The sequence below is a fragment of the Neobacillus mesonae genome (assembly GCF_023715155.1).
Taxonomy (GTDB): domain Bacteria; phylum Bacillota; class Bacilli; order Bacillales; family Cytobacillaceae; genus Neobacillus; species Neobacillus mesonae_A.
The window spans coordinates 57,672-115,342 of record NZ_JAMBNQ010000009.1; the positions used below are offsets into that span (position 1 = coordinate 57,672).

The window sequence follows — 57,671 nt, forward strand, 5'->3', positions numbered from 1 at the left end:
CAAATGATTGCAGAGTACAACAAAGTGAATTTTTAGACGCCATTATTAATGAATGGGCGGGAAGTTTGCCGCTTGAAGAGGCCTTATCAATTTTAGAAAAGCATGATGTACCGGCAGGATCTATATATAGTATCGAGGATATCATGAATGATCCACACTACCAAGCCAGAGAGATGATTTTGGATACTAAACTTAAAAATGGCGAACATTTAAAAATGCCTGGGATTATGCCGAAGTTTAGTGAGACACCTGGTGAGGTAAAATGGACTGGGCCATCTTTAGGAGAACACAATGATGAGGTATTAAAGAATATTCTACATTTGACAGAGGAGGAAGTAATAGCGTTAAAATTAGATAAAATTATCTGATGCAGGGAGAAATTCTATGAGTTTGTCTATTGAAAAACCAAAACCGCTTTATGATCAAGTATATGAAACCATTCGAGCAAATATTTTATCCGGCAAGTTTCCTTATGATGAGCGAATCAATGAAATCCATCTTTCACAGGAATTAAATATTAGCAGAGGTCCTATACGTGAATCTATAAGACGGCTGGAACAAGAAGGTTTGTTGGTTCGGGATGAAAAAAATCAAATATATCCGTATCGTTCGTCTGTTGAAGATTTAGTCCATATCTATCAATGCCGGACAGTGTTGGAAGGATTAGCAGCAGAACTTGCGGCAAAGAATGGAACGGATGAAGAAAAGGAGGAGTTAAAAAAAATTATTCGCGGTACAAAAGAATTAATCGGAAATGATGAAGCGAAGGACCACCTTGTGCAATTAAATGGCAGGTTTCATGATCAAATTATTATGATGAGCCGGAATCCAAGGCTAGAGCAGCAAACACATCAGCTGCGTTCTTTAACCTTTATATATCGAGTACAGAATGTGAAAGGACTCGAAAGACAAAAACAAATATATAAAGAACATCTTTTGATTTTTGAAGCTATTCATTCAGGAAAATCAGATTTAGCACGAAAAAGTATGAGTTCTCATATTGAACATGATGCAGAACATTTAATTACAATTTTTAAGGAGGAAAATAAATGAAAAAACTATCAATTTCAGTCGTTCCAGGTGATGGTATTGGGAAAGAGGTTATGCCAGAAACGCTTCGGGTCCTTGATACCCTTGCCAATATTCACGGAGGAATTTCCTTTGACTATAGACAGTATCCATGGAGCTGTCAATATTATCTAAAGCACGGAGTGATGATGCCCGAAGATGGATTATCCAGATTAGCTGAAAGTGACGCTGTTTTCTTGGGTGCGGTTGGAGATCCTTCCATAGTTCCTGATCATGTATCCTTATGGGGGCTTTTAATCAAAATTCGCAGGGAATTTGAACAGGTGATTAATATTCGCCCGGCAAAGCAAATGAAAGGAATTGTTTCCCCGCTAGCTAACCCAAAGGATTTTGATTTGGTTGTAGTCCGAGAAAATAGTGAGGGAGAATATAGCGAAGTGGGAGGAAGAATCCACAGCGGCGATGATGAGGTAGCGATTCAAAATGCTGTTTTTACAAAGAAAGGTACCCGCCGTGCAATGGAATATGCCTTCGAGCTAGCTAACCGCCGGGGGCGTCATGTCACAAGTGCAACCAAATCCAACGGAATTGTCCATTCTATGCCATTTTGGGATGAAGTATTTAAAGAGGTTTCAGCGAAGTATCCAGAGATTTCAACGAACTCAGTACATATTGATGCCCTGTCTGCTTTCATGGTGACGAAGCCGCAGACCCTTGATGTTATTGTGGCAAGCAACCTGTTTGGTGATATATTAACAGATATAGGTGCCGCTATTATGGGAAGCATCGGGATTGCCCCAGCTGCCAATATCAACTTAAATGGCAAGTATCCATCCATGTTTGAACCTGTTCATGGATCGGCGCCTGATATTTATGGCAGAGGAATCGCCAATCCTATCGGCCAGATTTGGACAGGAAAAATGATGATTGACCATTTTGGGGAAACCGAGCTGGGAAATCTGCTTTTAACTACTATTGAAGAAGTATTAAACGACGGGATTAAAACACCTGATATTGGCGGAACAGCATCAACAACGGAAGTAACCAATGCCATTATTGAAAAGTTAGTATCGAAATCCTAGAAAGGGGCGGCATGATGATTACTATTAATGAAGTAGTAACACGTGATGGGTTTCAGCTGGAGGGTCAATGGATTCCTACTGATGAAAAAATTAACTTGATTAATAGATTAAGTGAAGCAGGGTTCCATAAAATAGAGGTCACTTCTTTTGTTTCGTCAGTTCATGTTCCTCAGTTAAAGGATGCTGCCGAAGTCATGAAGGGAATAACGAGGAATCCCAATGTTACCTATGTGGCCTTGGTTCCCAATCTTAAAGGGGCTCAAAGGGCATTGGAGGCGGACGTTGATGAAGTGAATGTGGTTATCAGCGCAAGCGCCACTCACAATCTAGCGAATATCCGCCAGACACATGAACAATCTTTGGCCGGTCTTAAAGAAATTGTTTCACTATTCAAAGGAACACGAGTGAAAGTTAACACATCGATTGCCACCACTTTCGGCTGCCCGTTCGAGGGAACCATACAGCCGGAAGCTGTGTGTAACTTTATTGAAAACTATTTAGCTGCGGGTGCAGATAGTATTTCACTTGCGGATACAACGGGGATGGCCCATCCGGTCCAGGTTGAGGAACTTTCTAGAAAAGTGTTAGAGATGTTTCCGAATGTTCCATTTACCCTTCATTTTCACAATACAAGAGGAATGGGGATGGCTAATATCCTAGCTGGTATCCAGGGAGGCATCACTCAGTTCGATGCTGCAATCAGCGGTATTGGCGGCTGTCCATTTGCACCAGGTGCTACGGGTAATGTCTGCACAGAAGATGTGGTCCATATGCTGCATGCGATGGGAATCAAGACAGGTGTTGATCTTGACCAAATTCTTTCTATTTCAAAAACATTACCAAAGTTAATTGGCCATGAAACACCCGGTCAAATTATCAAAGCGGGAAAAATAACAGATTTGCATCCAAGTCCATTGAAAAAGGCCGAATCCTATTAAAATGAAGGGTTCGGCCCTTTTTGGGGCAGCTAGTCACTTTGAGCAACACTATTCTCTCCCAAAAATGCTTCCAAAGCTTTTTTATTTTGATCAAAATCTACTTCTAATACTTCGCCAACATCCTGATAGCGTTTATTTTCATAGCTTCCATTCTCCGGGAGCCGCAATGTTTCAATCCCATCTCGGTTTGCCAGCATATCTTTTCCGATTTTCAAAATAGTAGACGTATCCATATTGGTTTCGATATAGGTTTTTGAGATATCTAATAGCTCTGGAAGTTTGGCTACTGTATTTAGACCAATGGCTTCTTCTTTTAATTTTGAGATGACTTCCTGCTGTCTTTGCACCCGCCCAAAGTCACTCAGCCGGTCTTTACGAAAACGGACATATCCCAATAGTTCCTTGCCATGCAGGGTTTGTTTCCCTTTTTCTAACGTCATTCCGATACCTTCAGACATCTCATGAGGGACATCCACCTCAATCCCATCTGGAACAAGGACATCAACGGCTTTTTCAAACCCTTTAAAATCAACCAGCGCATAATAATGAATATCCAGCCCAAAGTTTTCTTTAATCGTCTCCCTGAGTAATTCAGGACCTCCAAAGGAATAGGCTGCGTTTAACTTTTGCTGGCCATGCTGGGGGATGGTGACATACATATCCCGCATGAGAGAGATAAGTTTGGCCTCATGTGTTTTAAGATTGTAATGGCCGACCATTATCGTATCCGTTCGAGCTTGCGTTTCACCGCGCGAGTCACTGCCCAAAATAAGCACATTGATGGAGTCTGTTTGATTTTGTGCCTTTTGAATGGATGAACTTTCGTCTGCTTTTGCCCAATGATGATCCGCTGCTTTTTTAAACGGATGGTTGAGTGCCTGGACCGTTTCTTCTATGTACTGATAGATTGTAAAAAGACCAACCATAAAGATTCCTATGAAAAAAAGGGCGCCAAATACTCTGGCCCATCTTATTCGTTTCCTGTTCTCCCGTGCCAATTTTGCACCACCTTGTTTTATGGGTCTATCTATGTAAGCAGGTAGAGATTTCTATGTTTTGGACATACTCTTGAAGTAGTAATTATTCCATAAAGTGTTTTCATTTCCATGAATATGAGGTTACATTTTTTTAAAAAATTTATTACGTCCTACAACAAATTAGAAGCATGAGGGCGGTTCTAATAGGAAACGCCTCCATGCTTCATTACATTAAGATGAACTGGATGATTCTTCGTGATCGTGGTCGTCATCATGTCCCGGCTCGTCATCACACGTGCAGTCTTCGGTTTCAGTTTGCGGGCATTGTGTAAATGAATCATCGTCACACTCTCCAGGAAACGGTACAGCAGGATTGAAGCTTGGGTTATCCAATACCTCGTATGGCCGCATCATGTCGTGATCTTCGTGTTCGAGAATATGACAGTGCCAAGGATAAATGCCGCTATATGGACCGAAGCGTGCGATAATTCTTGTCACTTCCCTAGGATTTGCCCGGACAGTATCCTTCCACCCGCGCTCATTATCGTCTGGAGGCATTGGCGGATCGACAACAACTGGATTATTGGGATCATCAGGGTCACCCGTGAATGTTGCTCGGTTTAGAATTTGAAATTGGACAAGATGCAGGTGAATTGGATGTGTATCCTCTGTGAAATTGTATAATTCCCATATTTCTGTTGTTCCATTATAAGGGGTTTCCGTTATAGGCAGGTCATTCCAAAGCATTTGATTTAGTAAAAGCAGAAGCCGCTTATATTCATCTCTGCCCTCATTTAAAGTGTTGACACGAATTTGAGAAGCATCAGCGGGATCTAATGTTTCTAAGCAGCTAAGAGCGGCTGGAATTTTACTTTTATCAGGATGAGATAGTTTTTCTTTCACACGGAATTCCATGATTTGTGTTAAATCGGCTGTCGGTTCATCACCGAAAGGGAAAGGTGCATTTGCACTATTGGTCAGGATGATCTTTTGCCCATTGTGATTTGAAAAATCAATGATAACATCGGCACGCTCTGCTGGTGCGAGAATAATCATGTTTGTTTCGACATGAGCTGCCAGCAATCCGCCATCTGTCCCAATTTGCATAAAGTTTTGGCCGTTGCTCAAACCCATTTGGTAAAAACGTGCATTGGATCCATTTACAATCCGGAAGCGGTATTTACGTGGTTCTACTTTAAGATATGGCCAGACCTTTCCGTTCACTAGAATGGTGTCACCGAAAAACTCCGGTACGACCGAAGGATTTGGAAAGTGCGGTACATCGGGTGGAATATCATCAGGCTGCGAAGGATAGAAAAGTTCTCCATTTTCACGAAAAGAACGGTCTTGAATTAATAATGGGATTTCGTATTTTCCACTTGGCAGGTTTAATGCTTTTTCCTGTTGGTCCCGAATAAGATAGAGGCCGGCAAGTCCTGCATAGACATTGAGCCGTGTAGCGGACAGTGCATGGTCATGATACCAAAGTGTGGCAGGACGCTGACAGTTTGGATAATAATAAGTCTCATGAAGGAATTTCGGTCCTTTATTTTCAAAATTACGTGTAAACCATGCTTCCGGATACCCATCATTTTCAGGACGAACACGGCCGCCATGAAGATGGACAACGGTGCGTACGGAAGGCTGATCAGGCGTTGCTCCCATAAGGGTACGGTCCACTGGTAAAAGGTGTTTATAGGGAAGTTCATTTTTCCACTTTACATAGATGGGTTGATTCCGCTCTGCTTCAAAGGTCGGACCTGGATACAAGCCATTGTACCCCCAGACAGTTGTGGGTGGTAAATCACGGTGCAGCCGCTGCTTCACCTGCCGCATCGAAACCTCATAGTAAGGATTGCCATTACACGTACCAACAGGTTTTAAAACCGGCGGTATCGGAAGCGCATCCACAAACTTTTCTAAAAACACAATACCCTCTCCTTTTTGAAAGATTATTATAGTAAATGAAAAATCATACAGAAATGTGTGGACGAGAGTGGAAAGCGGGGGGAACCTTTCAAGAGATGGTATTTCGTTAGGGACAGTTATAGTAAAATGGGAGTGAGTTTTGTCATCTAAAGGTCTTATTAAATCATTTTTCCGAAATTTATTTTGGCTGAAATAGGGGCTTTATTAGGACAGCTGCCAAGGAACCCCAGCCAGTTTTGGCTTTAAGAGACTTTATTAAAGACAGTATTCCAAGGTTCACATCAGGTTTTGTCTTTAATAGGCGTCATTAAAGACAATTTTCGAAGAATCATAGCTAGTTTTGTCTATAAGAAACTTTATTAAAGACAATTATACCAATGATTCCAAGCCCGCTTTGTCTTTTAGAAGCCAACTTCATGACAGTTTCCAAGTTTTCATGCCAGCTTTGTTACTAAGAACTCTATTAAAAAGGTCACCCTAGATTCCCAGCCAGTTTTATCCTAAAAAAATACAAAAAAGGAGACATCTCCTGTTTTCAGCAACCAGAAGATATCTCCTTAATATTATTCAGATTTTTTCCCAAGGTAAGCTTCCATAATCCTTGGGTCTTCTAATAGTTCATGTGACGGGCCGTGGACAATTACTTTGCCGGTTTCCAGAACATAGCCGTAGTCAGCAATTTTTAAGGCTTGTCTTGCGTTTTGTTCCACGACGAGTACAGTGGTGCCGGAGTCTTTGATTTCTTTAATGATTTTAAAGATATCGGCAACAATCAGGGGAGCGAGTCCCATGGATGGTTCGTCAAGCAGCAGCAGTTTTGGCCGTGAAAGCAAGGCCCTTGCGATTGCAAGCATTTGCTGCTGTCCGCCTGAAAGCGTGCCGCCCAGCTGATTCTTTCTTTCTTTTAAAATCGGAAAGCGCTGCATAACGTCTTCAAGATCTTTGGCGATTTCTTTATCGTTCCGTTGATAGGCGCCCATTTCCAGGTTCTCCATCACCGTCATGCCTGATAAAATGGCCCGGCCCTCTGGTACAAGGGAGATGCCTCTTTTGACAAGCTGATCTGGTCTTAGTCCAGTGATATTTTCACCTAAAAATTCAACAGTGCCGCTCTTAGGTTTTAAAAGCCCGGCAATGGTCTTCATCGTGGTCGTTTTTCCGGCACCATTAGCCCCTAAAATTGTCACAATTTTTCCTTGTTCTACATCCAGGCTGACCCCCTTAAGGGCCTGAATCTTTCCGTAGTATGTTTCGATTCCTGATACTTTAAGCAATGTCATCATCCCCCTCTGAACCGAGGTATGCCTCAATAACTTCCTGATTGTTTTGAATTTCCTCCGGTGTACCTTCAGCAAGTTTTTTACCAAAGTTTAAAACGGTAATTCTATCACACAGCCTCATCACAAGAGGCATGTCATGTTCAATTAATAGTGTTGTGACACCGCGTTCCTGGACTTTTTTAATCAAATAATATAAGTCCGCTGTTTCGGTATCATTCATTCCGGCAGCAGGCTCATCCAGCAAGAGCAGCTTAGGGTCGCTTGCCAGGGCCCTTGCAATTTCTAGTCTTCTTTGCTGGCCGTACGCTAGGTTTTCCGCCACCGCGTCTTCAAATTCAGATAAGCCGACGAGTTCAAGAAGTTCCCTTGCCGTAGAACGAAGTTTCTCTTCTTCATTCCGCTGGGATTTTGTCCGAAATACGCCGCTGAAGACACCGGAGTGACTTTGGGAATGTCCGCCGACTAATACATTTTCCAACACAGACATTTGTGAGAAAAGACGGATGTTTTGAAAGGTCCGGCAAATTCCTTTATTTGTAATTTTATGCGGTTTAATGCCTGTAATATTTTCATCTAAAAAGAGTATTTCCCCTGAAGAAGGAGGGAATATGCTGGTAATGCAGTTAAACATGGTCGTTTTTCCGGCACCATTTGGACCAATCAAACCAAAGATTTCTCCTTTATTAATGGAAAATGAAATATCGGTTAAAGCGGAAATGCCGCCAAAATTTTTAGAGACATTGTTAATTTTTAGAACCATGTTTACTCCTCCTTTTCGTCAGATGCAGTTTCTGTAAAAGGGGAACATCAATAATTCCCTGCGGTCGGAAGGCCATCATGAGTACTAATACGAGACCATAAATCAAATAACGGTATTCAGAGATAAATCGTAATACTTCTGGCAGAAGGGTCATAAAGGCTGCCCCGAAAATAGAGCCCCAGATTACTTCACTGCCGCCGAATACGGCATAAATCAGGATATCAACTGCACGGTGGTAGGAAAAATCAGCCGGGCTGATATATCCCATAACATGGGCGAAAAGGGCGCCGGCAAAGCCTGATAGGATTGCACCTTGTGCAAAAGATAATACTTTATAATACGTAATGTTAATCCCCATAGCCTCCGCCGCTTTTTCATCCATTTTAATGGCTGCAAACGCACGGCCGACACGGGATTTATTTTGTCTGATTAAAAACCAGATTAATAGAATATTAATAATGACTAAAATAAGCAATACCATTAAATAGACAAATTGATTATTTTTCAAGCCGATGGACATCGGGCTGAATCCTGAATCCCTAGAGAATTTCAGCAATTCTCTTCCGATTTGCGGTATCCCCGACAGACCGACAGACCCTTTCGTAACAGATTCCCAGTTGACGAGGAAAACCCGCATGACTTCACCGAAGCCGAGAGTAGCAATGGCCAAGTATACCCCAGTTAACCGGAGTGATGGAATCCCGATCAATATCCCAATAATTCCTGCGACTAACGCTCCTGCGATAACGCCGACGATAATGGGCAGATCATAGTTAATCGTAAGCAGCGCAGATGTATAGGCTCCAATCCCCATAAATCCGGCGCTTCCTAAAGAGAGCTGGCCGGAAGAAAGGGTAATGTAAATACTTAAGCCTAAAATAATATTAATCATGATAAACGAACCGACTTGAAGGTAGTATGGATTGATTAAATCTCCTAGCATATCATCACGGCCTTCCCTCAGATGTTTTTTTGCCAAATAACCCTTGCGGCCGTATTAAAAGGATCACAATGATGGCGATAAAAGCGATGGCATCCCGATATCCGGAATCGCCGTAAGCAACAATGAATGTTTCTGCCAAACCAAGAATTAATCCCCCGGCCATTGCGCCTTTCACATTTCCCATACCGCCAAGGATGATAATGGCAAGTCCTTTAAGTCCTATGGACAGACCCATTTGCGGGTTCACGGAATTGAATGCCATTCCTACAAGAATACCGGCAATTCCTCCCATAGCGGAGGCGATGATGACGGTTAATGTGATGATCTGCTTTGTATTAACGCCAAGGATGCTGGCTGTTTCTAAATTTTCAGCTGTCGCACGAAGAGCTTTTCCTGCTTTTGTTTTAGAAAGCCAATAGGAAAGAGCGATCATTAATATAACAGATATAACAAAAATCAATATTTGTACCAAATAGATCGTGATTGAACCAATCGTGTAATGTATTTCCGCGAACGAACTTTTAAATGGATGGTTCCCTGCTCCAAATAAATGGTGGGATAGATTTTCTAAGAAAATAGAAACCCCAATGGTGCTGATTAGTGGAGCAAGGTGTGAGACCCCTTTCTTTCCACGAAGCGGTCTTAGAGCGAATTGCTCAAGCAAATACCCTAAAATCGCTGTGGCTGCGATGGCCGCAAGAAAAGCCATCCAAATAGGCAGTCCCAGTGTACTTGTCACCGTGACGCCAATAAAAGCTCCGAACATAAAGATTTCGCCGTGTGCCATGTTAATGATGCCCAGCACTCCAAAAACAAGTGTAAATCCAAGGGCAACGATGGCATAAATGCTTCCAAGTGTGATTCCATTAATGATTTGCTCTAACAGCAAGGCATCTCACCCTTTTCTGTAATTTTTTCAGTCTAAGAAGTAAAATGATGGACTTTGAAAATTGTCCAGCGCAAGCAGCCTAGCCAGTTTTCATCCCGAACTGCCTTCTTCGGAGTATCTTGCAAAAAGCGATAGCCTTCAGCAGTTCGAGGTCAAATAACCAGCGGCCATAAAAGTCAAAAAAACGCTTTGCAGAACATGTGCTTGCCGGAGTTAACCAAGGCGCTTGCGCTTTTCTCTAAGTAAATAAGGAGGGCACCAATTCAGTGCCCTGCCAAAAGTTGTTCTATTAAAAGTTGTAAATTTTCATTTGACATTGACTTTTCAAAAAACTGAGTTTATAAAGAGTTACCTATTCAAATTGTTGAAATTTACCGTCTTTAATAATGAGAACAGTTGGATCCATGACAACATCTCCGTCTTTGTCAAACGAGAAATTACCAAGTATTCCTGGGAAGTCTTTGGTTTTTGCCAAAGCATCACGGAATTCGTCACGGTCAGTAGAACCTGCATTTTTTAAAGCATTTGCATAGATATAAAGCGCATCATAGGCTTGAGCAGCAAATTGGTCTGGCGTTTTACCATATTCAGTTTCATATTTCTTCACAAAATCCTTTACCTTTGTATCATCTTTATCAGCAAACCAAGGAGTGGCTACGATTAATCCATCTGCAGCTTTTCCGGCAATTTTGATGACTTCTGGTGAGTTAAATCCATTACCGCCTACAAATGGTACATCAATTCCAATCTTTCTAGCCTGGTCCATAATGACGGCACCTTCATTGTACAGTGCAGAACATAAAATCAAGTCAGGTTTAAGACCTTTAATTTTCGTTAATTGTGCATTGTAGTCAGATTGACCTTTTTGGAAAGTTTCAATCGTTAAAGTATCAAGTCCCATGTCTTCAGCAGCTTTTTTCATTGTGTCAAAACCTGATTTCGTGAATACATCGTCATTTCCATATAGAATGGCAACTTTTTTCGCACCATATTTATCAACAGCTTTTTTCAATGCTGCAGGAATAGCAAGTGCTTCGGGCAGTGAGTTTCTGAAAACATAATCGCCGATTTGGGGAATTCCTTCTGCCGTTGTAGATGTACCCATAATCGGAATACCGTTCATATCTGCCTCTGGGGCTACAACATTCATTTCAGTACTTAGAGTTGGACCTAAAATAGCAGTAATGCCATCGTCACTCATTAATTTTTGTGCAGCTGACATTGCTTGTTCCTGCTTACCAGCTGAATCTTCAATCGCAAGCTCGATATGAACGTCGCCTTTTTCATTAATTTCTTTTTGAGCAAGCTTAAAACCATTTGTAATGGCTTCACCATAAGCAGCACCAGGACCTGACATATAGGAAACAACGCCAAATTTTGCGCTGACTTTTCCTCCATCTTTTGATGCGGACTTGCCCGCCTTTTCTGAACTATTGCCGCTGCAAGCCGTTAAAGCAAAAAGCAATAGAACAGCCATGAATAGAAATCCTTTGTTTAGGACTTTTTTCATCTTTTTATCCCCCTCTATTTTTTGAAAATTTTAAAATTATGTATCTATTAAATAACAAAATTATCTCAATGTAAAGACTTTTCGACAAAATTATTTTCAGAATTCGAGGGAATTTTTATAAAATTGAATTTAAAACGCTTACCATTCCTGAACTTCCAAAATTATCTATTATATATTATAATATTATAAAAATTTAGAAAAGTACGAGGTGATATTATGCGCAAAAAACAATTAGCAACGGGTGGGTCCCCTGAAATTGCCAATTCCCTCTTTGTTCTTCCTAATTTATCAACGATTTTTACCGAGTTTCCGTTCTTAGAGAGGTTTCAGAAGGCAAAAGAGCATGGATTTTCATTGGTAGAGTGCCAGTTTCCATACGAGTATTCTATAGAAGAGATTCAGAGGGAACTTAAACGTCATGAGTTGTCGATGGTGCTGATCAATCTGCATCCGGGGGATTGGAAGAAGGGGGACAGGGGGCTCGCAGCGGATCCGGAGAGAATTCCTGAATTTAGAACATCTGTACAGCAGGGAATCCGCTATGCAAATGCATTGAAGGTGCCAAGGATTCATTGCATGGCAGGGATTGTTTCCGAATCATTAGATCCTGAAACAGCTAAACAAGTTTACATAGAGAATCTTAAGTATGCCGGAACAGAGGCTGCAGCCCACGGATTGACAATTCTCATTGAGCCGATTAACCAAGGGGATATGCCAGGCTATTTTTTAAGCGATATCCATCAAGCGAAGGCGATCCTAAATGCGGTGAATCTCCCGAATGTGAAGCTGCAGTTTGATTTTTACCATATTGAGAGAATCCATGGAAACGCACTCGGCCTGTTTCAGCAATATGCAGATAGGGTCGATCATGTTCAAATTGCTGACGTTCCCGGACGGCATGAGCCGGGAACAGGAAACATGGATTATCAAAGCATTTTTCATTATTTAAATCGTACGTATAATGGTTTCGCCGGCTTGGAATATATTCCGCTTGGAAAAAGCGAGGATAGTTTTTCATGGCTGCCAATGATGGAGCATGGAGGGAGATAGGATGAAAATTGGGTTTGTTGGAACAGGTGTGATGGGGTCGCGGATGGCACGCCGTCTTTTGGATCATGGGTATCAGGTACAGGTTTATAACCGGACGAAAGCGAAGGTGCAGACGTTAGTGCAACAGGGAGCAGTACATGCGGATACGGCTGCCGGGCTGGCTTCAGAATGTGAGGTGATTTGCACCTGTTTGTCGATGCCTGCTGATGTGGAAGAAGTGTACCTTGGGGAGCAGGGAATTGTAAAGCATGCTCAAAAAGGCACCATCTGTATCGACTTTACAACAGTCGGATCAGATACAAGCAAAATTGTTTTTGAAAAAGCAAGCAGTAAGGGCATTCATTATTTAGATGCACCTGTCAGCGGGGGGCCTGAAGGGGCGGAACAAGGATCATTAACGATTATGGCAGGCGGCTCGCGGGATGTATTTGAAAAAGTATCACCTATACTCAAGGCATTAGGAAAAACGATTGAATACCTTGGGCCGTCAGGGGCAGGGAGTATTGCCAAGCTGATCAATCAATATCTTGTTGCTGTTCATTCCCTCGCAGCTTCGGAAGCGATGGTCACAGGCGCTGCTTTTGGACTGGATGCTGAAAAACTGCTTACTGTTTTGAAAGTCAGCTATGGAGACAGCAAGATGCTTAGAAGGAATATGGAACAATATGTGCTTGAGAGGCAGTTCGAACCGGGCGGGGCCGTTAAATATGTTCATAAGGATGTCCGGTTAGCCAACCAGCTCCTCAAGCAGGCAGGTCTTAGTCCATTTACAGGACAACTGGCTGAAGAGGCATTCCAAACTGCTTCTGCCAAAGGACTGCAGGATTTAGATATGTCAGCTGTTATCCAGCCGCTTGAAGAAAAATGCAGTGTGGTGGTAAAAAGAACGGTGGAAGCCGAAATAAAGTAAAGAGAAATCAAGTCAAGCCGGAAACCCGCCAAAAGAAGGCAAGTGTCAATGATCCCGCTATGGTATGGAGATAGATTGACGCTTCCTTTCTTACCGGGTGGAAAAGAGGTTCCTTTTCTATCTACATTAAATTATTCGACCATCTAAAAGCTTCATTGTAGTATTTTAGGGCGATGTCTTCCTCTATTCCAAGCGTTTTACACCAACAGCTGAAGTTTTCCCATTCCGCTTTTTCAATTGAAATACCCAGGTCCAGTACATCTTTTAATGAGTTGGAATTTCCTTTAAGTGCTTCACAAATGTCCTCCTGAAGCGGCATTAATTGCAGTACGTCTTCCATTTTTATTCCCAGCAGTACATTCATTAAAGAGAACATGCCGGTTAGGAAATAGGAAGATGCTTCCTTTGATTTATTCTGGTGGATGGCCGTCAGCTCGCACATTTTTGCTCTTGTTAAGCTGTTTGTAAGGATTTCTTTTGACCATTCGGATTTACCGGTTACATTGCCTCTGATGGCAAAGATATACAGCCATTTTTTTAATTCATTTATTCCAAGACGAATGACGGCCTGTTTAATGGAGTTAATTTTGCTTATTGGGCGATAGGCCGGTGAATTGATTAGTTTTAATAGTTTATAGGATAAGGATAGATCCTGCTCAATCAACTGAGATATGTAAGTAAGATCTGGCTCGCTGGTGGATAAATGATTGATAATCAAAAAATAGTTTTGAAAATATTCCGGTACGTCCCGGGTGGACAGGACAACAGGCTTCGAAAAATAGTACCCTTGAAAATATTCGTAGCCTTCTTCCACAGCAGTTTTAAACTCCTCATGGGTTTCTACTTTTTCAGCAAGCAGCTTGATATGATATTTATCCGAAACCGCTTTAATCAGACGCCTCATTGACTCAGAGGTTTGCCGAAAGTCAACTTTAATAATATCTGCCTGTTCGATTAATGGAAAAGAATAGGGGTTGCCTGCATCTAAAATAAAATCATCAAGGGCAATTTGATAGCCTTTGCTCTTTAGTTCTTTACAAATATCCAATAGTTCCGGCCCGATTTTTACCGTTTCCAAGATTTCGACGACAATTTCATTTTGCTTAAAATAGGCAGGCAGCTTTATTTGAAGCAGTTTTTCAGTAAAATTAATAAAACAGGGCTTTCCATTAGATAGTTCATTGATTCCTATATTAATAAAACTATTAATGATGACATCTGTTGTTGCCATATCCCCATCGATTTCCGGAAACTTATTTTCCTGATTATTGCGGTACAGCAGCTCATAAGCGAAAATCTCTCTCTTTTTCGTAAATATTGGCTGTCTGGCGACAAAAACCTCCATTTCTATCCCCCCAAGATAGTTAACAAAATACTCTGAAATTAGTTGATATCATTCTTTTCCGTTTTTTGTATATTTCAATCAATATAACTATATAGGAAAATAGATTTATGCTCAACTAAAAATTTAGGTGGAAGGAGGGCGGTTCTTTTCCCCCTGATAAGAAGGTTTGAAAACCGCCCAAGTGTTTCCTATTTTAATTTTTTTACCTGACGGTTGACTTCGTTAATAGCGTTTGTGACATCCTCCGCTTCATTGGTTTGAATCTCGATACCAGCGTCCAGCTCTTCAGCCTGTTTTTGGACATTGCTAATTTCTGCGGTAATCTCCTGTCCATATCGTGCCTGGTCCGTTGCAGCAAGTAACATCTCCTGTACCTTTTGTTTGATGCTGGTGATATTCCGGACGATTTCCTCAGCCGCTTTGGCCTGTTCCTTTGTTGCATTTGTGACAGAGCCGGTTTGGTTAGAGACATTTTTAACGGCTTGTACAATGGTGTGGCTGCCCTGTGCCTGCTCTCTTGTTGCAATCGAAATTTGCTGTACCTGGTCTTTTGTATTTGTAATCCCTCTGACAATTTCCTCTGCGGTGATCGATTGTTCCTTTGTGGAATGCGTCATTTCCATTGTCTGATTGGCGACATTCTCTACAGCTTTTGTAATAAAATCACTATTCTCTCTTTGTTGTTCGGTTGCACTGGCAATTTGATTCATTTCCTCTGAAACCTGTGTAATCCCATTAAAAATTTTCTGGATGGCCTGATTGGTTTTTTCAGCCAATTGATTGCCAAAGCTTACTTTTTCAGCTCCTTCTTTGATAGAAGAAACCGCCACAGAGGTTTCAGCTTGGATTCCTTTGATCAATCCGGCAATTTCTTTGGTTGCCTTAGCAGAACGTTCCGCCAGTTTCCGCACCTCTTCAGCTACAACTGAAAATCCTTTGCCGTGTTCTCCCACCCGGGCTGCTTCAATGGCTGCGTTCAATGCCAATAAATTGGTTTGCTCGGCAATATCATCAATGACTTCAATAATGCTGCCAATCTCCTCAGAACTTTTGCCAAGACCTTGCATGATATCAGCAGCCTGGGTAATGGACTTGGAGATTTCGTTCATGCCGCTTAAGGTTTCCTGTAATGCAGTTGTTCCCTCAAGAGCATCCTGCTTAACAGAACTGCTTAGCTCATTGACAAGTTGGGCACTATCGGCTACTTGTTTAATAGAAGCCATCATCTCTTCCACAGCTTTGGAAGTTTGTTCAGCAGTGGCAGTCAAACTGTTGGCGTGTTCACTCACACCCTTGATGGAGGTGCTCATTTCTTCTATGGCAGCGGAGATTTGTTCCACTTCCAAACTTGCATTTCCTACATTCCCTGCCACCTGTTCAATTGTGGTCATCATTTCTTCAATGGCCGAAGAGGTTTCCTCTGCAGAAGCAGCCAAAGTATCAGTACTGCTTGCAACGAGATTAATAGAGGCACTCATTTCCTCGATGGCAGCAGAAATTTCATCCACTCCTGATGATGTAATCGTGGCATTTCCCGCCGACACCTTAATTGATTCGACCAGTTCATTCACGGAATGATTTGCATTGATCATTGAAGCGTCCAGTTCTCCGGCACTTTTAGCAGTATGTTCGATGGATTGTTTAATACTGGATATCGAATTCGTCGATACCTCCACACTTTTTACCAGTCTTTTCACCATCCTCGAAATAGTCCTGGTCATGATAAAAGCAATAATGGAGCTGAAAATAGATGCAATAACTGACAGAATCAAGACTTCATAATTAAACTTATTTGAGTCTTGATAGGACTGTTCAATCATTCCGTCCGTCTTCTGCTGGGCAGACTTATACAATTTTTGAAGTAATACCGTATTTTGTGTGCTGATGGTATCCAGTTCTTTTACCTGTGCCTGGACGGCGTCAGCTTTATTTTTTTCAGATGCTCCCAGGAAGGCTGGAAGCATGGTTATGTATTTGTTGAAATTTTGATTCACTTCGTCCAGTAACTCCTGATCGCTTGCTGAAAACTTTAGTTTGCTTGCCTTGTCTAAGTTTTTTTTAATAGAATCGATTTCCTTGTTGATTTGTTCTGATTGAATTTCCTGTGTCAAGGCATGTTTCACGGTATATTGACTCATTTCTGCAAATTCTGCTTTCAGGTCACCTATCACCACAATCTTGGGCACGTCCAATTCTCCGATGGCAACGGTCTGGTCCCGAAGATGGTTCACATTATTGTAGGAAACATCTGTTATGACGATAAAGAAAAGGATAATAATAATATAACTGCCCATTTGTTTCAGATTCATCGACATATTTTTTATCATTCGACCTATTTCACCCCTGCTATTGTTATTACTATAAAAATACCATTTTTATCTAGTCGGAAAGTCTTGGGTTTATGGCAATTGTGTTACAATGCAGGAACGGTTTTTAAAACCCGAATGATGGTTTTCTCAACACGATCAACGCTTTTTAAAAGGAATCTGTTTGCGGGTTTATCTAAAAAGTGGTACGTTCATGTAAAAAGAAGCTGTATCTTTTAGGGAGGGCACGGCATGAAAAAAACAGTGATCATTGACACGGACCCGGGAATTGATGATGCCATTGCTATTTTTCTAGCATTAACATCAGAAAAATTAGATGTAAAATTAATTACCACAACAGCTGGTAATCTTCCGGTAGAAAAGGTGACGTCCAATGCATTAAAGCTTGTGCATTTAACAGGAAAGAAAGGAATAGAAATAGCAAAAGGAGCCAGGAAACCGCTGATTAAAACATTATTTACGGCAGAGGAGTTCCATGGGGAAAATGGTTTAGGCGGTGTGGAGCTTCCGGAAGGAAATCAAAAGGAAAGTAGATATCATGCTGTAGAGGCAATGAAGGATTTAATCTCTAACTCCAAGGAAAAGGTCCATATTGTTGCGATTGGCCCGTTAACCAATGTAGCCAGCCTCATCATCGCTTATCCCAATATCCTGAATCGAATTGAGCAGCTTTCGATCATGGGCGGTGCTTATGAAGGGGGAAACGCAACTCCCACTGCGGAATTTAATATGTATGTTGACCCTGAAGCGGCACAAATCGTCTTTAACTCAGGGATTCCAATTGCCTTATTTGGATTAGATGTAACCCATAAAGCCGTACTATTTCAGGAAGATATTGAAAAAATAAGAGGAATTGGAAATCGGGTAAGTGATGCAGCGGCAGGGATGCTGGATTTTTATACGAAGGGCAGAACAAATGGGATGCCTATGCATGATGCCTGTGCGGTCGCCTATTTGATTAACCCTGACCTCTTTACCTTTATTCCATGCAATGTCCAGGTTGAAACAAAAGGGGAATTCACCTATGGTCAAACGATTATTGATAAAAACAGGCTGTCAGACCGGCCGATTAATGCAAAGGCAGCCTTTGAGGTGGATCGGGAGGAACTTGCCAGCATGATTTACCGCTCGCTTTCCTCCTTCTAAAAAGTTTGCAGAGAGTTTATAGCACTCTCTGCTTTTTTACTTTATTTTGCAGACATTTCTCCCTTCAATTTCTCTCGTGCCCCGGCACGCCAATTTTTGACGGCTGAAACTGACACATTTTCTTGTGCGGCGATTTCTCTGATGGATAAATCGAAATGGACCGTGTAGTTGAGCCACTTTCTTTGGTTTGCTGTCAGCGATTGCATGTGTTCAAGAAGATCCCAGTCTAATTCACTCTTGGGTGGTTCCTCAATCAATTCCCAAAACTCTTCTGTGGGGCAGACCGTTGTTTCTTCCTCATGGATGGACCTTTTTAATTCCGTCAGCAGTCTGCCTTTGATATACGAGTAGGCATAACTGGTGAAATTCCCTTTCTCAGGGTCAAACCTTCGGCTGGCGTCCCAAAGTGCAATTAAGGCATGCTGGAAAAATTCCTCCTTGTTTTTATAAATGTGTAAGGTGTTTATGATCTTGTGCATCATTGGCTGGTACTGCTCGGCTAATTGTTCAAAACTTTCCACGACGAAAACCCTTCAGGAAAGCGCGCTTTTCCATGTATTCCCGGGTACCTTTACCATAGCGGGAATCTTCAGCTTGTACGAATTCCTAAATGACTGATTTGAGTGAGAAAAACGCTTTTAAGAGTCAATTTGCCTTTAGAAAATCAATTTTAAAGGGGGTTTTCCTCTTATTTATCTGAATTTATTACCAGTTAATAGACATCTTAAATCATAATGGGCTGCATCAGATACATTCACAACTTCCTTCTGAAAATTGAAGAAAATATATAAAATGGATATGATAAAACAAAATCCACGCACTGAAGGTGATCCTATTGACTTTTTCCAAAAAAATAAAAAAATACAAGACGATGCAGCTTAACCCTGCACATATTTTAATACTTGGTTTTATTGCATTGATCTTTATTGGGACGTGTTTATTTATGATCCCGGCTGCCACAAAAGACAGACATCATCTCAGCTTAATTGATGCATTATTTGAAGCGACTTCAGCTGTTTGTGTAACAGGTTTGGGGGTAGTCGATACGGGTACTACCTTTACTTTGTTTGGCCAAATCGTTTTGCTTCTGCTCGTTCAACTGGGCGGCTGGGGATTTATGACGAGTGGAATTCTCATATTTATTTTATTAGGAAAAAAGATTGGATTTAAACAAAGACTCCTGCTTCAAGAATCTATGAATACATTTTCAATGCAAGGAATTATTAAACTTGTACAAAGAGTTATTATTATTACCTTACTAGTGGAGGCTGTGGGAGCTATTTTCTTAGCGATAAGATGGGGACAGGACATGAGTGCGGGAAAAGCCATCTACTATGGTATCTTTCATTCTATTTCGGCATTTAACAACGCTGGTTTTGGCCTGGAGTCAGACAGCTTGAGCAAATGGGCAGGTGACCCGACTGTAAATATCGTTATCACTTCATTATTTATAATCGGCGGAATTGGTTTTTTCGTGGTCGAAGACATCTTTAAAAAGAGAAATATATTTAAGTTCTCCCTGCACACGAAAATAGTGCTGACTGTTACTATATTTCTTAATATTATAAGTACCTTCATCATTTTTGCATTGGAATATAATAATCCTGCGACTTTAGGGAACTTGGGGACAGAGGACAAATGGTGGGCTGCTTATTTTCAGGGAGTTGTTACCCGTACAGCAGGCTTTAATACGATAGATATCGGACAAATGACATCCAGTTCGCTTGTCTTAATGATAGGATTAATGTTTATTGGGGCATCATCCGGCTCAACAGGAGGAGGAATTAAAGTGACAACATTTGCTTTGCTGCTTCTTGCTTTATGGTCGGTTTTAACAAACAAGGAAGATATAAATGTGTTTAAACGGAGGATTCCGTCCTCCCAAGTATTTAGGGCGTTGTCAATCGCCGTATCAGGTGTTATTTTTATCTTCATCATTTTCTTTTTTCTTACCATTACCGAAAAAGGTGCTGATATAGAAGCGATTATATTTGAAACCGTTTCTGCTTTCGGTACCGTTGGACTGAGCACCGGTTTAACAGGTGATTTAAGCCCTGCAGGCCGTATCTTAATAACCATCATGATGTTTATAGGGAGACTTGGCCCATTAACCATGGCTTTTGCCTTGGCGAGACGTTCAAATAAATTATCAAAAATCCGTTATGCAGAAGAAAAGATACTCATTGGATAATGTACATCATATAACCTTTTTTGCTGCTTATGCGGGAAAAATAAAGCGGTTTTTGCGGCCTTAGACAGTTTGCTCCTTATTCATGGGGGGGAGTGGGTTCTATAAGCTTATTGAATTGGAAATAAATAGACTAATGAGTCCCGGAGGTTTTTCAATGGCAAAGTTAAAGTATTTAGAACCCACAGACCTGCTTGAAAAAATCTATGCCACCTTATGCTCAGAATATGAAGATGCCAAGCATTATGAGAATGAACTGGATCAGGAAGAAATAAAGGTCACTAAGGCCCGGCTGACGAAAAAAATATTCAATGAGTTTGTGGTGGATGAAGAGTATTTTTTAACGATGAACCAAGAAACATTTAATGAACGATACCACTTATACGAGGAAGATTTTTTAAAACTGATCAAGGAATGCAGTGAAAATGGGGTAGATTATGATACTTTCCTGCAAATTATTGATGATTTAATTGCCAGTGCTAAATTCCGGCTGCATGCGTTCGAACAGCTGACCGATGAAATTGAGAAACTTCATGAGACAGAAGAAGAGGAAGATGAAGAAGAAGGGCCGGATGAAGAGGAAGAGGAGGAGTAATCATTACTCCTCCTCTTTTAGGTCCTCAAACAACATTAATTCCGATTGATGAACAAGTTCAATATTGTATTTGAAGTTCTCCTCCTGGATTTCGCAATAATCAGAGGAGTAGTGGAAAAGAACCCGATATTTTTTGCCTTGATACAAAACGATTTTATTTTTCAAAGGAAACAGCCTCTTTCATTATAGGATGAGTGCTTTCGACACTTATTAAAACCTATGTCAAAGATTGAATGATGATGACTGTTTTTGAAAAAAAGATTTTGGTGAAATTTGGAGTCAGTTTAGCGATGAAGATATAGAGGGAATTAGGAAAAGAAGAAGGGGTCTAGGTGCCCGAAAAGGTGGGGGAGCAAGAGTTTCGGTCAAGTAGAGAGGTTCTAGCTGCCCGAACAGGAGGAGGATCAAGGGTTTCGGTAAAGTAGAAGGGTTCTAGGTGCCCGAAAAGGTGGGGGAGCAAGAGTTTCGGTAAAGTAGAAAGGTTCTAGCTGCCCGAATAGGTGGGGGAGTAAGAGTTTCGGTAAAGTAGAAGGGTTCTAGGTGCCCGAAAAGGTGGGGGAGCAAGAGTTTCGGTAAAGTAGAAGGGTTCTAGGTGCCCGAAAAGGTGGGGGAGCAAGATTTGATTAAGATAACCGGCCCTTATCAGCCCTCAAAGACGGAAAAAACAGAATCAGAGGTAAGATAATCAATCCCCAATCAACCCCAAAAATCATAAAAGACAAAATAAAGGTCCAATCAAGGACCTCTACTAGAATACACCTAAATAAATTCACCCAACCTTAGAAGCTGCAGCAGAGCCCTGACCCTTCCCTCGGTGTGAAAAGGCAAATCGATTGGCAACAAGCGCACCTAGTGTAAGGTTGACGACCATGTTAGCTACAGCCGGAACAGCGGCGACAGAACTGATATGCTCCATTGCCAGGGTGGAGGACAAAGCCGTGTTGCAGATCCCGACATGGAACAGGATGGAGCGGCAGTTCACTTCCGGGACTTTCAAAAACCGGGCGAATCCATACCCCGCAAACATCGGAATGGCTACCTGCAAAAAGACAGCCGCAAAAACCAATGGAAGCTGATCCAGCTGCTGCTGCAGGGATGCTTGGGCACTGGATACCACTGATAAGACCACAATAAATAAGGCCATTGTCGACAAAAAGGATGTGTAAGGTTTGACGTACTCCACTTTCCGCGGCCACTTCCATTGTAAAAATAACCCCAAAAACAAGGGAATAAAAACAATGTAAATAATATTTAAAAATAACGGAAGAAACTCTACATTAATTAACTGACCGGCAAAAAGTTTGACCAATGTCGGTGTGAGCACAGGTGAAATGACTGTATCAACAGAAGCCAGGGTAATGCTTAGTGCTACCTCCCCGCCGGCAATAAAGGAATAAAGATTGGCCGATGTCCCGCTCGGAACGGTTCCTGCTAAAATGACCCCGGTTGCCAGTTCCGGCTTGCCTTGGAAAAATAAATAGGCGATGCACACTGTGATCCCGACCGTAATGGTCCACTTCAGTACTCCCCCGATAATGGTATACTTTGGTGCTCTTAATACAGATAAGATACTTTCCGTCGAAAGCGACATCCCCATTAATAGAAAAATCATTCCAAGTCCCGGTCCCGTCAAATGACGGATGGAGATAAAAGCGCCAGGGAATAGATAGGCAATAATCGACATGAATACAATCCATATCGGTAAATATTTCGAAACGATTTTCATGACAAACTCAAACACTTTCACAAAGAAGCCCCCTGAACTATGCGAATCTACCACTATACTTTTCTATATTTTTACATAATCTGCAGACTTTGAGAAGGATTAATTTTTACAAAAAATATAATTTATTGACAATTCCAAAATATATAAATTATAATTAATTTCAAATATTGTAACTCTAGTTCCACAAAGTGAAACCTTTTCCAGGAGGTGGTCCCATTACTGAGGTTTTAAAAACAGTAGAAAAAGCTTTTAAACTAGTAGAAATGATTGCCGAACAGCCGATGACCTTTACAGAAATGATGACGAAAGCGGGCAGTAATAAGGCTACGCTTTATCGCTTTCTATCGACATTTGAGAGACTCGGTTATGTCAAAAAAAATCAGCAAGAGAAATATCATTTATCACAACAGTGGTTTCAAATCGCCTTAAAGGCCTCCTCACACCTAGATATTATTCAAATTGCCCGGCCCTATTTAGAATCCATTACCGAAACCGTTAATGAAAGCAGTTTTTTGGCACAACTTAGCTTTGAACAAGTTCAATATGTTGAAAAAATAGAAAGCAAATCTGCAGCGAGGATTGTCGTGAATATCGGCAGAAAAGCTCCACTATACTGTGTGGCTTCCGGCAAGCTGTTTTTGGCACATTTTGACGAAAAACAGCTGGAAGACTATTTTGCCAGAAATGAATTGAAGCCCATGACCGCCAATACGATTACAAGAAAACAGGATTTACTGAAAGAATTAGTCAATATTCGTACAAATGGTTATGCCGTTGACGATGAAGAATGGGAGGAAGGTTTAAAGGGCATTTCCTTTCCTATTTATAATGCCAGACAGGAAATGGTTTTCGCTTTGTCTGTGTCAGCCCTATCCTACCGCTTTAGCGAAGACATTATGGAACAATCGATTAAGCTTGGCTTAGAGGCGGTAAAAGAAATTTCACTTCGATTAGGTTTTACCCATGTAACATAAAAAAGGAGGAAAAACATTGAAACGTACAAAATTATTAATCGCTGTTGTAAGCGCTATTATGCTTATCCTTGCAGGCTGCGGAAGTTCTAAAAGTTCTTCAGACGGGGGCAAGAAAAGCTACAATTTAAAAATGTCTGTAACCGTATCAGAATCATCTACTTGGTATAAAGCAGCAGAGAAGTTTGCAAAAGAAGTAGAAGAGAAAACAGATGGAAGAATCAAAACAAAGATTTATCCAAACGAACAATTATCTGGCGGAGACTCTGCAAAAGGGGTAGAAATGCTTGTAAAAGGTTCTACAGACCTTAGTTATCACTCTCCAATCATTTACTCTGTACTTGATGCTCGTCTTGGTGTGATTAGTGCTCCATTTTTATTCAAAAATTTAGATGAAGTAGACCAAAAATTGAATGGAAAAGCTGGAGAAGAACTGAAGAAAATCCTGACTGAAAAAGGAATTGAAACGTTAGGCTTCGGAGAAAATGGCTTCAGACAAGTAACGAACAGTGTCCATCCAATTAAGACACCTGAAGATTTAAAAGGCTTAAAGATCCGTATCCCGGGAATCAAAATGTATACAGATTTATGGAGAGGATACGGGGCAGACCCGACTGCTATGACATTCTCTGAAGTATTTACTGCACTTCAGCAAAAAACAATCGACGGCCAAGAAAATCCAATTGATGTTATTCACTCATCTAAGCTAAACGAAGTACAGCCGTATATTACAATGTGGAACTATTCTTATGACCCGTTAATCTTTGGTATGAACAAAAAGAAATTTGACGGCATGAGCAAAGAGGACCAAGACATTATCAAAGAAGCGGCTAAAAATGCAAATGCATACCAGATTAAATTAGCACGTGAAAAAGAAGCAAAGCAAATTGATGAATTAAAAGCAGCTGGTATGAAATTCTACTATCCGACAGATGCAGAAATTGAGCAATTTAAGAAGGCTTCTGAACCAATCTATCAAAAGTATGAGAAAGAATGGGGAGCAGACTTGTTAAAAGCTTTCCAAGAGAAGTAATAGGGGGGATATCATGTCAAAAGCCATTGCATATATCGAAAACACAATTTTGGCAGTTACATTGGGAATTATGAGTATCCTAGCTTTTGCAAATGTCGTATCAAGATATCTCTTTCATTACTCGATTTCATTTACAGAAGAAGTCACAGTGAATCTGTTTGTGTTGTTAACTTTCCTGGGAGCTGCGGCGGGCATTCGAATGAATGCCCACCTAGGCTTTACCATGTTGTTTGACAAATTATCAGGGGTGCCGAAGAAAGCATTGATTATCTTAAGTTGTGCTCTTATTTCTGTTATTTTTCTAATCTTTGTTTATTTTGGCTATGATATGGTGAGTTTCCAAATAGAGTCAGAGCAGAAAACTCCATCTCTTGGCTGGAATCAATGGGTCTTTACTTTAGGGTTCCCGGTTGGCTGTTTGTTCGGATTATACCGGGCCATCGAAGCGGGATTCCGCGAGTGGAAACAAGTATCTAATGAAGAAAGCGGGGTTAAAGCATGACAGCCCTATTATTATTTGGGATTTTCTTTATTTTGGTCTTTCTCGGGCTTCCGATTGCCATCTCGCTAGGGGTCTCTTCGATTGCTGTTCTCCTTATATCCGGAGGGATCACGAATCTGGAATTGGTTCCAGATATTTTATTTTCCAGTGTGTCAAAGTTTACCCTTCTCGCCATTCCGTTCTTTGTATTAGCAGGTGTCATTATGGATTATGCCGGTATATCCAAGCGGCTGATTCATTTTGCGGATGTATGTGTCGGCCATTTAAAAGGCGGAATGATTTTAGTTACGGTGATTACAGCCATTTTCTTTGCGGCTATTTCCGGCTCAGGCCCGGCAACGGTTGCGGCAATTGGCGGTATTTTAATTCCCGCTTTAGCGAAAAATGGTGTTAAGCGGGAGACTGGGAGTGCACTAGTAGCCAGTTCTGGTGCCATTGGAATTGTTATCCCGCCAAGTATAGCTTTTATCATATTTGCTGTAGTTGCCGGCGATCAGGCCAGTGTTTCAATTGGCCGGTTGTTTGTCGCAGGGATTTTCCCTGGATTGTTAATGGGCATTGCGTTCGTCTTTGCCGCTCTTTATGCCAAGAAAAGAGGTCTTTCTTCCGGAGTGCCGGGGGCCAATAATGAAGTGGCTGCAGCCATTGAGGTAAGAAAGCGGGCATCCGGAAAGGAAATTTGGAAAGCTTTTCTTGATGCGATTGGCGGTCTGTTAATCCCGGTTATCATTTTAGGAGGTATTTATGGAGGGGTTTTTACCCCGACAGAAGCGGCCGTTGTTGCAGTATTCTATGGCTTCATCGTAGGAATCTTCATTTATCGCGAGTTGAAAATAGCTGATGTTTTCAAAATTCTTTATGATGCCGCAGTTCAAACCGCGATCATCACCTTTATCGTCAGCACAGCATCACTATTTGCTTATATTATTACAACTGAATCCATTGCGGAAACGATGTCAGATACATTGCTTGGACTGTCATCGAACCCAATTATCATTCTATTAATCTTAAATATTATTCTTTTGATTGCTGGTATGTTTATTGATGCCATCAGTGCCTTTTACATCTTTGTTCCGATTCTATTGCCGATCATTCTTCACTTTAATATGGACCCGACAGTATTTGGTGTCATTATGACGGTGAACTTGGCAATTGGTCTGTTCACGCCGCCAGTAGGATTGAACCTATATGTAGCGAGCGGTATCGGCAATGTGAAGATTCAAAGTATTTCAAAGGCCATCATACCATTCGTGGTAGCTGCGGTCGTTGTACTGCTGCTGATTACGTATATTCCGTCCCTGTCGACCTATTTACCAGATTTGATGGGGATTAAATAATTTTCTATTTCGCGGATCAATAGGCCGTAATTGCGGATGAAGCTTGAAAAATCGCGTGAATTTCAGATTCGCGGATATCGTTAGTAAATCCGCGGATATCTAGGTGGAATTCGCGGATAGATACTCTCCATCCGCGGATTTCCGGCCCAAATCCGCGGATAACCAGCCAGCTACTATTTTAAAAAACAAGGAGGATTTCCAATGGGAAAATTAGAAGGTCATGTCGCGATTATAACAGGTGCATCCGGCGGAATTGGCGGCGGATGTGCCTATAGACTTGCACAAGAAGGAGCACATATTGTGATCGTCGATTTAATGGATGCCTCTGAAATGGCAGCAACGATTACGAGCGACTTCCCTGCGAGCAAGGTTCGAACCCATCAAATTGACATTCGCAATATAAGCGACATTCAAAATGTTGTGGATCAAACAATTGAAGAGTTTGGAAAAATTGATATTTTAATCAACAATGCCGGAACAGCCGGGCGTATGGATATCGAAGAAATGACAGAGGAAATTTGGGACCGCGACCTAAATACCAATTTGAAAGCAGCATTCTTTTTCATTCAGAAAGTAGTTTACCCTCATATGCTCTCCAAAGGCTACGGCCGAATTGTCAACATTAGTTCCATTTCAGGTATCAACGGCGGGCAGGTGTCCGGCTTCAATGAGGACTCCTGGAAGGGGCGTTCGGGCCCTGCATATGCTTCCAGCAAAGGCGGTGTGATTGCCTTAACAAAATGGGTGGCCAAGGAGCTTGGTTCAAAAGGGATTACCTGTAACAGTGTAGCTCCAGGTGCGGTTGAAACAAGAATTACAGCCGGCATTCATTATAATCTTGACGGACAGGTCGTGAAACGGATGGGGCAGCCGGGTGATATTGCAGAAGCCGTTTGCTATTTCTGTACGCCTGAATCCAGTTATACCACCGGACAAACACTCCGGGTGGATGGAGGGGCTGTTATTGCTTAGCTCCATCGATTTGGAAATCAGGGAGGGAAATGCCATGCGCCAATCACATGCCATATATAATGAAGAAACTGGTACCTTAATAGGGAGTTTGGCGGCAGGAGAAGACCTGCTGCTCGGCATTTTAGAACAATGTGAAAAATACAATATTAAGGCCGGCTCCTTTCAATGTATGGGTTCATTAGTATCGCTGCATTATTGCATTTTTCAAAACAGAAATGGAAAGCTTTCCTACAGCCAACCGATTCAAGAACAGAAACCAGCCGAGCTTCTAAGCGGGACCGGTTTTATTGGAGTTACTGAAGACGGCCGCCCGGAAATTCATTTTCATGGTGTATTAATTGATGAACATGGAGTCATTCGCGGCGGTCATTTTCTAGAAGGCGGAAATACGGTAGCCATCACGATAGAATTTATGGTAACAGCAGCCCCTGGAGCAAAGGCTGTCCGAGAGCTGATTCCGGGAACAAAGTTTAGTGTGTTTAATTTTTACAGGGAGGGGGCTTAGAAAAAATGGAAACGATTGCATCCTATGCTAAAAAGACCTTTCGTTCATTTTCACATAAACCGGCAGTGAAATACAAGCAGCTTACCTATACCTACGGGGAGCTGGAGACACGGACATACAAGATTGTATCACTCCTTCAAAGCAGGGGAATCAAAAAAGGCGACCGTGTGGCCATTTTGATGTCCAACCGGTCGGAGCATATTGAACTGGACCTGGCCTGTGCGTTCGGCGGATTTATCAAGGTCCCGCTCAATTACCGCCTGCATCCGGAAGAACATGAATATATGCTGGAACAATCCGGAGCCATTTTACTAATTGGAGAAGAAGAACTGCTGAATGCGATTTCCAGCCCAATAGCTAAAATTACGGTAGGTGACATGTACGAAAAATTGATTGCCGAGGCTTCGATTCATTATCGTGAGGAAGAAGTGGAGGAGGATGACTCTTTCGCAATTATGTATACATCGGGAACAACCGGTAAGCCAAAGGGTGTTACATTATCCCACCGGAATATTGTGTCAGGGGCGCTGTCGCTCGCAATGGCCTGTGAAATCAGCTGGGATGATGTGATTGGACATGTCGCACCGCTGACACATGGCAGCAACTTTCTCTCTCATGCTTCCTGGCTGTACGGACTGACCCAGGTGATTTTTGAAAAATTTGACCCAGAAGAGTCATTGGATGTGCTTTACCATGAAAAGGTAAGCATCATTTTCCTTGTTCCGACGATTGTTAACCTTTTGGTGCAGGGGAAAAATTTTGACCCGGAAAAGCTTGTACATATTAAAAGCATCAATATGGCCGGGTCACCGATTGCTGCAAGCAAACTGCAGCTTGCCTTAGATGCAGCTGGAGATAAATTTGTTGAAACCTATGGCCAGGTAGAGGCACCGATGGCAATTACCATCATGCCAAGGAAAGAGCTGGCGGGCCACTTGGATTCATGCGGTTTAAGCGGGCCGTTTGTAGAAATGAAATTGGTGGATGAGAATGGGGAAGAGGTTCCTCAAGGTGAAGTGGGCGAGGTTATTTGTAAAGGATCCCTGGTTATGAAGGGATACTGGAATAACCCGGAAGCCACGGCTGAAACCCTTCAGGACGGATGGCTGCATACAGGTGATCTGGGCTGGACGGATGAGCGGGGGTTCCTGCATTTAGTCGACCGCAAAAAAGAAGTGATTATTTCCGGCGGACTAAATATTTACCCGCGGGAGATTGAAGAAGTATTAAATAAACACAAAGCGGTAAAGGAAACCTGTGTCATTGGACTGCCGGATGAAAAATGGGGAGAAGCCGTTTCTGCTTTTATCGTGTTAAAAGAGGGAGAAACCGCAACAGAAACGGAAATACTTGAGCTGTGCAAGCAGCATTTGGGCAGTTTTAAAAAGCCAAAACGGATTGAATTTGTCGAGGCACTGCCAAAGAGCTCCTACGGCAAAATTTTAAAGAAAGAAATGAAAAAACTTTATGGAGGTGTTCATCAGTGAATCATGTGACGGTCATTGGAACGGGAATTACCCAGTTCGGGACATTAAAAGAACAGTCTCTGAAACAATTACTTTTGGATGCTAGTTTCCAAGCTTTAAAAGAAGCGGGATTTCCGAAGGTAGACGCCGTTTTTATTGGGAACTTTATGTCCGGTTCGCTTGCTAATCAGGAAATCCTGGGCTCTCTTATTGCTCATGATTTAGGGCTGGGGCCGATTCCAACAGCCAAAATGGAGGGGGCTTGTGCAAGCGGCGGGATTGCCTTCCGCCATGCTTGTGAAATGATAGAGGCTGGGGTTTATAACACGGTTTTAGTTGCCGGCGGTGAAAAAATGAAACATGCAGGAACAGATGTTGTCACATCAGCCATCAATGCGGCAATGGATACCGACAGTAATGAGAAAGCGGCTGGCCTGTCCTTCCCGGGCTTTTTCGGTCTTTTGGCCAATCGTTATTTTTATGAAACAGAAGCAACGAAAAAACATTTGGCCATGGTTGCATTGAAAAACAGGAATTATGCCTTGAATAATCCAATGGCTCAATACCGTGATCCAGTGACATTGGAGGAAATTTTAAATGCCCGGATGATTACCGAGCCGCTTGGGCTGTTTGATTGCTCCCCAATTACAGACGGCGCGGCAGCAGTGGTTTTATCAAGAGGCCAATCCGGCATCCGTGTCATCGCTTCATCGCAGGCATCAGGACCGACACAGGCACAAGAGGCGGATGATTTATTAACGTTCATTGCCACCAAAACATCAGCTGATTTAGCTTACGCGCAGGCAGGACTTGGGCCAGAGGATATTGATGTGATTGAACTGCATGATTGTTTTTCGATGACGGAAATCCTTGCATATGAAGCATTAGGGTTAGCCAAGGTCCGCGAAGGATGGAAACTGCTTGAGAATGGGGACACGAGGCATGGAGGCCGGATCCCTGTTAATACGAGCGGCGGATTGCTTTCGAAAGGCCATCCAATTGGCGCAACAGGTCTTGCACAAATCTATCAAATTGTTGAGCAATTGCGCGGTACGGCCTGCAATCAGGTAGACGGAGCAAGAATCGGGCTGGCACAAAATTTAGGCGGGACAGGTTCTTATTCCACTGTCCATATTTTTACGAATGGGAGGTCAGCGGAATGAAATTATCCGTACATGTATGTGAAGAATGTGGACACACCAGCATTCCAGCACGGTTGATCTGTCCTTCCTGCCGTGCAGTCGATTTTAGGGAAGAGGAAAGAGAAGGCAAAGGAACGGTTTACACATTTACTAAAATTAATATATCATCAGTTGAATTCAAACACTTGACCCCATACTATGTTGTGATCGTAGATCTGCCAACAGGTGAACGGGTAACAGGAAGAATGGCCGAGGAAGTTCAAATCAACGATGTGGTTGAACTGGCGGCGATGGAACAGGGAGCTTATATTTTTAAAAAGTGTGGATGAAGCATATAAAAACCAAGGGGATGCAACCCCCTTGGTTTTTGTGATTTTCTCGATTAAACGGCGGCCCGACTTTCAAACTTCAACAGCTTAAAGAATTCCAGCATCAATTCAGAAAGACCTGGCCATGCATGACCTGAGACAATATTTCCATCTACATGAAGCAATTCCTCAATATAGGTTGCTCCTGCTGCTTCAACTTCTGGGCGGCATGCTGTATAAGCTGTCATTTCACGTCCTTTGATATATTCCCGAACAGTTGTTAACACGAGTTGTCCGTGACAAATAACGCCAAGCGGCTTATTTTCTTTTAAAAAGTGTGAGCAATTTCTTGTACCTTTTTATTCATTCAAATGTATTCAGGGGCACGGCCGCCAGCTGAAATGGAACCACACGGGAACAGGGGCTTAACCGGTATCCAAAAATTAATATGAGATTCTTGTAACAATATTGACAAAATTCGCAAAAACAAACTATAATAGTTTCATGTAATTTGTCTTTCTATACGGTTAGGAGAATCATCATATGAATTACAGCTCAGTAGAGGAATTATGCTTCCAGCATACGAATCTATCAGATGAAGACGTTAATAGAATTAAAGAGGTCGTTGTTAATTTACCGTTAATTGCGGATATTAACAAAGCTAACGTTTTTATTGATTGTCCTACGAAAGAAGGAAAACATGCAATTGTTGTTGCGGAAGCAGTTCCCACAACAGCCAAATCAGTATATGAAAAATCGGTTGTAGGGAAATTTGCCTATGAAGCTTTTGAGCCATCTGTATTCCTCACGTTGAGAACAGGAAAACCGGCGTTCTCAAATCGTGCCTTAACACAGGAAGGGAAGACTGTCGACCAAAGTGTTGTTCCAATCAAAAGATTGGACAATCGGGTGATTGGAACTCTCATTATGGAGAAGGATATCACAGAATTGGTGCAGGGACAGATAAAAATGGAAGCGTTAACAGATACAACTGATGTTTTAAGTGGAATTCCCATGGGGACTGCAGAAAATAGACCGATTATTCCTGAAATGATAGAAGAGTCTATTTTTTATCTGGATCTAAATGGAAAGATTCTTTATTGTAATCCTTCCGGGACAAACCTCATCCAGGAAATTGATCAAGAGGGCACTTGGATAGGAAAACCATTGGTTTCCTACTTTCCAGTCATCAAAGAGATTTTAAAAGACCCTGATGAACTTATTGTTCAAGAGGCCAAAATGTTAAATAAGGTTTTTCAAATAAAGAAAATCCAACTAATAAAGCAAGAAAAAACCGGCGGCACCTTTGTTATTTTCAAAAATATTACCGAGCTCAGGGAAAAGGAAAGAGAATTGATTGTCAAATCAGTTGCAATACGCGAAATCCATCATCGAGTGAAAAATAATCTGCAAACGGTAGCAAGCCTTTTGCGTCTGCAAATGAGAAGAGGGCTGCCGGAGGAGAGCAAGGTTCATTTCGTGGAGAGCTTAAACCGGATTACAAGCATTGCATCTGTTTATGAAATTATTCTTTCCGGGTCAAGTGTAGATGATGTTGATCTGTATAAACTGATTGAGAAAATTGGCAATACACTTGTGTTAGAAGCAGAACATGATCACAAGCAGATTAGTATTACATACGCAGGTTCTCATTCTCGTATAAATTCTAATAAAGCGGTATCAGTGGCATTGGTTGTGAATGAATTAATTCAAAACTGTGTAAAACATGCGTTTAAGTCGCAATCTGCCGGGAAAATTGAGGTTATCTTCCATCAGAGAAAGGATCAAATGGAAATTCAAGTGATGGACAATGGTGAAGGATATTCACCATTGTCCAAACCATCACTTGGTTTAGATATTGTGAAATTGATGATGGAGCATGATTTGTCAGGTCACTTTTCGATTGAAAGAGCCAAGACAGGGACCATAGCAACTGTCAGATTCCCATTACAAAGGGAGGTGGTTCAACTGTGAAAAAAAGAATTATGGTTGTTGAGGATGAATCGATTGTCCGCATGGATATTGCATTTATGCTCGAAGATGCCGGTTACGATGTAGCTGCACAGGCAGGAGATGGAGAAAAAGCAATTGAACTAGCTTTTAAGCTTGAACCTGATTTAATCATTATGGACATTAAAATGCCAAAAGTAAATGGCTTAAAGGCAAGTGAAATTATATCCAAAAAATTGAATATCCCTATTCTCATTTTAACGGCTTACAGTCAGCGGGAATACATTGATAAGGCGAAACGGGCCAATATAGTGGGGTATTTGGTTAAGCCTATTACAGAAGCCAATTTAATTCCGGCGGTTGAAATAGCCCTGAAACAGGCGGAAACAGCTAATGCTTACAGACAGCAAGTTGAAAAAATGAACCAGCAGTTAAATGAAAGAAAAATAGTCGAAAAGGCAAAGGGAATCATCATGGAGAAATTTAATCTCCCCGAAGATGCTGCCTATAGAAAAATGCGAAAAATCAGCATGAACCAACAGGTAAATCTGGAAAATGTAGCAAAGCGGATTATATTAAAATATAACGCTTAAACTTTACACAAGTGAATAGACCGAGCAAAGGTGCTTTAGCGTTTTCGTTTTACGAAACCGCAGGGCACCTTTTTGTCTTTTTTACAGCCGTTAATATTTTTAATAGAAAAGTCTGCCAGTAAGCATGCTTACATTTTCCGTTTTAATAAATAGTAAACAAAACATAGTCAAGGAGGGAATTTTTATGGAAATGGTAGGAAAAGTAGTCATTTATATTATTATGACATGTGCCGTCTTAGGGGCTTTTGCCGCGATACGTAACAGTGATGAAGGATTAGGAGCACAATTCATGGAAGGGCTGCATGCTGTGGGGCATATCTTTGTACCAGCAGCAGGAATTATGGCATCCATTCCATATTTATCATGGTTTATTGGCAAAGTTTGCGGCCCATTTTTCTCAGCCATTGGTGCTGACCCGGCGATTGCGGCTACATCGATTTTGGCAACCGACATGGGCGGCTACCAATTAGCGGAAGTATTAAAGCAAACCCAAGAGGGCTGGATTATGGCCATGATCGTTGGTTTTATGGCTGGGGCAACAATTGTATTCTCGATTCCGATGGGACTTGCGATGCTGGATAAACGGGATCATAAATATATGGCGCTCGGAGTCATGGCTGGCGTTTTAACCATTCCGATTGGAGCGCTCATTTCCAGTACCATAATCTTTTTATCCAATTCTAAAGTTCGCGATTTCATTTCAACTACTGGTGAGGCAAAATACCAATTTGCTTTAGCTTATGGTCAAATACTGTTAAATTTACTCCCACTTCTTATTTTCGTTGTAGTCATCGCCTTAGGTCTCTATTTCTTTCCAGATTTCATGATCAAAGCCTTTATGTGGTTTGGACGAATTATGGATGCTGGAATTAAACTGGTGTTAGTTTTTTCAATCGTTGAAATTTTTACAGGTCTATTCTCGACGGTATTTGGCAGCTGGGGCTTTCATCCAATCATGGCTGATAAAGAAGACCAATTCCGTGCCTTGGAAACAGCGGGTTACATTGGAATTATGCTGGCTGGGGCATTCCCGATGGTGTATTTACTGCAAAAATATGCAGGAGGCCCGCTCGAATCCATTGGTGGTAAAATCGGTCTTAGCAAAGAAGGCAGTGCAGGACTGGTTGCTACAATTGCGAATATCCTGGCAATGTTTAAACTGGTAAAAACGATGCCGCCGAAAGACAAAGTGATTAATATTGCGTTTGCGGTCTGTTCAGCATTCTTACTTGGGGATCATTTATCCTTTTCAGCCAACTTTCAGCCGACATTAATTTTACCGATTATCATTGGAAAATTCTCTGCTGGATTAATTGGAATCGGTCTTGCTTACTGGTTATCCGTTCCGAAAGCACTTGAATTGGAGAAGAAAGACCGTGAAGCCGGCATCATTGGGAAAGATGAGTATTTGCCAAAACAAGAAAACGAATCAATGGCTGGTTAAGTAAAAACGGATCTCAAAGGAGGGGAATTGGATGAGTGAAGAGAAAAAACGGTTCATCCAGGAGTTTGTACCCGGGAAACAGGTTACGTTAAGTCATTTAATTGCCAATCCTGAACCTGATATGTTTGATAAGCTGGGGATTCAACAGGCCGGTGCCATGGGAATTCTAACGTTAACCCCAAGTGAAACGGTCATTATAGCAGGGGATTTGGCGACAAAAGCAGCGGATGTTCAAATTGGCTTTCTAGATCGATTTACCGGCAGCCTTGTCATTATTGGCAGTGTTTCCTCCGTACAGATGGCAATGGAAGAAGTCAATCGTTTTTTGTCAGAAGTACTAAGGTATACTCCGGCAGATATTACTAAGTCATAAGGGGTGCTGAAATTGGCAAAGAAAAATAGGGCGATGCTGATCGGTTCCATTGGCGTTGGAAAATCCACATTAACCAATGCCCTCCTTGAGAGGAATGCAGACGCGGTTAAAACCCAGACGCTGACTTATTATGACTGGATTGTGGATACACCTGGCGAATATACGGAAAATCCTTTATTCTACAAAAATATTATGGCAACTGCTTTGGAGGTAACCCATATCCTATTTTTGCAGGATGCAACAAAGCAAAAAACGATATTTCCGCCGGGATTCAGCACAGGTTTTAATAAGCTTCCCATTGGAGTAGTCACTAAATGTGATGCTGAAGGTGCAGATGTTCCGAAAGCGATTGAACAATTAAAACGGGCCCTGCCTAAAGGACCCATCGTTGTTTCCTCTTCGGTAACCGGACAGGGCCTGCAGGAAATTCGTGATTTGGTGAAATGCAATTCGCTGGTGGAGATGAATGAGGCCATGCAATCAGTATCCGATGATGTCGTGATTTTTGTCTGAAACCCTTTACAAGTGTCGGAAAATAGACTATATTACTAGTATAAAAATGAATTTGTGAAGGCAAAGGCGCCTTATATGAAACTATCTTTTCTTTAAGATGGTCCATATAAGGTGCCTTTTTTTCGTAGTTTTTTGCAGGAATGGGGTGAGTGCTATCAAAAAATATGAGCCTCAGCAGGAGGAGATCCTGAGTGCGGGTATTGATATTGGTACGAGTACAACAAAACTTGTGATTAGCAAATTTTCACTGATGAATATGGCTGGCGGCGCTCATATGCCGCGAATCGAAATCATTGATAAAAAAGTTTTGTATCGCAGCCCCATTTTTCGTACGCCGCTGCTATCCGCGACAACCATTGATATGAAAGCAGTTGATGAGCTGGTAAAGAAAGAATACCAAAGCGCTGGAGTAGAAACAAAAGACATTCAAACGGGTGCCGTCATTATAACAGGTGAAACGGCAACAAAGCAGAACGCCCAGGAAATGGTCCATCATTTATCAGATCAAGCTGGGGATTTCTTGGTTGCTGCAGCAGGACCGGATTTGGAAGGAATCATCGCGGCTAAAGGCTCCGGTGCCTATGAGTATTCAAAAAAGACAGGGAAAACCATTGCCAATATTGATATCGGCGGGGGAACGGCCAATGTTGCTGTATTCAAATCAGGAAAATTGTGCGGCACCTGTACATTACATATCGGGGGCCGATTAATTGAATTTTCCGGTAATCAGATAAAAAGCATTTCATCTCCTATAAAAGCATTGTTTCGGCAATGGGGTGATCCTTTCAGTGGTATGAGAGAAGGGGACAGCCGTAACCGCCAGGAAATAAAATCACTGACAGGTTTTATGGCTGCCGTCATTGCAAGAATGCTAAATCGTGAATTACTGCCAGCCGATCAGCCGCTGCTTCTGGGGCATGAACCAGATTGGCAGGAAGCCATTGATGCCATCATGTTTTCGGGTGGAATAAGTGAATGTCTTTATCATTATGAGGCCGGAACTCCAGCGACTGCACACTATGATGACATTGGTGAAATACTTGCCGCTTCTTTGCGGGAAAGCAAAGAGTTAGCTCAATGGCAATGGATTCATCCGGATGAAACCGTACGGGCCACCGTACTTGGTGCCGGTACACAAACAACGGAAATAAGCGGCGCCACGATTCATGTGGAAGCAAGCGACTTGCCAATCAGGAATCTCCCTGTGTTCCAAGTTCCGTTTCGGCATGATGTAAAGGATGGTCTAAAACGGATGCATGAGTCAGTGCAGCAGGCACTGGAAATATACGATTCACAGAGAGACGGGCAAAATTTTGCTTTATATATAACGGAACTGCCATATTTAGGCTTTCGGGATGTGCAGGAATTGGCTGCTGCGATATTAGACGCTATCAGGATAAAGCCAAATCCAGAACAGCCTTTAGTCCTTGTTTTAGAAAGCGATCATGCAAAGGTTCTTGGACAGACGATTAAGGTGCAGAAACCAAATCAAAGAATTATCTGTATTGATCAAATTAAAGTAGAGCACGGTGATTATATTGATATCGGACATTTGCTGCAAACAAATGTGGTTCCGGTCGTCATTAAAACATTAACATTCCATCATTAGGAAAGGGGGATATTCCTTGAAGCTGCAAACAACCTATTTAGGTACAGTCTATCAATTTACTTCTTTAAAGGATTTATTAGCCAAAGCGAACGAAGAGAAATCGGGAGACCGCTTGGCCGGCTTGGCTGCTGAAACAGTCCAGGAGCGAATCGCGGCAAAACTAGTTCTTAGCCATTTGACACTGGCTGATATCCGGGAAAACCCATTGCTGCCTCCTGAACAGGATGAAGTATCACGAATCATAGAATCACAGTTGAATGACCCCGTTTATCAATCAATTAAGAATTGGTCGGTTGCGGAGCTGCGTGAGTATATTTTAAACGACACAACGACCGGTGAAGATTTAAAGCGTCTCAGCCGGGGATTAAACAGTGAAATGATCGCGGCAACGGCTAAACTGATGTCCAATCTTGATCTTGTCCATGCGGCAAATAAAATTGAAATTTTAACAAAATGCAATATTACGATTGGCTATAAAGGAACCCTGGCATCCCGCCTGCAGCCAAACCATCCAACCGACAATGTGGAAGGCATGATTGCCTCCTTAAAGGAAGGTTTATCCTATGGGATTGGTGATGCTGTCATCGGGATTAACCCGGTTGAAGATTCTGTTGAAAGTGTCAAACGGCTGCTGCATGCCACACATAATTTTATTCAAGAATGGGAAATTCCAACACAAAACTGTGTGCTCGCCCATGTAACCGCCCAAATGAAGGCCGTCGAACAAGGCGCGCCTGCCGATATGATTTTCCAGAGCATAGCTGGAACGGAAGCGGCAAACCGGTCGTTTGGCATCACAGCCTCACTGCTGGAGGAAGCAAACGAGATGGCAAAGACATTAGGTACTGGAACCGGACCGCAGCGTTTATATTTTGAAACCGGGCAGGGGTCCGAATTATCAGCGGAGGCTCATTTTGGGATTGACCAAATGACGCTGGAAGCGAGAAATTATGGTTTTGCCCGCTATTATGATCCTTACATTGTAAATACGGTTGTCGGCTTTATTGGACCAGAGTATTTGTATAACAACAAACAGGTGATCCGGGCTGGTTTAGAAGACCATTTCATGGGTAAAATGCACGGTATTCCAATGGGTGTTGATATATGTTACACCAACCATATTAAGGCTGACCAAAACGACATTGAAGATTTAGGGGTACTGTTAACCGCGGCCGGGGTGAATTTTATTATCGCAGCACCGATGGGCGATGATTGTATGTTAAATTATCAATCTATGAGCTACCATGATGTCGCAACACTGCGGCAAACAATGAATAAACGACCATCCCCGATTTTTGCTGAATGGCTTGAAAAAATGGGCATTATGGAGAACGGGAAGCTAAGTAAGATTGCCGGAGATCCTACCATTTTTTCTAAAGGGAGGAGTTAACTAACATGAACCCTGAGCTAATTGAAAAAGTAACCAAACTGATTGTTGAAAAATTACAAACACAGAATGGCACGGGCAGCAGCCATTCACATGCATCTGCTGAACCAAAAACTGCAGTGAAGTTTTGGAATCATACATCGGCAGCATCTGTCAGTGATTTTCAGGCAGCAGCAGAACCAAGCGGGCTGGCAGAAAAAACAGCTGGGAATGAATTGATTACATTCGGAAGCTATTCTGAAAGAAGACAGGCAGATTCCAAAAAACGAATTGTAAAAGAACAAACCAAAGACATCGTTCACCCATCATCCGGAATTGAAAATCCATATGATCCGGAAGGGTTAAAAGAGCTAATAAGTAAGACCCCTGCCAGAATAGGGATTGGCCGTGCAGGATTACGGCCCAAAACAGAGACATGGCTGAAATTCCGTTTTGATCATGCGGCGGCTGTTGATGCTGTATATGGAACTGTCAATGAAGAGCTGTTAAACCGTCTTGATTTGTTCAAAGTCAGCACCATGGTTAGTGATAAAGAGGTTTATATCCGCCGTCCTGATTATGGGAGAAAGTTGTCTGAAGAAGCGAAACAGATGATTAGTGAAAAATGCCCGAAAGAGCCGGCCGTGCAGATTATTATTTCGGATGGTCTAAGCTCCAGTGCAGTGGAAGAAAATGTGGAGGATGTTTATTTGTCACTGCAGCAGTCACTGAAGAGCCTGGGAATTGATACCGGCATCCCATTTTATATTGAAAAAGGCCGTGTGGCCGTGATGGATGATGTCGGTGAATTGCTGCAGCCAAAAGTGATTGTTCTCTTGATTGGTGAACGCCCAGGGCTTGTCAGTGCAGAAAGTTTAAGTGCCTATTTATGCTATATGCCAAGAAAAGGAACCATTGAAGCAGACCGGATGGTTATTTCAAACATTCATAAAGGAGGGATTCCTCCTGTTGAGGCTGGTGCCTATATTGGAACGGTTGTTCAAAAAATCCTGAAATATGAAGCCAGCGGTGTATCGCTTGTGCAAAAGGAAAGCTAGGGGGAATGAATGGTGTTGGAACGTATTTATGCAGACATATTGGCTGTTCGAATTATCCCCAATGTTGACCCTGATTTGGCCAAACAATTTAATCTTGAACCACACCAGCGCAGTTTAGCCATATTTACTTCAACCGTAGATGATATTGGTTATACAGCTTTGGATGAAGCGACCAAGAGGGCCGATGTGGACGTTGTCTATGCCCGCTCCTTTTATGCGGGTTCAGGTCATGCTTCAGGACCGCTGTCAGGCGAAATGATTGGGATTTTAGCAGGGCCGTCACCTGATGAAGTACAAAGCGGAGTTGACGCGGTACGGCAAACGGTGGAAACCTCTGCCTATTTTGAAGCGTTAAATCCTGAAAAAACCCATGCCCTATACGCTCATGTTGTGTCCAGTACGGGTTCCTATTTATCAAAAGAGGCAGGAATAAATCGAGGCGAGGCGCTGGCCTATTTAATTGCTCCGCCATTAGAAGCAGTTTACGGTTTGGATGCAGCTTTAAAAGCTGCCGATGTGAAATTGGTGAAGTTCTTCGGACCGCCGTCTGAAACAAACTTTGGCGGTGCACTGTTAACCGGATCGCAATCGGCCTGCCAGGCAGCAGCGGATGCTTTCCGTGAGACCATCATCGATATCGCTGAAAATCCAATCAAATATTAATGATAAGGGAGTGTGTCAGAGTGCAATTCGATCACGATCTCCAATCGATACAAGAAATGCGGGATGCAGTGAAACGGGCAAAAGAGGCACAATTAAAATACCTATCTTACACCCAAGAACAGGTAGATGAAATTGTGAAGCAAGTGGCGCAGGCTGCTTACGCCAAATCGCTTGAGCTCGCCCAGATGGCTGTAGAAGAAACCGGAATGGGTGTCGTGGAGCATAAAAAAATGAAAAACGAAGTAGGCTCGATGGCAGTCTACGAATCTATTAAAGATGAAAAGACAGTTGGCATCATTCGTGAAGACCGGGTGAACAAAGTGACAGAGGTTGCCTATCCTTACGGGATTGTTGCTGGTATCATTCCGACAACCAATCCGACGTCAACTGCCATTTTTAAGACATTGATTTCATTAAAAACAAGAAATGCAATTGTGGTCAGCCCGCATCCGCGTGCCGTGAACTGTACAGTGGAAGCGTTGAAAATCTGTCAGGAGGCTGCTGTAAAAGCAGGAGCGCCAGATGGGTTAATCGGCTGGATTTCCAAACCGTCGATGCCTGCCACTAATGAATTAATGAAGCACCGGGATGTAAATGTCATTTTAGCCACAGGAGGCGGCGGACTGGTAAGAGCCGCTTACAGTTCCGGTAAACCTGCTTATGGTGTAGGACCAGGGAATGTTCCTTGCTATATTGAAAAAAGTGCAAATGTTGCGAAGTCAGTCGCAATGATTGTGGATAGCAAGTCCTTTGACAACGGTACAATTTGTGCCACAGAGCAAGCGCTTGTTGTTGATCGAAACATCAAGGAAATAGTCATTCGCGAGTTTAAGAATAATGGGGCTTATTTTCTCAGTACGGAAGAAAAAGTATTAGTTGAAAAAGTGATTACCCTATCCCCAGGGCATTTAAATCCAGCCATTGTTGGTCAATCCGCATATAAAATTGCTGAAATGGCAGGTGTCACGGTTCCACAGGAAACAAGGGTGCTTATTGCCGAAGAAACGAGAGTTGGCAAGGATGTCCCGTTTTCAATAGAAAAATTATCACCAGTCTTCCCGCTTTATACGGCTGACAGCTACGAGGAAGCAAAAGAGTATTGCTTAAAACTGCTGAATCTTGGCGGCAGGGGCCATAGTTTAGCCCTTCATACCAATGATGAAAGCATCGCTAATGAATTTGCCCTGGAGATGCCGGTATCAAGATTGATGGTCAACACCTTATCATCTATCGGTGCTGTCGGCGCAACTACTGGGCTGACGCCTTCATTAACATTAGGATGCGGTTCCTTTGGCGGCAATATTACTGGTGATAACGTAACAGCACGCCACTTAATTAATATTAAGCGCATGGCCTATGGCACGAAAGAAGTATCCGTTCCAAAGCCGTCTATAAAGGCGGCAGTCAGCAGTAAATCTGAAAATAGCCCGCTGGATGTTGAAAAAATTGTCGGCCAAGTACTGCAGCAGGCAGTTCCCAAGGGAGAGGTCGACGCAAAAGTAATTGCTGAAATGGTTAATCAAGTAATTCAAAAAATATCAAACTAACTTTTAGGAGGAAATGAAAATGAGTAGAGAATTAACAGCATTAGGAATGATTGAAACAAAAGGATTAGTAGCATCTGTTGAAGCAGCTGATGCCATGGTTAAGGCAGCTAATGTTCATTTAATCGGTAAAGTTCATGTTGGCGGCGGTATTGTGACTGTTTTAGTCCGTGGTGATGTTGGGGCAGTAAAGGCTGCTACTGATGCCGGAGCTGCTGCAGCTCAGCGTGTCGGCGAACTTAAGTCTGTCCATGTTATTCCACGCCCGCATAACGAATTGGAAAGCATTTTACCAAAATTAGAGATTCAAGAGTAATAGATTAATAAGGTAAGGAGCATGAAACATGGACCAACAAGCGATTCAAGCGATAGTGGCGGAAGTGGTTTCCCGGTTACAGGGAACTTCTCCCCAAGATGATTCAATCCCTATCGCAGTTTCTGCTCGACATTGTCATTTAAGTCAAAGCGACCTGGAAGCTCTTTTCGGTGAGGGATACGAGTTGACAAAAAAAGCGGATTTATCACAGCCTGGTCAATTCGCTGCAAATGAAACCATTACAATTGCGGGACCAAGAGGAAGCCTTGAAAAAGTGCGCATTCTTGGTCCTGCGCGTAAGATGACCCAAGTGGAAGTGAGTTTAACGGACTCGATTAAATTGGGCAGCAAACCTCCCCTCAGGGAATCAGGGGATATTGCCGGATCCGCAGCGATTACCCTGGTAGGACCAAAAGGCAGCCTTTATAAAAAGGAAGGATTAATCATTGCCCAAACTCATATTCATATGAGTCCTGACGACGCCGACCGTTTTTCCGTAAAGAACGGAGAGTATGTCAAAGTGGAAGCCGGCGGAATCCGGCCGGTAACATTGGGAAAGGTGTTAATCCGCGTTTCTCCAAGGTATAAGCTTGAAATGCATGTCGATACAGATGAAGCCAATGCCGGTTTTATTACCGGAAAAACAAAAGGGAAACTTATTAAGTATGAGGCAATGTCATGATAACACGGCAAATGATTGAGCAAATTGTTCAAGAAGTCATCAAACAATTGGCCGCTAACGAAAATCATCAAGATAGCCATGATAAGCCAAAACTGCTGGTGATCGGTGAAACATCTTTTGTTGAACCGGACTATTTAGCGAAAATGAAAACAAAATGGGACATTATCAGTGATAATGAATCTGAAAAGGTAAAATGGGATCAAGTGGATCAGGTACTGATTTTGCATGCGACACAGGATTTATTGGTAAAGGGTGCATTAGGCATATTTGATACTCGTGAAAGTAAACTGCTTTCGTGCTGCTTGCTGGAATCCATACCTGTCACGATGATTCCAACGGTTTTTCTAGAGAAACAGCTATTTAATAGAACAACTTTGAACAAACCTTATGTTTTACAGCTGCAGAAATATAAGGAGCAGCTAGAGAATTTTGGCGCCTGTGTGGAAACATGGGGGAATTTTCTGACCAAATCAGAGAAAGCAGCTGTACCAGATCAAGAGGAATCTATAACTGAAAAGAAAAAGCTGATTTCCCAAAGGGATATACAAGATTATAAGGAATCCATCATTGTGGTGGATAAAGATACCATCATCACCCCGCTGGCACGTGACACGGCCCGGGAATTAGGGAAAAGTATAAAGGTAATTGAAGTAAAAGGGGCGGAAAAATAAATGCAAATGGGCACAGTAATTGGAAATGTCTGGGCTACCAGGAAAGAGGATGAATTGACGGGTTTGAAATTTTTAATCGTTCAGCCTGAATTAGCAGACCGGACTTCTGCCGGTACACCATTTATTGCCGTGGATCGGATTGGTGCAGGGTTCGGCGACCAGGTTCTCGTTACCCGGGGCAGCGCAGCCAGCCATATGTCCAATGATAAGAAACTGCCCATCGATGCCCTCATAATTGGAATAATTGATTCTGTTGATGTTGAGAAAAGAGGTGAATAATCATGGGTAGAGCATTAGGAATGATTGAAACAAGGGGTCTAATTGGGTCTATTGAAGCTGGAGATGCTATGTTAAAATCGGCAGATGTCACCTTGGTTAAACAGGAAAAGATAGATGGAGCTCTCGTAACCGTACTTGTACAGGGAGACGTCAGTGCTGTTCAAGCTGCGGTTGATGCGGGGAAAGCGGCAGCCGCTAGAGTCGGTGAACTTATTTCCGCTCACGTTATCCCGCATCCGGATGAATCTATTCGGGAGGTTTTATTAAAGAGTGACCATAATGTGAACGAAGCAGAGAAGAAAAAGGAAGATGCTGCTGAGGCAAAAGGGCCGGCTAAAAAGAAGACAGAGTCTTCCCAATCAGCCAGAACGAAACCAGCTGAAAAATCCGAGGAAGAAAAATAATCCTTATTTCAGATAAACGAATCAGGCAATGAACGGAGGAGAACCATGACATTTAAACGAAGGAAAATTGCGGTTATTGGTGCTGGTTTTACCGGTACAACAGCTGCTTTGATGCTTGCCCAAAAAGAACTGGGGGATGTAGTGATTGTAGATATTCCATCGCAAACAAACCCAACTAAAGGGAAGGCGCTTGATATGCTTGAGGCAGGCCCCGTTCAAGGTTTTAATGCCAATATTACCGGCACCTCCAAGTATGAAGATATCCAGGATGCGGATTTGGTGTTAATTACAGCCGGCCTGCCAAGAAAGCCGGGAATGAGCCGCGATGATTTAGTCGCTGTGAATGAGAAGATTATGATCGAGGTTTCGGAGAATGTAAAAAAATTCGCACCAAACAGCTATATTATCGTGTTAAGCAATCCCGTCGATGCGATGACTTATGTTTGCTACAAAACGACTGGTTTTCCTAAAAACCGTGTCATTGGCCAATCAGGCGTATTAGATACGGCTCGTTTCAACACATTTGTTGCTCAGGAATTAAATGTATCGGTTGATGATATCAGCGGTTTCGTCCTTGGAGGCCATGGGGATGATATGGTTCCATTGGTCCGCTATTCCTATGCAGGCGGTATTCCATTGGAAAAAATCCTCCCTCCGGAGAGAATTGAAGCCATTGTGGAAAGAACCCGGAAAGGCGGCGGAGAAATTGTTAACCTCCTTGGGCAAGGAAGTGCTTACTACGCCCCGGCCGCATCCATGGTTCAAATGGCAGAAGCCATCTTAAAAGATAAAAAGAGAATTTTACCATCCATCGCGTACCTGCAGGGCGAATACGGCTGCCATGATCTTTACTTAGGTGTGCCGACAATTTTGGGCGGCAATGGAATTGAAAGCATTATAGAGATTCCTCTCACAGCTGAAGAAAAAGCAGCATTGGACAAATCGGCTCAATCTGTCCAGAATGTCATGTCCATTCTGGTTACTGCAAAATAGAAACATAGAGTGTCAGGCACCATCTTAATAAGATTGGTGCTTTTATTTTATCTAGTCACAAAACGTCAGTGAATAAAGAATTAGCAGAGTCGCTTGAGAATGCCAAAACCAAGCGTGTTCGCCTAATTAAAACGTTCAGCTGGCTGGACATTCCTCGGTTTGTAGTCACCCATCACATATCCTTCTGCACAAATATTCATGAACAATTTTCATCCATTGATTTTTTTATTCCATGTAAATTTCCAATACAGCAAAAATATCCACCTGCGGCTATGATCTATCTTTTTATAAAAATTTAACGTCTTTTAGGAAAGGATACAATTCTTTAGTCGTATCTATATAGGAAGAAATACCTTTTTCAAACAGCAATGTCATATCTCAATCAGGGGTGAGGAGCCGTGGCCAAATTATGTTCTAACTGTGGCAGGGAATTGGGGGCAGAGGATAAATTTTGTACAGAGTGCGGGACAAGGGTGATACAGGTCAATCTATCTTTAGAAAAGGATTCATCATCACCTAATGAAGGTACATTGTCAAAAAGGCAATCAGGCACAAAAAAGTGGGTACCATTGATCATTACTTTTTCCGTAATAGGGCTTGTGATTGCTGGCATTGCAGCTTATTTCATTATTGTTTTTCTTAAAGACTCCAGGCAGGATGCTGCTTCGGCTGTTTCTATTCCCGGGAAAACGGTAGAGAATATTTCATTAAAGATGGAAGAAGATAGCAGGCAGCCAGAAGCCGGCAGGGAGGAGTCAATAATCGAAAGGTATACGAAAAAGCTAAATGCCTTAAAAATCCATACATCTGGAATAGATATTTCTATTGGAGGTTGGAAAATAATAAGCGAGAATGGAAGAGTATCATTAGATGCCTCCCAGATTCCGGCAAAAGATTTAGCACGAATTTTTGACTTGTATGATACAGGGAACGTAAAAGCTTTGAAAAACTGGGCGAAAGACGTGTATTACATAGCGGAAGATTTGTCACAGGAGCTTAATGACAAATGGTCGATTGAAGCAGGCAATACATGTGTTTCAGAGTATCCAGCAACACTTTCTAATGCCGATCTATCAGCCTATTCTGGTTCATGCGGCTATTCCATCCCCGTTTTGACTGGAACGGAAAAGGATGATTTATCATTAGTTATCCATACCAGCGTATTCGGCAAAGCAAATGATACTTCACCCCCGCCCGCGCCAAGCCCGGTTCCTCTATCGGGTGAGTTTATTTTTCCTTATAGTGATGTGCTGAGGTTAACAGAGAGTGAAATCGCGCCGCTTTCACTCAGCCAGCTCAGGCTGGCGCGAAATGAAATTTATGCCCGCCATGGCTATATTTTTAAATCTGCGGATTTACGGGAATATTTTTCAAATAAGTTATGGTATTACCAGGATCCATCCTTTGATGAAACGTCCTTAAATAACGTTGAAAAATATAATGTGGAATTGATTAAGAATAGGGAAAGTTTCCTTAAGTGAGGAGGAGAGCAGGGAGTTCGAAGGGGAGCAATTATTAATAAGTAAATGTGAAGTTTATGCAAAAACCAAGGGAAATCCCCTTGGTTTTTTAGAAGAAAAATTACCGCCATGGGGGTCTCCATCCAGGAACTCCGTATTGGCTATAAGGTGTTGGCAGTTGAGGATATGATGTGTTGTGATGATTAGGGTTATTTTGGGAGGTTGGGTAATGCTGCGGCGAGTGTCCTAAAGTATGGTGATTATATTGGGCCATACAGCCTCCGCCAGGTTGTCCGGGATGTGGACCTGTAACAATATGATGCGACAATTTTTTCACCTCTTTCATGTGCTGTAATATATTTTATGAGAAAAAAACAATGGCGTGTCCATTTTGACATGGGGAAGGTGCCTTTTTCTATTTAAATGGATGGCTAGTTTTTTATATGCCTTGTTTTTCTGGTTCATAGTTTATTAGAATTTGACGGAACCGCATTTGGTGATGCAGAATTTGGTCTTGGTGATATCCCTTTTGGTGATTTTTTGAAACTAACCGTGTCCGTGTAATCCAGCAGAAAAAGCATGGGGCAGATCCCATGCTTCATTTGCTAGATGAAAATAATTTTATGAAAGACACTTTACCAGTTATAGGACAGAATTTTGTCCTTCATGAGTATGATGAAGGACACCTAACAGTTTAGAAGGCAAGTTTTTGTCCTTCATGAGCGTGATGAAGGACAAATCCCAGTTTAGAAGGCAGGATTTTGTCCTTCATAAGCGGGATGAAGGACAAATCCCAGTTTAGAAGGCAGGGTTTTGTCCTTCATAAGCGGGATGAAAGACAAATCCCAGTTTAGAAGGCAAGATTTTGTCCTTCATAAGCGGGATGAAAGACAAATCCCAGTTTAGAAGGCAGGGTTTTGTCCTTCATAAGCGGGATGAAAGACAAATCCCAGTTTAGAAGGCAAGATTTTGTCCTTCATGAGCGGGATGAAGGACACTTCATAGTTTAGAAGGCAGGGTTTTGTCCTTCATGAACCAGATGAAGGCCACTTTCCAGTTTAGAAGGCAAGTTTTTGTCCTTCATGAGCGTGATGAAGGACACATCCCAGTTTAGAAGGCAGGGTTTTGTCCTTCATGAACCAGATGAAGGACACCTTTCAGTTTTAAGGCAAGATTTTGTCCTTCATGAGTGTGATGAAGGACAAATCCCAGTTTAGAAGGCAGGGTTTTGTCCTTCATAAGCGGGATGAAAGACAAATCCCAGTTTAGAAGGCAAGATTTTGTCCTTCATGAGCGGGATGAAGGACACTTCATAGTTTAGAAGGCTAGGATTTGTCCTTCATGAGCGTGATGAAGGACAAATCCCAGTTTAGAAGGCAAGATTTTGTCCTTCATAAGCGGGATGAAAGACAAATCCCAGTTTAGAAGGCAAGATTTTGTCCTTCATGAACCAGATGAAGGCCACTTTCCAGTTTGTAAGACAAGGATTAGTCCTTCATGAACCGGATGAAAGACACTTTACCTGTACCAAGCCAACGTTTTGTCTTTCACATCCCTAATCCCTAAGCCGCCCTTGATCTCTTCACCCCTTCATACGTTCGGGCAGGCTTTGAATCGACTGGACCACTAAATCAAGTTTTGATTCAATACGATAAAGCAGATAAAGGGTCACGACGATGGGGAAGCCGACTTCACTGATGAGCGGAATGATTTGTTCCACAGCGCTTCACTCCTTTCTTTTTTGTAAAAAAGAGACCGGATTCCATCACGAAATCCGGCCCCTTCTCTGTTAGTTTATTTCATAATCGGTCACGTTTCTTTCTACGACTCTTGCCCCTTTTACTACGGCAAGATTCCCGCTGGCAGTGGAGAAAATATCAGCCGCAATAATTTGTTCCATAGCTGACTTCACCGCAGCCTCATCAATCGGCTCCTTCGGATTATCAATCGTTACATTAGCCGACTTTCCAAACTCAGTACCAAACTGCAATTCTAATGTTTTCGCCATTCTCTTTCACCTCCTTCAGTTTCAGGCCCACTCGTGGCCATTTGTCCATGCGGGGGCCTGAAATTTTTCATTGTTCCCCAGCCATCCCTATACTTCTAGATTATTGGCCTAGGATTTCTGAGCTGTCATTACGCTCAAGATTATACAGCGTGTCATTGGTTAGTCCAGAAATAGCTGTGCCTGCTTGGAATAATTGATCAGCAGTGGACTCTTTTTTGACATTGCTAAACGTTTTGGATTTTAGAATGGGTTTCCCTTCTTCATCCATACCCACCTGGAATACCAGGCGGAACTTTGTACCAGTTAATAATGCTTGTGCCATGGTCTATCACCTCCTTTCACTTTCTATATAGGAAAAAATGAGTGTAAAGGACAGGGAGGGGACAATTTTTTTCTAAAAGTATTTGAACTTCATATGGTCAATGGAAGAACCGAACGAATTTCATAGAAATAAAGATTGAAACGAAGGCTGGGCTGAACCAATGAAATGGATTTATTTTAAGAATAATTGAACGAACACGTGAATGTTGGCGGGAAGAACAGGGAAGAGAGGAATTACCGCTTCCCTGCATTGTTATTGAAAGCATTTTATTGCCCCTTTCTTCCATTATTGTCAATCTGTTTAGATTGACTCATATTATGCATTCATATATCATGAAATCGAGATATTTTTTAAAAGGAGTTTTTAGTATCATGAATGTATTAGTAGTAAAAGCAAATAATCGTCCAGCCTCTCAGGCTGTTTCTAGTAAAATGTATGAAACCTTCATGGAAAATCTGGAAGGTGTGAATGTCACGACTTATGATGTGTTCGCAGAGGACATGCCTTACATGGGGCAGGAATTATTCGGTGCACTTGGAAAACTGCAATCCGGTGAAGAGTTGTCTGAAAGCGAGAAACGTATTGTTGAAGCAAGACAAAAAGCCATGGATGCTGTAACAGCAGCGGACGTTGTGGTATTTGACTTCCCATTATGGAACTTAACCATTCCAGCTAAATTACAGACGTTTATCGATTATGTATATGCTGCAGGATTCTCATTTAAATATTCAAAAGAAGGCCAATTAATCCCATTGTTGACAGATAAAAAGGCAGTTATTTTAAGTGCCCGCGGCGGTGTGTACTCAACACCTGAGACTGCACCAATGGAAATGGCAGCCACTTATATCAAAAATGTTGTCGGCGGCGTCTTCGGTATGGAAATCGTGGATGAAGTCATCATCGAAGGTCATAATGCAGAGCCGGATAAAGCCGAAGCCATTATTGCTGAAGGCTTAAATAGAGTAGCAGAGTCAGCTAAAAAGCTTTCTGCAGTAACAGTTTAAGAAATAAAGCATGGGTTTTAATCCATGCTTTATTTTTATATCATCTATTCGTTATGGAAAGCATCGCCGGTATTTTCATCCTCGAAGGAAAAGCGTTTGTTTTTTCAAGGAGGGCCCAGCCAGTTTTGTATCCTTAGGTAACTTGCTCTAGAAGCGATGGCTATGAAACATCTCGATGCTAAAAAACCTTCGGCTCTAAAAGTCAAAAGCGACTTTCAGGGCCGAAGGTTTTTTGCTGGCCTTTAGGCTGATCACTAAAGAAAGCTGCTGATAATATTCAGCACTGGAACAAGCAGTTTTTTATTCTCAGGTCAGGCATTTTAGCTTGAGCTTATTTATTATTGAACCAAAGTAGGTCCTACCAGCGATTCAGGCGGCTGGCCAAGGGCAAGGAGGCTTAGTTTGGCATATCCGTTTTTCTTGTAATTTGAGAAGATATCTTTTAAATATTGAATATCATCTTCATTTTGCAGCTTTTGAATTTCCTTTTTATACAATCGAATCACAGAGCCATAGACAAAATCAGGAGTATTTTCTCCGGGATCTTCATTCATTAACAGGCATCCCATGTATTGATATTTGAAATGAAGTGCCCGTGTAAGATAGACGATATCTATGAATTTCTCAAAAAGAACTGGATTTTTTCGTTGAAAAAAAGTAAGTTCAGCTTTTGCAGAAGTGAGATCGTTAATATTTGATAAGGTTAGCATTAATATTTCCCTCCTAATTATATATCCCGTATGAGTCCGATTGGTGCAGCTTACATTTAGTGAAGCGGGATGGAAAAATCCCCGCTTATTGATGTTTCACTTAATCCCAAGGTTTATCTAATGAAATGTATTCTGCTAGTTCTTTACTCTTTGTTCTTCTTAATTTTCGAATTTCAGCTCGTTCTTTGGCTGTTTCATAGAGGAATTTTTCCTCTTCAGTTTCTGGAATCACACCCGGCACTGGAACTGGTTTTTTATTTTCATCGAGAGCGACAAAAGTTAAAAAGGCAGTTGCTGCGATACGGCGGTCACCTGTACTGATATCTTCTGCAATAACCTTACAAAAGATTTCCATTGAGGTTCTTCCTGTAAATGAAACAAATGATTCAACACAAACAGAATCTGTCTGATGAATCGGACATAGAAAGTCAATTGAATCGGTAGAAGCTGTTACACACTCTTTTACCCTGGAATGTCTGCGGGCTGATAATGTGGCAGCATCATCCAATTTTTTCATTAAGATTCCACCAAATAGTGTATTATAGTTATTTAAATCACAAGATAATACTTGTGCAGTATTTACAATCCGGCTTTCACTCGCTTTTTTTGCATTCATTTCTATTAGTCTCCCTTTCCATTTTGGATTGTAGAAAAAACCCTGTATCCACATTGGTAAAAGGATTTTTTGTTACGAACACAAGTGTATGCCTTATGATCGATATTGTAAAATGGTTATATTTCATCCATAGTATAGATGGTATCTATGTAAATGCTACCAAAGATTCTATGGGTAAATAGTTGGATAATAAAAAAAGACCGCTTTTTCCTAAAAAGAAAAAACAGTCACGATTTTACTCCTGCTTCTTGTTTCATGAAAGAAAGCCATTCTTTCGCCGCATAAGAGAGATATTGTTCTTTACTCCAGATGATCGCTAAATGCCAAGAGATGGTTGGATTTACAATTCTAATTGCTTTTACATGTTCCGGCAGGTCGAGGGTTATACTTTCCGGCAGCAGCGCAATTCCAAGGTGATTTGAAACCATTTCCTTTATAAAGGACTGCTGAGAGCTTTCGGAGATAATGATTGGTTGAAAACCAAGATTGGTGCATGACAAGATAATCCGATCATTTAAAGCAAAATCTTTATTAAATAATATAAAGGATTCTTGGGCCAATTCGACTAAATTGACTTCTTCACGTGATGCTAATGGGTGTGATGCAGGAAGGATAAGCTTCAAATCTTCTTCCAGTATTGAACAATAATCAAACAATTCAGGCCTGGTTGGGAGGACGACAATTCCTACATCAAGCAGGTTATTTTGTACTGCCTCTTCAATTTTTTTGGAGCCATCTTCAACTAATTGAAAGGTAATGCCAGGATATTTTTCATGAAATTTGCCTAAGATTTTGAGAAAATCCTGGGCATCAAAAATAGGGGGGAGCCCGATGCGAATATGTCCCTTTTTGAGACCGAACAGGTTATCAAGATCCGTACTTAAATTTTCCATCGCATGATTAATCAGTTTGGCATGCTCCAGGATAACCCGGCCGGCGTCTGTCAATGTTAACTGCTTTCGTGACCGATCAAAAAGAACAACTCCCAGTTCTTCTTCTAGATTTTTGATCATTTTGCTGATTGTCGGCTGAGTAATAAATAGTTCATCCGCTGCCCGCGAAAAACTATTCAGCCTTGCTACTTCAAGAAAATACTGCAAATGCTTAATATCCACTTCATTCACTCACCTTATCGAAGATTGCAGACTTCACTTTTTATGAACCGTCCATAAGCTTTCTGGCCCGATTTACATAGTCCGTGAAAAAGCCGTCTATCTTCCAATTCATCAGTTTTATCATATCCGTTTCATGATTGACCGTCCAGCAGTGGACTTGAAGCCGGTGCTGATGGGCTGCATTTACGAATGCCCGGCTGATTTTAGAAAAGTTGGGACCGACACCGTCAGCATAGGCCGAAACTTCCTTGAAATTTATATTTGCAGGGTTATCGCTTAATTGAATAAGCATAAGGCCGGGAGATTGTTGGTTGAGGTATTTAAGAATGCCTGCGTGGAACGATTCCACAATAACTTTCCCCCGCGGAATCTTCTGGCCGATTAAGTGATGTTTCCGTAAAATTTTAAGTAATTGATCTGCCGCTTTATAGTAAGGCTGGGTTCGTTTTAATTCAATATAATAGTTAACCGAGCTGCCAAATTCCTTTAAGATTTCCTCCAGAGCAGGAATGGTTTGACCGCGATAATGAGGCATTGCTTTTTCGGGGTATTTTTGATTGAACCAGGAACCGGCGTCAAGCATTTTCAATTGTGAAAGTGTAAACGTATTGACTTTCCCCCGTCCGTTTGTCGTCCGATTCACATCAGCATCATGAATCGCCACCAGTTTTCCATCTTTCGTCATGTGAATATCCAATTCCAGATAATCAGCTCCCTGTTCCTTTGCAAGCTGATAGGCTGCCATCGTATGCTCAGGTGCAAGACCTGAGGCCCCGCGGTGAGCAATAATTTTAACATCCCCTAACATGTCGGCCTCTACAGACGAAGAGATTATGACAAAACTTAATAGAAGAAATAGAACCCGCACAACATCATCACCATTCATCTATTTTGAACGTTTAGTATGTCCAATTAAACAGCCATTATGTGCTAAGAGAAGGCTCAACATCAAATCTCTTTAAAGGATTTTCCTTATCATCCTTTAAATGTTAAATACCTATTGACCAACAGATATAACGGTGTTTAAATAGAACTATAAAGTGGTTGGGTCTCTGAGCCATTTGAACAGAAAGGAGTTTTCCAATGAGAGTTTTGATCACAGAAATCATTTGGAATGAAGGTATTGAAGAACTAATCAAACAGGGTTTTGAAGTAGATTATGATGAAACGCTATGGAAACAGCGGGAAAAACTGCTTGATATGGTGAAAGATTATGATGCGCTGATTGTCCGGAATCAAACAAAGGTGGATCGTGAACTGTTAAATGCCGGCATTCAGCTGAAAGTTGTTGGCCGTCTGGGAGTGGGCCTTGATAACATTGATACAGCTCAAGCTAAAAAAAGGGGCATCCCAGTGGTTTATGCCCGTCATGCCAATGCCACCTCTGTAGCTGAATACGTTATGAATGCTGTCTTAAGTGCCAATCGTCCGCTTTATCTTGCTGATGAAGATATAAAAGCAGGAAATTGGAATCGTAAAAGTTTTACCGGGGGTGAAATTGCCGGAAAAACAATCGGTTTGATTGGTTTAGGTGAAATCTCGCACCGTGTTGCCAAACGGGCTTTTGCCTTTGGAATGAATGTAATCGGATATGACCCCTACATCACTGAAAATGACTACATTGTGACCGAGACCGGAGTTCAAGTAAAAGAAACGTTAGAAGAGGTTTTAACACAATCTGATTTTATTTCCATCCATGTTCCTCTTACACCAGCTACACATTATTTAATTTCTGAATCTGAATTGAACTTGATGAAATCTACAGCCTTTATCATTAATACTTCAAGAGGAGGGATTATTAATGAAACAGCACTCGCTGCAGCCTTAAATCAGCATACCATTGCAGGGGCATTTTTAGATGTGCTGGAAGTAGAACCGATTTCTCCGTCTAATAAGCTATTATTTTGTGAAACTGCGATGATCACTCCGCATATAGCCGGACTTACCGAAGAATCGCAAATAAGAACTTCTGTGTTAGTGGCAAAAGAAGCAGGGAAAATAGTGAAAGGCGAGAAATCTCTCTGCGTAATTTAGAAATATTTTTTTTAGAAAAAATAATTAGAAAATTTAAATATTATTATTGACGAATAGCCGCTATCGTGGTTTAATAAAAATATAGAAATTGGTTGGGTCACTGAGCCAATAACAAAGGAGGCTTTCTAATGGTAAACAATCAGGCAAGTACACTGAGCGAGAAACAGGAGAAAGTGGTTACCAGCACACACAAGTTTTTAATCCATCATCGCGGTGATCATGTTGGGGTAGCGACAAGCGAAATTAAGCAAGGGGAAAAGGTAGTCGGCGTTTATATGGATGATAATTCCGAAGTGGTGGTTACTGCTAAGGCCGATATTCCTTTAAGTCACAAAATCTCCCTGGTTAACCTTGAAAAGGATGAACCAGTACTGAAGTATGGCGTTCAAGTAGGCATCACAACTCAAAAATGGGAAATCGGCGACTATGTTCACACTCACAATATCAAAACGGCGAGGTGGTAGGAAATGGCACAACAACTTTATGGATATCGCAGAGAAAATGGAAAAGTAGGCATTCGAAATCATGTAATCATTTTACCAGTAGACGACATTTCTAACGCTGCTTGTGAAGCAGTTTCTAAGCAGATTCAAGGTACACTTGCACTGCCGCATGCATATGGCCGGTTACAATATGGTCCAGACCTTGATTTGCATTTTAGAACCATGATTGGGATTGGTTCCAATCCTAACGTTGCAGCGGTTATCGTGATCGGAATCGAAGAGAATTGGTCGAAGAAGATTGCTGACGGCATCGCTGAAACTGGTAAACCAGTATCCTATTTCTCTATTGAAAGAAATGGTGATTTAGAAATTATCCGTCAAGCTTCCTGGAAAGCAAAAGAATATGTTCAATGGGCAACAGAGCTTCAAAGAGTGCCAATTGAATTAAGCGAATTAACCGTAAGTATTAAATGTGGTGAATCTGACACAACTACTGGCTTAGGTTCATGCCCAACAGTATCTCAAGCAGTTGACCGTTTAGTTGATGCCGGCGCTACTGTTTTCTTCGGAGAAACTTCTGAATTAACAGGCGGTGAGCATTTGATTGCTGAACGTATGGCTACACCAGAACTTCGTGCGAAGTTTATGGATATCTACGATGATTATGTTGGAGAAATTGAATCCAAAGGGGTAGATTTACTAGGTTCTCAGCCAACTCAAGGGAATATTGCCGGAGGCCTTTCTACTATTGAAGAGAAGGCACTAGGAAACATTGCCAAAACAGGCTCTAAAGAGATCGTTGGTGTCCTTGACCCAGCTGAAAAGCCTGAAAACGGAAACGGTTTATATTTCATGGATACATCTTCTGCGGCAGCAGAATGTATTACCCTAATGGCAGCAGGCGGTGCAGTTCTTCACTTGTTCCCTACCGGCCAAGGTAATATTATTGGTAACCCAATCGAGCCTGTCGTTAAAATTACGGCTAATCCAATCACTGCTGCGACAATGAGCGAGCATATTGATGTGGATGTACAAGGTCTGCTTGCGCGCAGTATTACATTGGAAGAGGCTGGAGACCAGCTGATGGAAATAATTGCACGTACTGTGAACGGCCGTTTGACAAGTGCCGAGTCTCTGGGACATCGTGAATTTGTCATGACAAAATTATATCGCAGTGCATAATATCCAATTACTGGATGTAGTAAAGGGTATTATTACGCTTACATTTTCTCCCTACACATGTGGTGTGTAGGGAGTTCCCTTTTTAGTTGATAGATTCATATGGAAATGGGAAGATTCCCATAGTTTTTTTACATTCTGAAGAGAATAAAGAGTGAGGAGTTAATCAATGAGAACCTTCAGTACATCCGATCTACAGGAGTTTTGCAAACAAGTGCTGGTCAATGCTGGTATGAATTTGGAGGATGCTCTCGTGGCATCTGATTCTATAGTGAAGGCGAATTTGGAAGGCGTAGACAGCCATGGCATCAGCCGCCTCCCTATCTATGTAAGACGGTTTCGTGACGGGAGGATTAATATCAATCCAAACGTCCAATTAGTTCAAAAAACGGCTTCTGTGCTCCTGGCAGATGGGGATAACGGTCTTGGCCATGTGGTAAGTCATCGGGCAATTGTAAAAGGGATTGAAATGGCCAAGCAAAGCGGGATGTGTGCCATTGGTGTGAAAAATAGCAACCACTTTGGCACGGCCGCTTATTTTTGCCAGCTTGCCAGTGAGCAAAACCTTGCCTGTATAGCCTTTACCAATTCCCCGCCAGGCATTGCCCCGTGGGGAGGAAAAAATGCCTTCTTCGGAACAAACCCGATTGCTTTTGGATTTCCAACAGGTAATGACCAGCCTGTCATTATTGATTTATCGACAAGTATTGTAGCCAGAGGAAAAATTATTTTAGCGGCGAAGCAGGGACAGTCCATTCCTGACGGCTGGGCTATTGATGAGAACGGAGAACCGACAAATGATCCGAAAGAGGCCCTAAAAGGGTCTGTACTGCCTTTAGGCGGAGCAAAAGGATCCGCTTTGGCGCTGGCAGTCGAAATCCTTACAGGTATTCTGTCGGGTGCTGCTTTTGGCCCCCATGTCCATAATCTGTATGATGATAATGAAACGAAGCCTGCGAATGTCGGCCATTTCTTCATTCTGATGGACATCGAAAAATTCATGCATTTGCCGGTGTTTTTTGCCTCTATCGAGAATCTGCTGCAGGAAATGAAAGACGTTCCGCTTGCGCCGGGAAATAATGAAATAAGATATCCTGGAGAAAGACGCAAACGGGAGCGTGAGAAGCGTTTATCTGAAGGGATTTCCCTGTCATCTAGTGTTGAAGACGAGCTCATTAATATTGGAAAGGACTTTCATGTGCTATTTCCGGAACCAATCTCTCTTGAAAAAATTCAATGAATTGAAAAAAGGCTGTCACTTGGTCAGCCTTTTTTTGTTATATAGCGTACAATGTCAAAAACTTTTTTCTGTGGACAACCTCGAAATAGTTATCTGAATCCAGCTTCAGCGCCCAGCCCCTCGAGATTTTATGTTTGCAGGGGATGGACGCTAAGGAAAGCTTCTAAGAGAATCTGCATCACAGGACAGGCTGTGCTTGTTCCGAGGGTACTTGCGCTTTTT

59 protein-coding genes and 1 pseudogene (1 of these 60 only partly in view) are annotated in these 57,671 nt (G+C 42.0%); 40 read left to right on the forward strand and 20 right to left on the reverse strand.

The window, feature by feature from the left end; genetic code table 11:
• The 4 genes in view from M3183_RS10305 to M3183_RS10320 are tightly spaced (at most 16 nt apart) and all read left to right on the forward strand, a layout consistent with a single transcriptional unit that may run on beyond the window.
• Window positions 1-368 carry the 3' portion of a CaiB/BaiF CoA transferase family protein gene (locus M3183_RS10305; protein ID WP_251469220.1) on the forward strand. Its footprint begins 829 nt before the window's first position, so only the last 368 of its 1,197 coding nucleotides appear in the window; the start codon falls outside the window, past its left edge; its stop codon occupies window positions 366-368.
• A gap of 16 nt (window positions 369-384) precedes the next feature.
• Complete coding sequence (locus M3183_RS10310) at window positions 385-1,053, forward strand: GntR family transcriptional regulator (protein WP_251469222.1); 669 nt, start codon at window positions 385-387, stop codon at window positions 1,051-1,053.
• Entirely contained in the window at window positions 1,050-2,111 is a 1,062-nt protein-coding gene (locus M3183_RS10315; RefSeq protein ID WP_251469224.1) for a tartrate dehydrogenase, read from the forward strand. The genes M3183_RS10310 and M3183_RS10315 overlap by 4 nt, the downstream gene beginning before the upstream one ends.
• A gap of 11 nt (window positions 2,112-2,122) precedes the next feature.
• On the forward strand, window positions 2,123-3,049 hold the full coding sequence (locus tag M3183_RS10320; RefSeq protein WP_251469226.1) for a hydroxymethylglutaryl-CoA lyase: 927 nt from the start codon (window positions 2,123-2,125) through the stop codon (window positions 3,047-3,049).
• 29 nt (window positions 3,050-3,078) lie between these two features.
• On the opposite strand, the gene M3183_RS10325 is transcribed toward M3183_RS10320, so the two are convergent.
• From M3183_RS10325 to M3183_RS10355, 7 genes are all read right to left on the reverse strand, one after another.
• Window positions 3,079-4,047 carry an LCP family protein gene (locus M3183_RS10325; protein ID WP_251469228.1) on the reverse strand — a complete coding sequence of 323 codons (969 nt, stop codon included), beginning with the start codon at window positions 4,045-4,047 and terminating at the stop codon, window positions 3,079-3,081.
• Between the two features lie 210 nt (window positions 4,048-4,257).
• Window positions 4,258-5,955, reverse strand: a complete 1,698-nt coding sequence (locus tag M3183_RS10330) for a multicopper oxidase family protein (protein WP_251469229.1) — start codon at window positions 5,953-5,955, stop codon at window positions 4,258-4,260.
• Between the two features lie 563 nt (window positions 5,956-6,518).
• Window positions 6,519-7,229: an ABC transporter ATP-binding protein gene (locus M3183_RS10335; protein ID WP_251469230.1), complete on the reverse strand. Its 711-nt coding sequence runs from the start codon at window positions 7,227-7,229 to the stop codon at window positions 6,519-6,521.
• Entirely contained in the window at window positions 7,222-7,995 is a 774-nt protein-coding gene (locus M3183_RS10340; RefSeq protein WP_251469232.1) for an ABC transporter ATP-binding protein, read from the reverse strand. The genes M3183_RS10335 and M3183_RS10340 overlap by 8 nt, the downstream gene beginning before the upstream one ends.
• Entirely contained in the window at window positions 7,979-8,938 is a 960-nt protein-coding gene (locus M3183_RS10345; RefSeq protein ID WP_251469322.1) for a branched-chain amino acid ABC transporter permease, read from the reverse strand. The genes M3183_RS10340 and M3183_RS10345 overlap by 17 nt, the downstream gene beginning before the upstream one ends.
• Before the next feature lie 4 nt (window positions 8,939-8,942).
• Complete coding sequence (locus tag M3183_RS10350) at window positions 8,943-9,827, reverse strand: branched-chain amino acid ABC transporter permease (protein WP_251469234.1); 885 nt, start codon at window positions 9,825-9,827, stop codon at window positions 8,943-8,945.
• A 352-nt stretch (window positions 9,828-10,179) separates the two neighbouring features.
• Window positions 10,180-11,337, reverse strand: a complete 1,158-nt coding sequence (locus M3183_RS10355) for an ABC transporter substrate-binding protein (protein ID WP_251469235.1) — start codon at window positions 11,335-11,337, stop codon at window positions 10,180-10,182.
• A gap of 216 nt (window positions 11,338-11,553) precedes the next feature.
• Between M3183_RS10355 and M3183_RS10360 the strand changes: the two genes are divergently transcribed.
• Entirely contained in the window at window positions 11,554-12,387 is an 834-nt protein-coding gene (locus M3183_RS10360; RefSeq protein ID WP_251469236.1) for a hydroxypyruvate isomerase family protein, read from the forward strand.
• A gap of 1 nt (window position 12,388) precedes the next feature.
• The gene (locus tag M3183_RS10365) at window positions 12,389-13,297 is read left to right on the forward strand and encodes an NAD(P)-dependent oxidoreductase (RefSeq protein WP_251469238.1); all 909 of its coding nucleotides are present in this window, start codon (window positions 12,389-12,391) and stop codon (window positions 13,295-13,297) included.
• Window positions 13,298-13,418: 121 nt separating this feature from the next.
• Here M3183_RS10365 and M3183_RS10370 read toward each other — a convergent pair whose 3' ends face one another.
• Together M3183_RS10370 and M3183_RS10375 are read right to left on the reverse strand one after the other, a co-directional pair.
• A complete protein-coding gene (locus M3183_RS10370; protein WP_251469239.1) occupies window positions 13,419-14,642 on the reverse strand; it encodes an EAL and HDOD domain-containing protein in 1,224 nt (407 codons plus the stop codon).
• 188 nt (window positions 14,643-14,830) lie between these two features.
• Window positions 14,831-16,969: a methyl-accepting chemotaxis protein gene (locus M3183_RS10375; protein WP_251469241.1), complete on the reverse strand. Its 2,139-nt coding sequence runs from the start codon at window positions 16,967-16,969 to the stop codon at window positions 14,831-14,833.
• A gap of 231 nt (window positions 16,970-17,200) precedes the next feature.
• On the opposite strand from M3183_RS10375, the gene M3183_RS10380 reads away from it, so the two are divergent.
• A complete protein-coding gene (locus tag M3183_RS10380) occupies window positions 17,201-18,115 on the forward strand; it encodes a nucleoside hydrolase (protein ID WP_251469242.1) in 915 nt (304 codons plus the stop codon).
• 41 nt (window positions 18,116-18,156) lie between these two features.
• Here the strand turns inward: M3183_RS10380 and M3183_RS10385 are convergent, their stop codons facing one another.
• On the reverse strand, window positions 18,157-18,636 hold the full coding sequence (locus M3183_RS10385) for a sigma-70 family RNA polymerase sigma factor (RefSeq protein WP_251469244.1): 480 nt from the start codon (window positions 18,634-18,636) through the stop codon (window positions 18,157-18,159).
• Between the two features lie 314 nt (window positions 18,637-18,950).
• On the opposite strand from M3183_RS10385, the gene M3183_RS10390 reads away from it, so the two are divergent.
• Together M3183_RS10390 and M3183_RS10395 are read left to right on the forward strand one after the other, a co-directional pair.
• A complete protein-coding gene (locus tag M3183_RS10390) occupies window positions 18,951-20,306 on the forward strand; it encodes a TrkH family potassium uptake protein (protein WP_285879305.1) in 1,356 nt (451 codons plus the stop codon).
• A gap of 154 nt (window positions 20,307-20,460) precedes the next feature.
• Window positions 20,461-20,898, forward strand: coding sequence for a hypothetical protein (locus M3183_RS10395; protein ID WP_251469246.1), 438 nt, complete (start codon window positions 20,461-20,463; stop codon window positions 20,896-20,898).
• A gap of 769 nt (window positions 20,899-21,667) precedes the next feature.
• Here the strand turns inward: M3183_RS10395 and M3183_RS10400 are convergent.
• Window positions 21,668-22,645: a bile acid:sodium symporter family protein gene (locus M3183_RS10400; protein WP_251469247.1), complete on the reverse strand. Its 978-nt coding sequence runs from the start codon at window positions 22,643-22,645 to the stop codon at window positions 21,668-21,670.
• A 167-nt stretch (window positions 22,646-22,812) separates the two neighbouring features.
• Here M3183_RS10400 and M3183_RS27305 point away from each other — a divergent pair, with 167 nt between their 5' ends.
• The 9 genes from M3183_RS27305 (at window position 22,813) to M3183_RS10445 (ending at window position 30,881) form a co-directional block, all read left to right on the forward strand.
• Window positions 22,813-23,598, forward strand: coding sequence for an IclR family transcriptional regulator (locus M3183_RS27305; RefSeq protein ID WP_251469248.1), 786 nt, complete (start codon window positions 22,813-22,815; stop codon window positions 23,596-23,598).
• A 16-nt stretch (window positions 23,599-23,614) separates the two neighbouring features.
• Entirely contained in the window at window positions 23,615-24,628 is a 1,014-nt protein-coding gene (locus tag M3183_RS10410) for a DctP family TRAP transporter solute-binding subunit (protein ID WP_251469249.1), read from the forward strand.
• A 13-nt stretch (window positions 24,629-24,641) separates the two neighbouring features.
• The gene (locus M3183_RS10415; protein WP_251469250.1) at window positions 24,642-25,130 is read left to right on the forward strand and encodes a TRAP transporter small permease; all 489 of its coding nucleotides are present in this window, start codon (window positions 24,642-24,644) and stop codon (window positions 25,128-25,130) included.
• The gene (locus tag M3183_RS10420) at window positions 25,127-26,467 is read left to right on the forward strand and encodes a TRAP transporter large permease (protein ID WP_251469251.1); all 1,341 of its coding nucleotides are present in this window, start codon (window positions 25,127-25,129) and stop codon (window positions 26,465-26,467) included. The genes M3183_RS10415 and M3183_RS10420 overlap by 4 nt, the downstream gene beginning before the upstream one ends.
• Before the next feature lie 201 nt (window positions 26,468-26,668).
• Window positions 26,669-27,439, forward strand: a complete 771-nt coding sequence (locus M3183_RS10425) for an SDR family NAD(P)-dependent oxidoreductase (protein ID WP_251469254.1) — start codon at window positions 26,669-26,671, stop codon at window positions 27,437-27,439.
• Window positions 27,432-27,944, forward strand: coding sequence for a PPC domain-containing DNA-binding protein (locus tag M3183_RS10430; RefSeq protein WP_251469255.1), 513 nt, complete (start codon window positions 27,432-27,434; stop codon window positions 27,942-27,944). The genes M3183_RS10425 and M3183_RS10430 overlap by 8 nt, the downstream gene beginning before the upstream one ends.
• Before the next feature lie 5 nt (window positions 27,945-27,949).
• Complete coding sequence (locus M3183_RS10435) at window positions 27,950-29,431, forward strand: class I adenylate-forming enzyme family protein (protein ID WP_251469259.1); 1,482 nt, start codon at window positions 27,950-27,952, stop codon at window positions 29,429-29,431.
• Window positions 29,428-30,573, forward strand: a complete 1,146-nt coding sequence (locus M3183_RS10440; protein WP_251469261.1) for a thiolase C-terminal domain-containing protein — start codon at window positions 29,428-29,430, stop codon at window positions 30,571-30,573. The genes M3183_RS10435 and M3183_RS10440 overlap by 4 nt, the downstream gene beginning before the upstream one ends.
• Entirely contained in the window at window positions 30,570-30,881 is a 312-nt protein-coding gene (locus tag M3183_RS10445; protein WP_251469263.1) for a Zn-ribbon domain-containing OB-fold protein, read from the forward strand. Before M3183_RS10440 ends, M3183_RS10445 begins: the two co-directional genes overlap by 4 nt.
• Window positions 30,882-30,934: 53 nt before the next feature.
• On the opposite strand, the pseudogene M3183_RS10450 reads toward M3183_RS10445, so the two are convergent.
• Window positions 30,935-31,269: pseudogene (locus tag M3183_RS10450) on the reverse strand (DJ-1/PfpI family protein); the annotation flags it as partial.
• A 134-nt stretch (window positions 31,270-31,403) separates the two neighbouring features.
• Between M3183_RS10450 and M3183_RS10455 the strand changes: the two are divergent.
• The 17 genes from M3183_RS10455 (at window position 31,404) to M3183_RS10535 (ending at window position 46,799) form a co-directional block, all read left to right on the forward strand.
• Window positions 31,404-32,834 carry a sensor histidine kinase gene (locus M3183_RS10455; protein WP_251469266.1) on the forward strand — a complete coding sequence of 477 codons (1,431 nt, stop codon included), beginning with the start codon at window positions 31,404-31,406 and terminating at the stop codon, window positions 32,832-32,834.
• Window positions 32,831-33,403 carry an ANTAR domain-containing response regulator gene (locus tag M3183_RS10460; RefSeq protein WP_251469267.1) on the forward strand — a complete coding sequence of 191 codons (573 nt, stop codon included), beginning with the start codon at window positions 32,831-32,833 and terminating at the stop codon, window positions 33,401-33,403. Before M3183_RS10455 ends, M3183_RS10460 begins: the two co-directional genes overlap by 4 nt.
• Window positions 33,404-33,587: 184 nt before the next feature.
• The gene (eutH, locus tag M3183_RS10465; protein WP_251469268.1) at window positions 33,588-34,847 is read left to right on the forward strand and encodes an ethanolamine utilization protein EutH; all 1,260 of its coding nucleotides are present in this window, start codon (window positions 33,588-33,590) and stop codon (window positions 34,845-34,847) included.
• A 31-nt stretch (window positions 34,848-34,878) separates the two neighbouring features.
• Window positions 34,879-35,220 (forward strand): ethanolamine utilization microcompartment protein EutS, encoded by a 342-nt coding sequence (gene eutS, locus M3183_RS10470; RefSeq protein ID WP_251469269.1) that lies wholly within the window; start codon window positions 34,879-34,881, stop codon window positions 35,218-35,220.
• Window positions 35,221-35,232: 12 nt separating this feature from the next.
• Window positions 35,233-35,733, forward strand: coding sequence for a EutP/PduV family microcompartment system protein (locus M3183_RS10475; protein ID WP_251469270.1), 501 nt, complete (start codon window positions 35,233-35,235; stop codon window positions 35,731-35,733).
• Window positions 35,734-35,887: 154 nt separating this feature from the next.
• Window positions 35,888-37,342 (forward strand): ethanolamine ammonia-lyase reactivating factor EutA, encoded by a 1,455-nt coding sequence (locus tag M3183_RS10480; protein WP_251469325.1) that lies wholly within the window; start codon window positions 35,888-35,890, stop codon window positions 37,340-37,342.
• 16 nt (window positions 37,343-37,358) lie between these two features.
• Window positions 37,359-38,732 (forward strand): ethanolamine ammonia-lyase subunit EutB, encoded by a 1,374-nt coding sequence (locus M3183_RS10485; protein WP_251469271.1) that lies wholly within the window; start codon window positions 37,359-37,361, stop codon window positions 38,730-38,732.
• A gap of 5 nt (window positions 38,733-38,737) precedes the next feature.
• A complete protein-coding gene (gene eutC / locus M3183_RS10490; protein ID WP_251469272.1) occupies window positions 38,738-39,766 on the forward strand; it encodes an ethanolamine ammonia-lyase subunit EutC in 1,029 nt (342 codons plus the stop codon).
• Window positions 39,767-39,775: 9 nt separating this feature from the next.
• Window positions 39,776-40,429 carry an ethanolamine utilization microcompartment protein EutL gene (gene eutL, locus M3183_RS10495; protein WP_251469274.1) on the forward strand — a complete coding sequence of 218 codons (654 nt, stop codon included), beginning with the start codon at window positions 39,776-39,778 and terminating at the stop codon, window positions 40,427-40,429.
• Between the two features lie 56 nt (window positions 40,430-40,485).
• Window positions 40,486-41,976, forward strand: a complete 1,491-nt coding sequence (locus M3183_RS10500; protein ID WP_396953714.1) for an aldehyde dehydrogenase family protein — start codon at window positions 40,486-40,488, stop codon at window positions 41,974-41,976.
• A gap of 19 nt (window positions 41,977-41,995) precedes the next feature.
• Window positions 41,996-42,289 carry a BMC domain-containing protein gene (locus M3183_RS10505; RefSeq protein WP_066383679.1) on the forward strand — a complete coding sequence of 98 codons (294 nt, stop codon included), beginning with the start codon at window positions 41,996-41,998 and terminating at the stop codon, window positions 42,287-42,289.
• 28 nt (window positions 42,290-42,317) lie between these two features.
• Window positions 42,318-42,971 carry a phosphate propanoyltransferase gene (locus M3183_RS10510; RefSeq protein WP_251469276.1) on the forward strand — a complete coding sequence of 218 codons (654 nt, stop codon included), beginning with the start codon at window positions 42,318-42,320 and terminating at the stop codon, window positions 42,969-42,971.
• Window positions 42,968-43,642 (forward strand): hypothetical protein, encoded by a 675-nt coding sequence (locus M3183_RS10515; RefSeq protein ID WP_251469277.1) that lies wholly within the window; start codon window positions 42,968-42,970, stop codon window positions 43,640-43,642. Before M3183_RS10510 ends, M3183_RS10515 begins: the two co-directional genes overlap by 4 nt.
• Complete coding sequence (locus tag M3183_RS10520; protein ID WP_251469278.1) at window positions 43,643-43,921, forward strand: EutN/CcmL family microcompartment protein; 279 nt, start codon at window positions 43,643-43,645, stop codon at window positions 43,919-43,921. It abuts the gene before it with no gap.
• A 2-nt stretch (window positions 43,922-43,923) separates the two neighbouring features.
• Entirely contained in the window at window positions 43,924-44,325 is a 402-nt protein-coding gene (locus M3183_RS10525) for a BMC domain-containing protein (RefSeq protein WP_251469279.1), read from the forward strand.
• Window positions 44,326-44,370: 45 nt separating this feature from the next.
• Entirely contained in the window at window positions 44,371-45,318 is a 948-nt protein-coding gene (mdh, locus tag M3183_RS10530; RefSeq protein ID WP_251469280.1) for a malate dehydrogenase, read from the forward strand.
• Window positions 45,319-45,716: 398 nt separating this feature from the next.
• Window positions 45,717-46,799, forward strand: a complete 1,083-nt coding sequence (locus M3183_RS10535) for a YARHG domain-containing protein (protein ID WP_251469281.1) — start codon at window positions 45,717-45,719, stop codon at window positions 46,797-46,799.
• Window positions 46,800-46,899: 100 nt separating this feature from the next.
• On the opposite strand, the gene M3183_RS10540 is transcribed toward M3183_RS10535, so the two are convergent.
• The 4 genes from M3183_RS10540 to M3183_RS10555 form a co-directional block, all read right to left on the reverse strand.
• Window positions 46,900-47,106 carry a hypothetical protein gene (locus tag M3183_RS10540; RefSeq protein WP_251469282.1) on the reverse strand — a complete coding sequence of 69 codons (207 nt, stop codon included), beginning with the start codon at window positions 47,104-47,106 and terminating at the stop codon, window positions 46,900-46,902.
• A gap of 1,254 nt (window positions 47,107-48,360) precedes the next feature.
• Window positions 48,361-48,498, reverse strand: coding sequence for a YvrJ family protein (locus tag M3183_RS10545; protein WP_042462125.1), 138 nt, complete (start codon window positions 48,496-48,498; stop codon window positions 48,361-48,363).
• Between the two features lie 69 nt (window positions 48,499-48,567).
• Window positions 48,568-48,786, reverse strand: coding sequence for a DUF2922 domain-containing protein (locus tag M3183_RS10550; protein ID WP_251469283.1), 219 nt, complete (start codon window positions 48,784-48,786; stop codon window positions 48,568-48,570).
• 100 nt (window positions 48,787-48,886) lie between these two features.
• Window positions 48,887-49,108, reverse strand: a complete 222-nt coding sequence (locus tag M3183_RS10555) for a DUF1659 domain-containing protein (protein WP_251469284.1) — start codon at window positions 49,106-49,108, stop codon at window positions 48,887-48,889.
• Window positions 49,109-49,479: 371 nt separating this feature from the next.
• Here M3183_RS10555 and M3183_RS10560 point away from each other — a divergent pair, with 371 nt between their 5' ends.
• Window positions 49,480-50,112 carry an FMN-dependent NADH-azoreductase gene (locus tag M3183_RS10560; protein ID WP_251469285.1) on the forward strand — a complete coding sequence of 211 codons (633 nt, stop codon included), beginning with the start codon at window positions 49,480-49,482 and terminating at the stop codon, window positions 50,110-50,112.
• A 338-nt stretch (window positions 50,113-50,450) separates the two neighbouring features.
• Here the strand turns inward: M3183_RS10560 and M3183_RS10565 are convergent, their stop codons facing one another.
• From M3183_RS10565 to M3183_RS10580, 4 genes are all read right to left on the reverse strand, one after another.
• Window positions 50,451-50,822 carry a hypothetical protein gene (locus M3183_RS10565; protein WP_251469286.1) on the reverse strand — a complete coding sequence of 124 codons (372 nt, stop codon included), beginning with the start codon at window positions 50,820-50,822 and terminating at the stop codon, window positions 50,451-50,453.
• Between the two features lie 100 nt (window positions 50,823-50,922).
• Window positions 50,923-51,438 (reverse strand): acyl-CoA thioesterase, encoded by a 516-nt coding sequence (locus M3183_RS10570; protein ID WP_251469287.1) that lies wholly within the window; start codon window positions 51,436-51,438, stop codon window positions 50,923-50,925.
• Between the two features lie 227 nt (window positions 51,439-51,665).
• Window positions 51,666-52,553 (reverse strand): cidABC operon transcriptional activator CidR, encoded by an 888-nt coding sequence (cidR, locus tag M3183_RS10575; RefSeq protein ID WP_251469288.1) that lies wholly within the window; start codon window positions 52,551-52,553, stop codon window positions 51,666-51,668.
• A 40-nt stretch (window positions 52,554-52,593) separates the two neighbouring features.
• Window positions 52,594-53,361, reverse strand: a complete 768-nt coding sequence (locus tag M3183_RS10580) for a glycerophosphodiester phosphodiesterase family protein (RefSeq protein ID WP_251469289.1) — start codon at window positions 53,359-53,361, stop codon at window positions 52,594-52,596.
• Window positions 53,362-53,636: 275 nt separating this feature from the next.
• Between M3183_RS10580 and M3183_RS10585 the strand changes: the two genes are divergently transcribed.
• The 4 genes from M3183_RS10585 (at window position 53,637) to M3183_RS10600 (ending at window position 57,449) form a co-directional block, all read left to right on the forward strand.
• Window positions 53,637-54,587: a hydroxyacid dehydrogenase gene (locus M3183_RS10585; protein ID WP_251469290.1), complete on the forward strand. Its 951-nt coding sequence runs from the start codon at window positions 53,637-53,639 to the stop codon at window positions 54,585-54,587.
• Window positions 54,588-54,715: 128 nt separating this feature from the next.
• Entirely contained in the window at window positions 54,716-55,051 is a 336-nt protein-coding gene (locus M3183_RS10590; RefSeq protein WP_251469291.1) for a UxaA family hydrolase, read from the forward strand.
• Window positions 55,052-55,054: 3 nt separating this feature from the next.
• Window positions 55,055-56,212, forward strand: a complete 1,158-nt coding sequence (locus M3183_RS10595) for a UxaA family hydrolase (protein ID WP_251469293.1) — start codon at window positions 55,055-55,057, stop codon at window positions 56,210-56,212.
• Between the two features lie 166 nt (window positions 56,213-56,378).
• Window positions 56,379-57,449 carry an Ldh family oxidoreductase gene (locus M3183_RS10600; protein WP_251469294.1) on the forward strand — a complete coding sequence of 357 codons (1,071 nt, stop codon included), beginning with the start codon at window positions 56,379-56,381 and terminating at the stop codon, window positions 57,447-57,449.
• Window positions 57,450-57,671: the final 222 nt, after the last annotated feature.

Excerpts from the sequence above, each read along its gene's own strand:
- M3183_RS10520 (WP_251469278.1), top strand. The coding sequence starts at position 43,643 with ATGCAAATGGGCACAGTAATTGGAAATGTCTGGGCTACCAGGAAAGAG.
- M3183_RS10595 (WP_251469293.1), top strand. The coding sequence starts at position 55,055 with ATGGCACAACAACTTTATGGATATCGCAGAGAAAATGGAAAAGTAGGC.
- M3183_RS10315 (WP_251469224.1), top strand. The coding sequence starts at position 1,050 with ATGAAAAAACTATCAATTTCAGTCGTTCCAGGTGATGGTATTGGGAAA.
- M3183_RS10320 (WP_251469226.1), top strand. The coding sequence starts at position 2,123 with ATGATGATTACTATTAATGAAGTAGTAACACGTGATGGGTTTCAGCTG.
- M3183_RS10375 (WP_251469241.1), bottom strand. The coding sequence starts at position 16,969 with ATGATAAAAAATATGTCGATGAATCTGAAACAAATGGGCAGTTATATT.
- M3183_RS10345 (WP_251469322.1), bottom strand. The coding sequence starts at position 8,938 with ATGCTAGGAGATTTAATCAATCCATACTACCTTCAAGTCGGTTCGTTT.
- M3183_RS10310 (WP_251469222.1), top strand. The coding sequence starts at position 385 with ATGAGTTTGTCTATTGAAAAACCAAAACCGCTTTATGATCAAGTATAT.
- M3183_RS10420 (WP_251469251.1), top strand. The coding sequence starts at position 25,127 with ATGACAGCCCTATTATTATTTGGGATTTTCTTTATTTTGGTCTTTCTC.
- M3183_RS10555 (WP_251469284.1), bottom strand. The coding sequence starts at position 49,108 with ATGGCACAAGCATTATTAACTGGTACAAAGTTCCGCCTGGTATTCCAG.
- M3183_RS10360 (WP_251469236.1), top strand. The coding sequence starts at position 11,554 with ATGCGCAAAAAACAATTAGCAACGGGTGGGTCCCCTGAAATTGCCAAT.
- M3183_RS10500 (WP_396953714.1), top strand. The coding sequence starts at position 40,486 with ATGCGGGATGCAGTGAAACGGGCAAAAGAGGCACAATTAAAATACCTA.
- M3183_RS10560 (WP_251469285.1), top strand. The coding sequence starts at position 49,480 with ATGAATGTATTAGTAGTAAAAGCAAATAATCGTCCAGCCTCTCAGGCT.
- M3183_RS10580 (WP_251469289.1), bottom strand. The coding sequence starts at position 53,361 with ATGTTAGGGGATGTTAAAATTATTGCTCACCGCGGGGCCTCAGGTCTT.
- M3183_RS10570 (WP_251469287.1), bottom strand. The coding sequence starts at position 51,438 with ATGAATGCAAAAAAAGCGAGTGAAAGCCGGATTGTAAATACTGCACAA.
- M3183_RS10515 (WP_251469277.1), top strand. The coding sequence starts at position 42,968 with ATGATAACACGGCAAATGATTGAGCAAATTGTTCAAGAAGTCATCAAA.
- M3183_RS10600 (WP_251469294.1), top strand. The coding sequence starts at position 56,379 with ATGAGAACCTTCAGTACATCCGATCTACAGGAGTTTTGCAAACAAGTG.
- M3183_RS10380 (WP_251469242.1), top strand. The coding sequence starts at position 17,201 with ATGAAAAAAACAGTGATCATTGACACGGACCCGGGAATTGATGATGCC.
- M3183_RS10415 (WP_251469250.1), top strand. The coding sequence starts at position 24,642 with ATGTCAAAAGCCATTGCATATATCGAAAACACAATTTTGGCAGTTACA.
- M3183_RS10355 (WP_251469235.1), bottom strand. The coding sequence starts at position 11,337 with ATGAAAAAAGTCCTAAACAAAGGATTTCTATTCATGGCTGTTCTATTG.
- M3183_RS10445 (WP_251469263.1), top strand. The coding sequence starts at position 30,570 with ATGAAATTATCCGTACATGTATGTGAAGAATGTGGACACACCAGCATT.
- M3183_RS10510 (WP_251469276.1), top strand. The coding sequence starts at position 42,318 with ATGGACCAACAAGCGATTCAAGCGATAGTGGCGGAAGTGGTTTCCCGG.
- M3183_RS10370 (WP_251469239.1), bottom strand. The coding sequence starts at position 14,642 with ATGGAGGTTTTTGTCGCCAGACAGCCAATATTTACGAAAAAGAGAGAG.
- M3183_RS10425 (WP_251469254.1), top strand. The coding sequence starts at position 26,669 with ATGGGAAAATTAGAAGGTCATGTCGCGATTATAACAGGTGCATCCGGC.
- M3183_RS10365 (WP_251469238.1), top strand. The coding sequence starts at position 12,389 with ATGAAAATTGGGTTTGTTGGAACAGGTGTGATGGGGTCGCGGATGGCA.
- M3183_RS10455 (WP_251469266.1), top strand. The coding sequence starts at position 31,404 with ATGAATTACAGCTCAGTAGAGGAATTATGCTTCCAGCATACGAATCTA.
- M3183_RS10550 (WP_251469283.1), bottom strand. The coding sequence starts at position 48,786 with ATGGCGAAAACATTAGAATTGCAGTTTGGTACTGAGTTTGGAAAGTCG.
- M3183_RS10525 (WP_251469279.1), top strand. The coding sequence starts at position 43,924 with ATGGGTAGAGCATTAGGAATGATTGAAACAAGGGGTCTAATTGGGTCT.
- eutC (WP_251469272.1), top strand. The coding sequence starts at position 38,738 with ATGAACCCTGAGCTAATTGAAAAAGTAACCAAACTGATTGTTGAAAAA.
- M3183_RS10565 (WP_251469286.1), bottom strand. The coding sequence starts at position 50,822 with ATGCTAACCTTATCAAATATTAACGATCTCACTTCTGCAAAAGCTGAA.
- M3183_RS10395 (WP_251469246.1), top strand. The coding sequence starts at position 20,461 with ATGGCAAAGTTAAAGTATTTAGAACCCACAGACCTGCTTGAAAAAATC.
- eutH (WP_251469268.1), top strand. The coding sequence starts at position 33,588 with ATGGAAATGGTAGGAAAAGTAGTCATTTATATTATTATGACATGTGCC.
- M3183_RS10340 (WP_251469232.1), bottom strand. The coding sequence starts at position 7,995 with ATGGTTCTAAAAATTAACAATGTCTCTAAAAATTTTGGCGGCATTTCC.
- eutS (WP_251469269.1), top strand. The coding sequence starts at position 34,879 with ATGAGTGAAGAGAAAAAACGGTTCATCCAGGAGTTTGTACCCGGGAAA.
- M3183_RS10585 (WP_251469290.1), top strand. The coding sequence starts at position 53,637 with ATGAGAGTTTTGATCACAGAAATCATTTGGAATGAAGGTATTGAAGAA.
- eutL (WP_251469274.1), top strand. The coding sequence starts at position 39,776 with ATGGTGTTGGAACGTATTTATGCAGACATATTGGCTGTTCGAATTATC.
- M3183_RS10435 (WP_251469259.1), top strand. The coding sequence starts at position 27,950 with ATGGAAACGATTGCATCCTATGCTAAAAAGACCTTTCGTTCATTTTCA.
- M3183_RS10505 (WP_066383679.1), top strand. The coding sequence starts at position 41,996 with ATGAGTAGAGAATTAACAGCATTAGGAATGATTGAAACAAAAGGATTA.
- M3183_RS10590 (WP_251469291.1), top strand. The coding sequence starts at position 54,716 with ATGGTAAACAATCAGGCAAGTACACTGAGCGAGAAACAGGAGAAAGTG.
- mdh (WP_251469280.1), top strand. The coding sequence starts at position 44,371 with ATGACATTTAAACGAAGGAAAATTGCGGTTATTGGTGCTGGTTTTACC.